Below are 43,641 nucleotides of genomic sequence, written 5' to 3' on the forward strand. Positions count from 1 at the left end.
CCTTCCGCGTGCCCGCGGCCGTCCTGCTCGCCACGGGAGCGGTGGCCCTGCTCGCCGCCCCGCCCGCCTTCGCCACGGGAGGCGGCGGCGCCGGGGGCGAGGGCAAGGCAGGCGCCGTCGTCCTGCGCACCACCTTGGACGTGGGCCTGCTCAACAAGACCGCGCACCTTCCGCTGAAGACCTCCCTCAACGAGGTCAGCGCCCCGGCGACGGCCGAGAAGACGGCGCTGACGGTCACCCTGGACGGCGTCGAGGGCGGTGCGCCGGTCAGCGTGCTCCAGGCCGAGGTGGCCACCTCCAAGGCGACCGCGGACAGGAACCGGGCCGAGGCGCAGGCCAATCTCGCCAAGGCCCGCGTGCACGTCCCCGGGCTGCCGGCGCTCTCGCTCATCGAGGTGGAGAAGGTCACCTCCAAGGCCGTCTGCGAGGCCGGCAAGAAGCCGACGGCCAGCGCGAACGTGCTCGGGACGGTGACCGCCCTCGGCAAGCGGATCACCCTGTCGGCAGGCGGCCCCAGCAAGGTGGAGGTGCCGGGCGTGGGCCTGGTCAGCCTGGAGCTGTCCGGTACCCAGACCACCTCGACCACGGCGGCCGCGGTGGCGCTCCGCCTGAAGGTGTCGGTCAACCCGCTGGACCTGAACGTCGCGCAGGTCGAGGGCGAGGTCGTGCTCGCCGAGGCGCACTGTGAGACCCCGGCGGTTCCCGCGCCCTCCCCGTCCGCGCAACCGGACGTCAAGCCCCAGACCGCCACCGTCACCGGATCCGCCGTCACCAAGGAGGTCAACCTGGCCGAGACCGGCGGTGGTTCGCTGACGCCCTACGTCGCGGGCGGCGCGCTGTTCCTGCTCGGGATCGGCGGGGTCGCGCTCCTGCTGACCCGGCGGGGCCGGGCCTCGTAACGCGGTGGGGGCCGCGGGAGCCGCGCCGCCCGGGGGAGCACACGGAGGGGAGTGCTCAGCGGGTGGCGTGCTCCAGGCCCTGTGCGCCCGCACCGCGCGACAGCACGGCCTCGGTGACCTGCTGGTCGATCCGGGCGTACTCGCTCCGCTTGGCGGACGGGAGCGTGCCGTCCAAAGCCGCGCACGAGGCGCAGACGACGCGGAACGGCGGCCCCATGTCCGAGTACTGCGTGAGGAACTCGGCCTTCACCACTTCCCAGCGGCCCGTGTGGGCCGCCGCCGGGGCGAAGGTGAACCGGGGCACCGACGACTGGTTCCCGCGCAGCTTGTCGGCCGGTACGAAGCTGGCGACCTGGTCGCCCATGCCGAAGACCACCCAGGTGCCGTTGATCTTCTCGTAGGGCTGCGGTACGTGGTTGTGCGTGCCGATGATCAGATCGATGTCGGCGAGGCCGTCCGCCGCGCGGGAGGCGGTCAGGGCCTGCGCCAGCTCGCGCTGCTGCTCGTCGGGCGCCGTCTGCCACTCGGTGCCCCAGTGGACGCTGAGCACCACCACGTTCGCGCCGCCGGCCCGGGCCGCGCGGGCGTCGGCGATCATCCGGTCCCTGTCGATCAGGTTGACGGCCCACGGCTTGCCTTCGGGGAGCGGGATGCCGTTCGTGCCGTAGGTGTAGTCCAGCTGGGCGACCTTCGCGCCGCCGGCCGAGAGCAGGGCCGGGGCCTTGGCCTCCTGCGCGCTGCGGGCCGAGCCGACGTGCGGGATGCCGACCCGGTCGAGGTGTTCGAGGGTGCGGGCGAGGCCCTCGTACCCGTCGTCCAGGGTGTGGTTCGAGGCCGTGGAACAGCTGTCGTACCCGGCGTCCTTGAGCGCGTCGGCCAGCTGGTGCGGCGCCTTGAAGACCGGGTAGCCGGTGTAGGGGCCGCCGGGCCGTCCGTACGGTATCTCGTGATGGCATATCGCCAGGTCGGCCGCGGATATGAGGGGTTTGACCCCGGCGAGTATCTTCCGGAAGTCGTGCTCACCGGCCTCGTCGGCGTCGTCCGCGGACCGCTGGATGATCGACGGGTACGGGATGATGTCGCCCGTCGCCACCAGAGTGAACGGCCGCCCGGCCGGGGCCGTGCCGCCCGGCTCCACGCGGCCGCCCGGCTCCACGGGCGCGGGGTCGGGCTCGCCCTGCAGCCGCTGCTGCACGGCGGGCGCGCGGCCGGCGCCGCCGCCGTCGAGCAGCCGGGGCACGCCGTAGATCCCGCCGCCCACGACCGCCAGCCCGGCAAGGGCCGCGCCCGTCCTGACCGATGTCCTCATGTCCCGACCCCCGGTGTCGCAGCCACTGCGGGGATCCTGTCCCGGCCCCGCCCCCGCGGCCATCGTAGGCGGGCCATCCGGGTGACGGCGCCGGCGGCTCGCCCGGCAGACGCACAGGTCAGGTGGCCGCGGCCAGGGTCAGGGCGTGGTCCAGGGCCTGGAGGAGCCTGCCCGTCGTCGCCCGGTCGCGGACCGCCAGCCGGAGCCAGGACCGGTCCAGCCCCGGGAAGGTGTCCCCGCGGCGGACGGCGAAGCCGAGGGCGCGCAGCCTGGTGCGCACCGCCGCCCCGTCCGCCACCTGGATCAGGACGAACGGCCCCTGCGCCACTCCCACGACCGTGACCTCGTCGAACTCCGCGAGCCCGGCCAGCAGATGGGCCCGGTCCACCGCGATCCGCCGCGCCGCCTCCTCCGCCTCGGCCAGCGCCGCCGGCGTCACGCAAGCCTCGGCCGCCACCAGCGCCGGGGTGGACACCGGCCACAGCGGCTGGGCGGCCGCCAGCTTCGCGATCACCTGCGGCTCGGCCAGTACGTAGCCGATCCGCAGCCCCGCCAGCCCCCACGTCTTCGTCAGGCTCCGCAGCACCACCAGCCCGGGGACGTCCATCCGCCCGGCCAGGGCCTCCCGTTCGCCCGGGACGGCGTCCATGAACGCCTCGTCCACCACCAGGATCCGGCCAGGCCGGGCCAGCGCGGCCAGCGTCGCCGCCGGGTGCAGGACCGACGTCGGGTTGGTCGGGTTGCCGACCACCACCAGGTCCGCGTCCTCGGGCACCGCCGCCGGGTCCAGCCGGAACCCGTCCGCCGCCCGCAGCACCACCCGCTCCACCCGGTGCCCCGCGTCCCGCAGCGCCGCCTCCGGCTCGGTGAACTGCGGATGCACCACGACCGGCCGTTCGGCGCCCAGGGCCCGGGCGATCAGCACGAAGGCCTCCGCCGCCCCGGCCGTCAGCAGCACCCGCTCGAGCGGCAGCCCGTGCCGGGCAGCCACCGCCGCCCGGGCGGCCCGGCCGTCGGGATAGGCGGCCAGGTCCCCGAGGGAGGCGGCGATCCGCTGCTTGAGCCACTCCGGAGGCGTGTCCGCCCTGACGTTGACCGCGAGGTCCACCAGGGCGGAGCCCGCGTCCATCACCTCGGCGTCGCCGTGGTGGCGCAGGTCATGCGCCTGCGCCGTGGCCACCGCGCAGGTCGCGGCCACCGACCGCCGCTTGGGCACGAGGAGTTCGCCGCCGCTCGCGAGCGCCGCGGCCTCCGCCACCGAGGGGGTCCCCGCGGCGGTGCGCGCCGCGTCCGAGGGATGCGGCACGGGGATCTCGGCCAGCCGTTCGGCGGAGTAGACGACGAGGGGTACGCCGAAACGTTCCGCCGCGCCCGTTATCCCGGCCTCTCCCGCCTTCGAGTCCACCGTGGCCAGCGCCGTCACCGCCGCCGAGGCCAGTCCGGCCCCCCGGAGCGTCTCCTCGACCAGGGCACAGACCTCCGCCACGGAAACGCCCGCGCGTCCCCCGACCCCGACCACCAGCTGTGTCGCGTACTCGCCCACCGGATGTACTCCCTCCGTAGTCACCGTCACCGTTACCGTCACCGTCACCGGCACCTCACCGCCACCGGTCCGTCGTCAACAGTCCGCCACCCGCAGCCCGCGGGCGAGAGTGCGCGCGGGGCGGGGAATCGGTATGCAGGGGCACATGGCCGTGATCGTGGCACTGGGCGCGTTCCTGATGACCCTGGCGGGCGGATGGACGGCGCAGCGCGTCACCGACCGCCGCCACCTCGTACTGGGCCTGGCGGGCGGCCTGATGCTCGGCGTCGTCGGCCTCGACCTGCTCCCCGAAGCCCTGCACGCGGCGGGCACGGAGGTGTTCGGCGTCCCGCTCGCCCTGCTGCTCTTCGTGGGCGGATTCCTGGTCGCGCACGTCGTGGAACGGCTCCTCGCCGTACGCCAGGCAGCGCACGGCGCGGACGACGGCGCCCGCGCCCCGAGGGTCGGGCTCACCGCGGCCGCCGCGATGGTCGGCCACAGCCTCGCCGACGGCGTGGCCCTGGGTGCGGCCTTCCAGGTCGGCGGGGGGATGGGGGTGGCCGTGGCGCTGGCCGTCATCACCCACGACTTCGCCGACGGGTTCAACACGTACACGCTCACCAGCCTCTACGGCAACGACCGCCGCAAGGCCCTGATGATGCTCTTCGCGGACGCCGCCGCCCCCGTCGTCGGCGCGGCGTCCACTCTGCTGTTCACCCTTCCGGAGGAACCGCTCGGCGCCTACCTCGGCTTCTTCGGCGGCGTCCTGCTGTACCTGGCGGCCGCCGAGATCCTGCCCGAGGCGCACCACGAACACCCCGCCCTGTCCACGCTGATGTGCACGCTGGGCGGGGTGGCCGGGATCTGGCTCGTGGTGGGGATCGCGGACTGAGTTCACCCCCGGGCTGCCGCGGCTCGCGCGAACCGGCGGGCCACGGAGGGCTCCGCCGCCCAGTGCGTGTGCAGGTAGCTGGCGTGCACGCCCTGCCGTACGAAGCCCTCGACGCGCCGTTCCGGGTGCGTGAACCCCCACGCCGGTGCGGCTCCGGCGCCCGGTTCGATCACCGTGCGGTGGAACTCGTGGCCCCGCAGCCGGGTCCCGGCGGGCGCGAGCGCACTGTCGGACACCGCCACCGCCTCGCGGTAGCCCAGGGTGAGGCGCTCCGACATCCGGGCGTCGGCGTCGAGCACCCCGCACATGGGCGCCCCGTCCAGGGACCGCGCGAGGTACAGCAGCCCGGCGCACTCGGCGGCCACCGGGCCGCCCTGCGCGGCGAAGTGGGCCACGGCCTTGCGGAGCGGCTCGTTGGCCGACAGCTCGGGCGCGTACACCTCCGGGAAGCCGCCGCCGATCACCAGCCCGGTGGTTCCCTCGGGCAGCGCCTCGTCCCGCAGCGGATCGAAGGTGACGACATCCGCTCCCGCGGCGGTGAGCAGCTCCGCGTGCTCGGCGTACGAGAACGTGAAGGCGGCCCCGCCCGCGACGGCGACGACCGGCCGCCTGCCGGCGGCTACTCCGGGGCCTGCCGGTGCGGCGCCGTCGCCGGACTGCCCGTGGGGCGGTTCCAGCCCCGTCGGCGTGTGAGGCGCGGGGTTCGGTGCGGAGCCCCGAGTGCCCGTCAGGGCACCCTCCGGCGACCACGGTTCGCAGGCCAGTGCCGGGGCCGTGCGGGCCAGGGCCAGAAGGGCATCCAGGTCGCAGCCGGCCCGGACCTGATCGGCGAGGGCCGCCACCGCGGCCAGCGCATCCGCGCGCCGCTCCGCGACCGGGACCAGCCCCAGGTGCCGCGACGGCGCGGCCACCTGCGGAGCCCGGCGCAGGACGCCGAGCACCGGCATCCCCGCCTCCTCCAGCGCCTCCCGCAGCATCACCTCGTGCCGGTCGGAGCCGACCTTGTTCAGGATCACGCCACCCAGCCGCACCTGCGGGTCGAAGGAGGCGAATCCGTGCACCAGCGCCGCCACCGACCGCGACTGCGACGAGGCGTCGACGACCAGGACCACCGGCGACCGCAGCAGCTTCGCGACCTGCGCCGTCGACGCCAGCTCACCCCGTCCCGCGGCCCCGTCGTACAGGCCCATCACGCCCTCGACCACGGCCAGGTCGCACCCGGCCGCCCCGTGCGCGAACAGCGGAGCGACCAGCTCCGGCCCGCACATGAAGGCATCGAGGTTGCGCCCCGGGCGGCCGGTGGCCAGCGCGTGGTAGCCCGGGTCGATGTAGTCCGGCCCGGCCTTGTGCGGGGACACGGCGAGGCCGCGCTCCGAGAAGGCCGCCATCAGGCCCGTGGCGACGGTGGTCTTGCCGCTGCCGGACGACGGCGCGGCGACGACCAGCCGGGGAACGTTGGACGACATCACCACTCGATGCCCTTCTGGCCCTTCTGGCCGGCGTCCATCGGGTGCTTGACCTTGGTCATCTCGGTGACGAGATCCGCGAACTCCAGCAGCTTCTGCGGTGCGTTGCGCCCCGTGATCACCACGTGCTGGGTGCCGGGACGGTCGCGCAGCACCTCGATGACCTCGTCGACGTCGATCCAGCCCCAGTGCATCGGGTACGCGAACTCGTCGAGAACGTACAGCTTGTGCGTCTCGGCGGCCAGATCGCGCTTGACCTGCTCCCAGCCCTCCTTGGCCGCCTGCTCGTTGTCGAGCTGTGCGTCCCGCTGCACCCAGGACCAGCCCTCGCCCATCTTGTGCCAGACGACGGATCCGCCCTCGCCGGAGGCACCGAGCACCTTGAGCGCGTTCTCCTCGCCGACCTTCCACTTCGCCGACTTGACGAACTGGAACACCCCGATCGGCCAGCCCTGGTTCCAGGCGCGCAGCGCCAGCCCGAAGGCCGCCGTCGACTTGCCCTTGCCGGGGCCGGTGTGGACGAAGACGAGCGGACGGTTGCGGCGCTGGCGCGTCGTGAGCCCGTCGTCCGGAACGACGGTCGGCTGTCCTTGCGGCATTACGCGGCCCTCCTGTGGGTGTGCGGTGCGGGAGATGCGTGAGAGGCGGGAGATGACACTGCGGTACGTACGTTCTTCACGAGCCCGGCCAGCGAGTCGGCCCGCAGCCCGTCGAGCGTGACGGAGGGACCGCCGAGGTCGGTGGCCAGTACCCCGGCCAGCCCCAGCCGGACCGGCCCCGACTCGCAGTCCACGACCACGGACGCGACGCCCCCGGCCTGCAGCAGCCGGGCGCTGCGCCCGGCCAGCTCCCGCGGGTCGCCGGCCACGCCGCCGGCCGAGGTGGCCCGCCCGTCGGTGACGACCACCAGCAGCGGGCGCCTGCTCGGATCCCGCAGCCGTTCGATCCGCAGCACCTCGTGGGCCTTCAGCAGCCCGGCGGCGAGCGGCGTGCGGCCACCGGTCGGCAGCTGTTCCAGCCGGGCCGCGGCCGCGTCCACCGACGACGTGGGCGGCAGTGCCAGTTCGGCGCTCGCCCCCCGGAAGGTGATCAGACCGACCTTGTCCCGGCGCTGGTAGGCGTCCAGGAGCAGCGACAGCACCGCGCCCTTGACCGCGCTCATGCGCTGCCGGGCCGCCATCGAGCCGGAGGCGTCGACGACGAAGAGGACGAGGTTGCCCTCGCGGCCCTCCCGCGTGGCCTGGCGCAGGTCGTCCTTGCGGATCACCAGGCCGGGCCCGCTGCGCCCGCGCGCCTTCTGGTGCGGGGCGGCCGCGTGCACGGTGGCCGCCAGGTGCAGTTTGGTCAGCTGCCCCCGCGGGCGCTGGGCCCCGGTGGTCCGGCCGTGGGCGGTGCGGGCGCGCGAACGCCGTCCGGCAGCGCCCTCGCCGAGCCCCGGCACGCTCAGCACCTTGGCCCGGAACGGCTCGGCGGCCCGCACGGCGGCCTGCTCGGGCCCGCCGGCTTCCCGGGCGGAGGGCTGCGGGGCCTCGGGGGCGTCCGAGGGCGCGCTCTGCGCGGACTCCGGTGCGGACTCCGGCTCCGGACCCGGCTCCGGCGGGGCGTCGGACGCCTGGGGGCCGCTGCCCTGCGGGGGCACGGGCGCTCCGCCGCCCCCCTCGGGGCCGCCGTCGTCGTCCGGGCCCTCGGGCTCGGGGTCCGGCTCCGGGCCGGGCTCCTCGTCCTCGAACCGGTCCAGGATCTCGTCCAGCTTGTCCTCGTCCAGGCCCGGCGCGTCGAACGGGTTGCGCCGCCTGCGGTGGGGGAGGGCCAGCAGCGCGGCCTGGCGTACGTCCTCCTTCAGCACGGTGGTCCGGCCCGCCCAGGCGGCCAGGGCCGTCGCGGTCCGGGCCATCACGATGTCGGCCCGCATGCCGTCGACCTCGAACGCGGCGCAGGTCGCGGCGATCTGGAGCAGCGCACCGTCGCCGAGCACCACCTGCGGGAGCAGCGCCCGGGCCGCCACCACCCGGGCGCGGACCTCGTGCTCGTCACCGGACCAGCGGGTCGCGAAGCCCGCCGGGTCGTCCTCGTAGGCGAGCCGGCGGCGAACCACCTCCACCCGCTGGGCGGGCTCGCGGGAGGCGGCGACCTCGACGGTCAGCCCGAACCGGTCGAGGAGCTGCGGGCGCAGCTCGCCCTCCTCGGGGTTCATCGTGCCCACGAGCAGAAAGCGTGCGGCGTGGCGGACGGACACGCCCTCGCGCTCGACGTACGAGGCGCCCATCGCGGCGGCGTCCAGCAGCAGGTCGATCAGGTGGTCGTGGAGGAGGTTGACCTCGTCGACGTACAGGATCCCGCGGTGTGCGTCGGCGAGCAGGCCGGGTTCGAAGGCCTTCACGCCTTCCGCCAGGGCCCGTTCGATGTCGAGCGCGCCGACGAGGCGGTCCTCGGAGGCGCCGACGGGCAGCTCCACCATGCGGGCGGGCCGGGCACCGCCCGGGCCGGGTCCGTGCGGGCCGTCCGGGCAGGCCGGGTCCGGCGCGGCCGGAGCGCACGAGAACCGGCAGCCGGGGACCACGTCCACCTGCGGCAGCAGCGCGGACAGCGCGCGCACGGCGGTGGACTTGGCGGTGCCCTTCTCGCCGCGCACCAGCACACCACCGACCGCCGGGCTCACGGCGTTGAGCAGGAGCGCCAGCCGCAGGTCGGTCTGGCCGACCACTGCGGTGAACGGATAGGGCGTGCTCATGCGTTGCTCACTCCTTCGAGGGTGGTGCGGACCGTTGCCGTGTACGGCGCCGTCGCCGGGGCTCTGCCCCGGACCCCGCGCTTCAATCGCCGGCGAGGCTGGATCCGGAGGCTCTGTTCAGGGAACTGACGGGCAGGGGAGCAGCCCCGCCGGGCCGCGCCCGTCACGGCGCGCCCGGGGGGAGGAAGGGCAGGCCCGCCGGGGCGCCGGCCTCGATCAGCCGCAGCAGGGCGTCCGTGTCGGCGTGCTCCGCGATCAAGTCGCCCAGCAGGTCCAGCTGCTCCTCGCGCAGGGCGGAGAACGAGGTGTCGGCGGCCGGCACGAACCGGCGCCCGGCGGCCGAGGCCACCTCGCGCAGGAACGCCCTGCGGAAGCCGTCGGACTCCAGCGAACCGTGCCAGTGCGTGCCCCAGACGGCCCCGACCCGGCAGCCGTCCAGGAACGGCTCCCCGCCCAGGACCTCCGCCACCCCGTGGTGGATCTCGTACCCCTCGACCGGCTCGCCGAGCGCCGAACCCACGGGCCGCGCCAGGGTCTTCTCCCGCTCGAAGCGGACGCGCACGGGCAGCAGCCCGAGGCCGTCCACCGCTCCCGCCCGTGATTCGACCTCGTCCTCGATGCGCTCGCTGAGCACCTGGAAACCGCCGCAGATGCCGAGCACCGGGCGGCCCTCGGCGGCCCGCCGGACCAGGGCGTCGGCCAGCCCGCGCTCGCGCAGCCAGGCGAGGGCCTTCACCGTCCCGCGCGTCCCGGGTACGACGACCAGGTCCGCGTCGGCCAGCTCCTCGGCCCGGTCCACGAACCGGACCACGACCCCCGGCTCCGCCGCGAGCGCGTCGACGTCCGTGAAGTTCGACATCAGCGGCACCGCGCACACGGCGACCCGCAGCACGTCCTCGCCGACCGGCGGGGCCACCACGGACTCCCGTACCGCGCCGCGCAGCGAGACGCGCAGGCCGTCCTCCTCGTCGATGCCGAGCCCGTGCTGGAAGGGCAGCACCCCGTACGTGGCGCGGCCGGTCAGACCGCGCAGCATCTCCATGCCGGGCTCCAGCAGTGAGACGTCCCCGCGGAACTTGTTGACCAGGTACCCCGCGATCAGCGACTGGTCCCCGGGCGACAGCAGCGCCGTCGTGCCGAAGAAGGACGCGAAGACCCCGCCCCGGTCGATGTCCCCGACCACGACCACCGGGAACCGCGCGGCCCGCGCGATGCCCATGTTCACGATGTCCGTCCGGCGCAGGTTGATCTCGGCCGGACTGCCCGCCCCCTCGCAGATCACGGCGTCATACGTGCCCCGCAGCTGCTCCAGGCAGTCCGTGACGATGCCGAGGAGCTGCTCCTGCCGCCCGCCGTGGTAGCCGCGTGCGCTCATCTCGCCCACCGGCTTGCCCAGCAGTACGACCTGGCTGCTGCGGTCGCCGCCCGGCTTGAGGAGCACCGGGTTCATCAGCGCGGTCGGCTCCACCCGGGCCGCCTGGGCCTGCATGGCCTGGGCGCGCCCGATCTCGGCGCCCTCCCGCGTGACGAAGGAGTTCAGCGACATGTTCTGCGCCTTGAAGGGCGCCACCTTCACGCCCTGGCGGGCCAGCCACCGGCAGATGCCCGCCGTGACCACGCTCTTGCCCGCGTCCGACGTGGTGCCCGCGACGAGCAGTCCGCCGCCGCGCTTCGCGCCGCTCATGCGCGCCCCCTCCGTGATGTACGGGAGACCAGCAGCCGGGCCGCGACGCACGCGCCCAGCGCCAGCCAGGTCACCTGCCGCGACAGCCGGACCGCCCGCTCGATGTCCGCGACCTCCACCGGCTGCCCCGCCCCGCCGTTCAGTACCGCCCGGTGCTCGACCCGCCCGCCGTACGCGAGGGTCCCGCCCAGCCGTACCCCGAGCGCCCCCGCGAAGGAGGCCTCCACGGGACCGGCGTTCGGGCTCGGGTGCCCGGCGGCGTCCGCGCGCCAGGCCCGGGCCGCCCCCCGGCGGTCCGGGCCCGCGAGGACGGCCGCCAGCGCGGTCAGCCGGGCCCCCGGCCAGCCCGCCACGTCGTCGAGCCGGGCGGAGGCCCAGCCGTAGCGGAGGTGGCGGGGCGACTTGTGGCCGACCATCGCGTCCAGGGTGTTCACGGCGCGGAAGGCCAGCAGCCCGGGGACGCCGGCGACCGCGCCCCAGACCAGGGCCCCGACCACCGCGTCGGAGGTGTTCTCCGCGACCGACTCCACGACGGCGCGCGCCATCTGCTGCTCGTCCAGGGAGTGCGGGTCGCGCCCGCACAGGTGGGGCAGCCGCTCGCGTGCCACCTCGGCGTCCCCGGCGGCGAGGGCGCCGCCGATGGCACGGGCCTCCCGGCCGAGCGAGGTGCCCCCGACGACGGCCCAGGTGGCGGCGGCGGTCAGGGCGATACGGGCGGCCGCGGGCCGGGAGCGCACGGCGCGGGCGCCGAGCGCGCCGACGGCGGCCGCGCCCCCGGCGCAGACCAGGGTGTGCAGGACGCCCCGGGCGCGGTCGTCGCGCCACAGGGCGCGCTCGACAGCGGCGGCGGCTCGTCCGAAGGCGGCCACGGGGTGCCCTCGGCGCGGATCCCCGAGGATCCGGTCGCCGATCAGGCCCGCCGTGGCGCCGTACGCGAAGACGCGATCGGCACGCATGGTGGCAGGTATGTCCTCACTCAGGGTCCGCGCCCTGGTTCGACGTGTCCGGCGGCGAGAGTTCCTGGCTCCCGGGTCGCACTCGGTCGAGTGCCCCGGTGACAGTGGCGGGACCGCGCCGGATTCGCACCGGACTTCCTCTCCATGCCGCCGTATTGGCCCGGGCAGTCCACCACGCGCCGAGAACGCCCGTCAACTCGCCGTTGACCTGCGCCGGGGCATACGAAAGCTCCCCCCGGGAGAATCCCGGGGGGAGCCTTCACACGTGGTGATCCGCGCCTCAGGCGACGATCAGGTAGATCCCGTACCCCACGGCCGCCGTGACGAGCGCGAAGCAGGCGTACGCACCGCTGCGGGCCAGGGTGGCGGTGCCGCCCTGCTCGGTGGCGGCCTCGTGCTTGGACAGGCCCACCAGGCCCAGGGTGAACAGGGCCACGAGGGCGACGGTGGCGGAGAGGCTGACCCCGAAAACGGAGCCGAGTGCTTCCCAGTCGATCTTCATACTGCCGTTCCTCTGTGTGTCTCGGTCAGACCGCGGCGGCCGGAGCTGCCGGGGTGGTCGTCGCGGCCGGGATGGTGGCCTTGAGGTCCTCGTTCGTCACGGCGGCGGTCGTACCGGCCGCGGCCGAGGCGGTCGGCGGGACGGTGACGGCGGCCATGGCCGTGGTGACGACGCCCGGCTCCTCGGCGTCGGCCGGCTGCACGTCGTTGACGTTGTGGTGGTCGACGACCTGGCGGCGGGAGATGAACCAGATGGCGGCGCAGGAGGCGACCAGGAAGACCGCGACGGCGGCGACGCCGACGTCACCGGAGCGCATGACCAGCTCGGCACCCGCGGAGACCAGGGCGGCGGCCGGCAGGGTCAGGCCCCAGGCGATGAACATGCGGGTGGCGGTGGACCAGCGGACCACGCCGCCCTTGCGTCCCAGACCCGCACCCATGACGGCGCCGGAGCACGCGTGGGTGGTGGAGAGGGAGAAGCCGAGGGAGGAGGAGGCCAGGATGACGCTGGCGGCCGAGGTCTGGGCGGCGAAGCCCTGCTGCGGGTGCAGGTCGGTCAGGCCCTTGCCCATGGTGCGGATGATGCGCCAGCCGCCCAGGTAGGTGCCCATCGCGATGGCCATGCCGGCGGAGACGATGACCCAGACCGGCGGGTTCGCGCCGGACTCCAGGGCGCCGCCCGCGATGAGCGCCAGGGTGATGATGCCCATCGTCTTCTGCGCGTCGTTGGTGCCGTGCGCGAGGGAGACGAGGCTCGCCGAGGCGATCTGCCCGGCGCGGTAGCCCTTGGAGGAGGTCTTCTCGCCGACCTTGCCGCCGAGCTTGTACGTGACCTTGGCGGCCAGCATCGCGGCCACACCGGCCACGATCGGAGCGGCGACTGCGGGGATCAGCACCTTGGTGACGACCACGCTGCCGTTGACCGCGCCGATGCCGGCGGAGGCGACCGCGGCACCGATCAGGCCGCCCATCAGGGCGTGCGAGGAGCTGGAGGGGAGCCCGACCAGCCAGGTGACGAGGTTCCAGAGGATCGCGCCGACGAGGGCGGCGAAGATCACTTCTGGCTGGATGCCCTCCTCGTTGATCAGGCCCTTGGAGATCGTCTTGGCGACCTCCACGGACATGAACGCGCCGACGAGGTTGAGCACGGCGGACATGGCCACCGCCGTCTTGGGCTTGAGGGCGCCGGTCGAGATGGTGGTGGCCATCGCGTTGGCCGTGTCGTGAAAACCGTTCGTGAAGTCGAACACGAGAGCGGTGATGATCACGATCCCGAGGAGAAGCGTTATGTGCTCCATTTACCCAGGCTTCTGTTTGGCGTCAGTGGCTCGGCGACCGTAGGCAACCTGGATGAACGGAAGGTGAACTGACTCGGGCGAAGCGGTGTCCTGGCGCGGCATGTGATCCTGTCATTCGTCCCGATTCTGTCGTAGATATATCGATTAATGCACGTCAAAGCCGGGTGAACGACCACTCCGCCCGGGGCTTCCGGCGCCGCGGCCCGCCCTTGCGGGTCCCGGAAAGAGACCTAGATCACCCCGGCGGGCGGCGGCCGGAACGATCCGCTCCGGTGGCCCGCCGGAGCCCGCGCCTCGACACTGGAGCGGTGCGTACCGCGACAGCGACGGCAGTGGCCGTCACCACGACCCTCCTGGGAGCCGGCGCGGCCGCTGTGGCGGCCGGCCGGTATGCCGCCGACGCGGCCCTGCGGCCCGAGCCCGGGCGTCCCCTGCCCGGTGGGCGGCGCCTGAGCGTCCACTCCGCCGCCGACGGCCGGGTCACGCTGACCCGCTCGCTCGGTTCCCTGCGCCCCGGTACGTACGGACTCGACGCCCCGGGGGTGCACGCCGTCGTCGGACCCGTCCTCCCCGACGCCGTACACGATCCGGACACGGTCGTCCGCCGGCTGCTCGCCGTCACCCACGGCAGCCTCCGGCCCGGCACCCGGGTCACCCTCACCCCCCAGGTCCACCTCGGGAACCCGCGCACGGCCCTCGGGCTCGACCACGCCGACGTGGACGTCCCCGGCGAGCTCGGCCCCCTGCCGGCCTGGTTCCTGCCCGGCGTCCGCGACACCTGGGTCATCACCGTGCACGGGCTCGGCAGCAGCCGGGAGCACCCGATGGCCCTCATGCCGTTCCTGCACCGGCACCGGCTGCCCGTCCTGGACCTCGCCTACCGCGGCGACCTCGGCGCCCCCGCCCCCCCGGACGGCCTCGGCCACCTCGGCGAATCGGAATGGCGCGACCTGGACGCCGCCATCCGCTACGCCCTGCGCTACGGCGCCCGGCGCGTGGTGCTGCACGGCTGGTCCACCGGCGCCACGATGGCCCTGCGCGCCGCCGAGCGCTCGGCGCTCGCCGACCGGATCTCGGGGCTGGTGCTGGATTCGCCCGTACTCGACTGGCACACCACCCTCCGGGCGCTCGTCGCCGCGCGCCGCACCCCGGCCGCGGTGCTGCCGCTCGCGGTCCGGGCCGCCGAGGGCCGCGCGGGGCTGCGCGCCGACCACCGGGCACCGGGTTCGGACCCCGGCGCCCTGCGCGTTCCCGTACTGGTCTTCCACGGCCCGGACGACACGCTCGCCCCCTGGGCGCCCTCCCTCCGGCTCGCCGCCGCCCGCCCCGACCTCGTCACCCTGCACACCGTGCGCCAGGCCGGCCACGGGGCGATGTGGAACGCCGACCCGGCCGGATATGAGGAGGCCCTGCGCCGCTTCCTCACCCCGCTCATGTGAACGGAGACGACCCGGGACGGCCCGAGGTGAGGCCGTGTCACGTGAAGGGGACGTGACGGCGCGAGCCCTCCGGGTGACTTGCCCTGGTCTGCACCCCGGCGTGCCGTGGTAACGGAGGGTTCCGTTTGGGCTTTCGGCCAGTGACGGGCGAGACTGCTTCCGTGACGTCCCGAAAGCCTGATGAGCAGTTGGCTCGCGACTCCAGACTCCGACTCGTCTCCCAGCGTTCCGTGGCCACGGCCCGCAAAGCGGTGACGGACCGGCGCACCCGGCCCTCCACGAGGCCTCCGGCGGGTACGCCCGCCACGGCCGACCTCGCGAACCGGGCCCGGGCCTCGCTCGCCGACGCCGTACGCCTGACCCGCTGGGCCGAACTCCACCTCGGCGCCGGGGACGGGGGCCGGCCCGCCCCCGCGGGCGCCCTGCCCGCCGCCGATGTCGAACGCGCCGCCGCGGAGCTGAACCTGACGCACGGCCAGATCAGGGTCGGCTGGGACCGCGCCCGGCTCGCCGGCCTCGTCGAGGTCCACGGCGGCCACGCCCGGCCCGGCTGGCGGCTGCGCGCCTGGGACCGCGACGACACCGCCGTACTGCGCGGCTGGGTCGCCCTCTTCGACGCCTGGTCCCTCGTCCACCCCGCCCCCGCCGACATCGCCCCCGCGGCCGTCGCCGAGGTCGTCGAGGCGATGCCCCAGCTCCTCTCCCTCCTCCAGCTGTCCGCCGGCCCGGTGACCGTCCCCGACCTCCTCGACCTGCTCGGGCAGCGCGTCACCGAACTGCGCGACGAGCGGTGCGAGGTCCCCTACGACGCCCCGCAGGACACGGCGGACGCGCAGGCCGCCGGCGCCCGGACCGCCGGCGCGCAGACCGCGGTCCCCGCGCCGCCCGTCCCGCTCGCCCGGCTGCTGCGCTGGGCGCTCGGCGGACTCGCCGCCGTGGACGCCGTCACCCTCGGCCCCGCGCAGGCCGCGCTCACCCCGCTCGGCAGCTGGGCGGTCTGGGTCAAGCTGGAGCAGATCTGCGTCGCCGCGCAGAGCCCCGCCGGGAACATCGAGCAGTCCGCCGCCGCCATGCTGCACGGCTGCGCCCGGCTCACCCCCGGCCCGGCCCGCGCCGAGTACCGGGCCTGGCTCGCCGCCCGGCCCGTCCGCCACGCCGTGGCCGAGCTCCTGCACGCCGCCCGCGGCGAGGACGCCCTGCTGCGCGGCCTCGCCTTCGAGGCGCTGCGCGTGGTCGGCGCCCCCGCCGAACCCGAGGTCCGCGCCGCCGTGCGCGAGCCCGCCCTGCGCCCCTACGCCCTGCTCTGGCTCGCCGAGCACGACGGGGTCGATCCCGACGAGGCGCAGGACGTGCTCACCGCCGAGGAATCGACCTGGCTCTGGGTGGACACCGCGGCGGCCATCGCCGACCACGGCGAGGCGGACCTGCTCGCCCGCCACCTCGACTCCGCCGTCCGCACCACCGTCCCGCGGCTGCTGGACGAGGTCCGCGCGGTCGGCCACCCGCGCACCGTGCAGGTGCTCGTCGCGCTGGCGGCGGCCCACCCCGACCCGGCCCTGGCCAAGGCGGTCCGCCGGGCCGCCTTCCAGGTCCACACCGGCGGCGCGTAGCCGCCCGAGGGCGAGGACGTACCCGCCGCGGGTCTCAGACCTGCGGCGCGTACGTCCCGAAGCTCCAGATGTTGCCCTCGCCGTCCCGGGCCATGTAGTCGCGGGAGCCGTAGTCCTGGTCGGTGGGCTCCATGAGGATCTCCGCGCCGTGCTCGGCGGCCCGCCGGTGGTGGGCGTCCACATCCTCGACCACGACGTAGACCCCCGCCGGTCCCGCGTCGCCCATGGCCTTGTCGAAGACCCCGCCGGTCCCCTTGCTGCCGAGCATCACCAGGCCGTTGCCGTAGGCCAGCTCCGCGTGTATCACCGAGCCGTTCTCACCCTCGTACACCGCGACCTGGCTGAAGCCGAAGGCCTCGGTCAGCAGCTTGATGGCCGCCATCGCGTCGCGGTAGACCAGCGTGGGACAGATGGACGGAACGCCTGCCATGACGATCACTCCCTCTCTTGACGGTGACCCGCGTCACAGCATGGCAGGCGCCGCCGACAGTCAGCGGAAGGTGTTGCACCGGGCCATGTCACCGGTCCGGTAGCCCTGGTAGAACCACTGCCGGCGCTGCTCGGCCGACCCGTGGGTCCAGGACTCCGGGGTGACCCGGCCCTGGAACTTCTCCTGGATCCGGTCGTCGCCGACGGCCGCCGCGGCGTCCAGCCCGTCCCTGATGTCCTGCTCGGTGAGGCTTAGAAGGGACCCACCGCGGCGGTGGCCGCCCCGCAGGCGGTGTTCACGCGGCCCTCGAAGAAGACCGTCCGCGCCGGGCCGTACTGCCCCGCACGCCGGGTGAACTCCTGCCTCCAGAAGCCCTGGGTGCTGTTGACCACCGCGACCAGCCGGCAGTCCTCCCGGGCGTTCGCGGACCGCCCCTTCGCGCAGACCCGCTTCACCTCGTCGACGGAGGACGAGACCGGCGCCGGCTCCTGGTCCCCGGAGGACAGCCCCAGCTGCTCCGGCCCCACGCCGAACAGCAGGCCCAGGACCAGCGCGATCAGTCCGACGACGCCTCCGCCAACGGTGGCCCGTCCGCCGGGGATGCGGCTGCCGCGCCGGTCCTCGACCTCGGACGTGTCCAGATCGGCGTCGTCGTCGAACTGCATCCCGCACCGCCCTTGACTCCACGTGCCGCCCCTGCGGCGCGTACCGATGCGTTCATCCTGGTGCGCGCCCCGGCCGGCCAGTGCGCTCCATGAGCCGAACGGGGGACGGGGCCGGGGAGGGCCCGGCCCGGCGGCGGCCCGCCAGGTAGTTGCGCACCCCCGGTAGAATGAGTCCCATGGCAAATCTCCTCGCGGATTAGCGGCGTCGAAGCATCGCGTCCTGCCCCCCTTCCGCCGTCCCCACCGCCCTGGAGTATTTCCGTGATCACCGCCACCGGCGTAGAGCTGCGCGCCGGCGCCCGCGTCCTCATCGAGTCCGCCTCCTTCCGCATCGCCAAGGGCGACCGCATCGGCCTGGTCGGCCGCAACGGAGCAGGCAAGACCACCCTCACCAAGTGCCTCGCGGGCGAGGGCCAGCCGGCCGCCGGCTCCATCACCCGCTCGGGTGAGGTCGGCTACCTCCCGCAGGACCCCCGCACCGGTGACCTCGAGGTCCTGGCCCGCGACCGGATCCTGTCCGCCCGCGGTCTCGACGTCCTGATCAAGAAGATGCGGATGAACGAGGAGCGCATCGCCACCGGCGCCGGCGCCACCCGCGAGAAGGCGCTCAGGCAGTACGAGCGCCAGGAGACCGAGTTCCTCACCAAGGGCGGGTACGCCGCCGAGTCGGAGGCCGCGACGATCTCGGCCGCGCTCAGCCTGCCCGACCGGGTGCTCGGCCAGCCGCTGCACACCCTGTCCGGCGGTCAGCGCCGCCGCGTCGAGCTCGCCCGGATCCTGTTCTCGGACGCGGACACCCTGCTCCTCGACGAGCCGACGAACCACCTCGACGCCGACTCGATCGTCTGGCTGCGGGACTACCTGAAGAACTACCGCGGCGGCTTCGTCGTGATCTCCCACGATGTCGACCTCGTCGAGACCGTCGTCAACAAGGTCTTCTACCTGGACGCCAACCGCGCCCAGATCGACGTCTACAACATGGGCTGGAAGCTCTACCAGCAGCAGCGCGAGGCCGACGAGAAGCGCCGCAAGCGCGAGCGCCAGAACGCGGAGAAGAAGGCCGCGGCCCTGAACTCGCAGGCCGACAAGATGCGGGCCAAGGCCACCAAGACCGTCGCCGCGCAGAACATGGCCAAGCGCGCCGAGCGGCTGCTGTCCGGCCTGGAGGCCGTCCGCGTCTCCGACAAGGTCGCCAAGCTGCGCTTCCCGGACCCGGCGCCCTGCGGCAAGACCCCGCTGACCGCCGAGGGCCTCTCGAAGTCCTACGGGTCGCTGGAGATCTTCACCGACGTCGACCTGGCCATCGACAAGGGCTCCCGCGTGGTCATCCTCGGCCTCAACGGCGCCGGCAAGACCACCCTGCTGCGCCTGCTGTCGGGCACGGAGAAGCCGGACACCGGCACGGTCGTCCCCGGTCACGGCCTCAAGCTCGGCTACTACGCCCAGGAGCACGAGACCCTGGACCCCGACCGCACGGTCCTGGAGAACATGCGGTCCTCCGCGCCCGACCTGGACCTCGTCGCCGTACGCAAGACGCTGGGCTCCTTCCTCTTCTCCGGGGACGACGTCGACAAGCCCGCCGGGGTGCTGTCCGGCGGCGAGAAGACCCGCCTGGCCCTGGCCACGCTCGTCGTCTCCTCGGCGAACGTGCTGCTGCTCGACGAGCCCACGAACAACCTCGACCCGGCCAGCCGCGAGGAGATCCTGGGCGCCCTGCGCACGTACAAGGGCGCGGTCATCCTCGTCACGCACGACGAGGGCGCCGTCGAGGCGCTGGAGCCGGAGCGGATCATCCTGCTCCCGGACGGCGTCGAGGACCTGTGGGGCCCGGACTACCGGGACCTGGTCGCCCTCGCCTGATCCAATTCCTTATGGATCATTCGGCTCAGAGGTGATCCATCATCTGAGTGAGACGGTCTCGTACCGCTCGGCGTCGTACGACGGCCCCGGCCGCGCCCGCGAGGGTGCGCGACCGGGGCCGTCCGTCGTCCGCCGTCCCGCCCCTGACCTGGCGATTCCCCGCGAGGGTGGCGAAGTGTGACGGAGGTCATGTGGCGGAAGGCGAGATTCCGTTCCGCGCGCGTGTCCACCCCTCGGGAAATGCGGCCGTACCGACCTTGCTGAATGGGTGGCCAGGAAGCGTGGGAGGGGTGATCATGAGAAGTCCAGAGCGCACTTCCCATGAGGAGGCACGGGTGGCCGAGACTCTGAAGAAGGGCAGCCGGGTAACCGGCGCCGCGCGCGACAAGCTCGCGGCAGACCTGAAGAAGAAGTACGACTCCGGTGCGAGTATCCGGGCGCTGGCCGAAGAGACCGGCCGGTCCTACGGATTCGTCCACCGGATGCTCAGTGAGTCCGGGGTCTCGCTGCGCGGTCGCGGTGGCGCGACGCGCGGTAAGAAGGCGGCTACGGCCTGACCCCGGTCCCATCGGTTCCGACGTTTGAATGCTTCAAGGCTTCAAAGGTTTCAACATGGTCAAACGGCACCTTCGGTGACCCCCGGTCGGCCTTCCGGTCGGCTGGGTGGTTACTGTGCAGTCACTTAGGCCGGATCGCGGCCGACTGCACACCGGAGGCATACAGATGACTCTGCTCGACAAGGACGGCGTACGACTCACCGTCGACGACTCGGTCGCCACGGTGACACTGACCAATCCGGCCAAGCGAAACGCTCAATCCCCCGCGCTCTGGCGGGCTTTGGCGGAGGCCGGAAGGTCGTTGCCGGGCACCGTCCGGGTCGTCGTGCTGCGCGGTGAGGGCAAGTCCTTCTCCGCCGGACTCGACCGGCAGGCGTTCACCCCCGAGGGTTTCGAGGGCGAGCCGTCCTTCCTCGATCTGGCACGCGGTTCGGACGAACTGCTCGATTCCACCATCGCCGAATACCAGGAGGCATTCACCTGGTGGCGGCGTAACGACATCATCTCCGTCGCCGCCGTGCAGGGGCACGCGATCGGCGCCGGCTTCCAGCTCGCGCTCGCGTGCGACCTGCGCGTGGTCGCGGACGACGTGCAGTTCGCCATGCGCGAGACCAGCCTGGGCATGGTCCCGGACCTGGCGGGCACCCAGCCCCTCACCTCGCTGGTCGGCTACGCCCGCGCGCTGGAGATCTGCGCCACGGGCCGCTTCGTGCACGCCGAGGAGGCGGAGCGGGTCGGCCTCGCCAACCTCGTGGTGCCGGCGGACGAGCTCGACGCCGCCGTGCAGGACCTCACCAGCGCGCTGCTGGCCCCGCCGCGGGACGCCGTCGTCGAGACCAAGGCACTGCTGCGCAGTGCACAGTCGCGCCCGTACGACGACCAGCGTGCCGCCGAGCGCGCAGCCCAGTCCCGTCGCCTGCGCGACCTGGCGGGCCTGTCCGACTGACCCGATGTCCGCTGCCGGGGGCGCTGCCCCCGGCCCCGCGGGTCCGGGCGAGCCCCGAAACGTTCCGGCCGACCGGCGTAGTCCCGGGGCGGTGGCCGCGTCGCGCGCTTACCGTGGTGCGCAGTGGAGTCCGCACGCGCGAAGGGACATGCGATGACCGAATCCGCATCGGGCAGCCCCGGCAAGGCGCCCGCAGACCGGGGCCGCACGAGCATCGCCGACGGTGTGGTCGAGAAGATCGCCGGGCTGGCCGCCCGCGAGGTGGTCGGCGTACACGCCATGGGCAGCGGCAGCGGCCTCTCCCGTACCTTCGGCGCCGTCCGCGAACGGGTCCCCGGCGGCGCGAAGGCCTCCGTCAGCCGTGGCGTGAAGGCGGAGGTCGGCGAGGTCCAGACCGCCCTCGACCTGGAGATCGTCGTCGACTACGGCGTGTCGATCCGGGACGTGGCACGGGCGGTCCGTGAGAACGTCATCTCGGCGGTCGAGCGAATGACCAGCCTGGAGGTCGTCGAGGTCAACATCGCGGTTAGCGACGTGAAGCTGCCCGACGAGCCCGACGAGGAGCCGGAGCCGCGGCTCCAGTAGCCGAGAGGAGCCACGCAATGAGCATGGCGGTCGCCGGCCTGTTCGCCGGCATGGCCCTGGCGTTCGCCGGGTATTTCGGCGGCTTCGGAGCCTTCCTGCTGGTGGCGGCGCTCGGCGCCATCGGCTTCGTCGCCGGCCGGTTCCTCGACGGGGACCTGGAGCCCGGGGACCTGTTCCGTCGCCGCGACGACCGGCGCGGGTGAGGCGCCGATGAGCACCCCGCCCCGGGCCACCCCGCCCCGGGTGGCGCCCGCCGACCGGGGTGCGACCCGTATCGCCGACCGGGTCGTCGCGAAGATCGCCGCCCAGGCGGCCCGGGAGGCGCTCGTCGCACGGCCCGAAAGGGCGCCGGCCCCGCACGCCATCGTCACCGTGCACCACGACATCGCCCGGGTACGGGTGAGCCTGGAGCTCGGCTACCCCTCCGACCTGGCCGCCCAGTGCGCGGCCGTACGCCGCCAAGTCGCCCTGCGGGTGGAGGAGTACGCGGCGATGTCCGTACCCGAGGTGGACATCGACATCGAGCACCTGCACTCCGCGCACACCCGGCCCGCCGCCGGGCGGGACCGGCGGCTGCGGTGACGGAACCCGCCCGCGCGTCCGAGACCCGCCCCGCCCCGCGGGTGCACCGGTTCCGATCCGCCCGCCGCGTCCCGGCCGCGCTCACCGCCCTGGCCGTACTGGGGGTGGCGGGGCTGTTCCTGTACGACCTGGCCGCCGTGCGGGCCGGCCGGCCCGGGATGGAGTGGCGCCGCGAACTGGGCGACCAGCTGGCCCGGCACACCCCGGCCGACCCGGGTGTGCTGCTGGTCGCCGGAGCCCTCGCCGTCACCGGGGCGGTGCTCCTGCTGCTGGCGCTCGCCCCCGGGCGGCGCGGGATCCTCCCGATGCGCACCCCGGACCCGGCCGCCGGGGTACGCGCCGGGCTCGGCCGCAAGGACGCCGCGCAGGTGCTGCGGGACCGGGCCATGGAGGTGTCGGGGGTGCGGTCGGTCCGGGTCAAGGTGGGCCGGTCCCACATCGGGGTACGCGCGACCTCGCACTTCCGCGAGCTGGACGACGTACGGGCCGACCTGGACGCGGTGCTCGCCGTCGGCATCGAGGAACTGGGCCTCGCGCACCCGCCGCATCCCCGCGTACGGGTCAGGAGGTGAACGGGATGCTCGGGGTGGTGAACCGGATCCTGCTGGCGGTGACCGGCCTGGTCCTGCTGGCGGCCGGGGCGGCCGTGCTCACGGCGTCCCGGCCCCTGGCCGGCCGGCACGCCCCGCTGCTGACGGAGGCGGCCCGGCGCCGGTCCTGGCACGCCGAGGGCTGGGGGTGGTGGTCGGTGCTCGCCGGCCTCGTGGCGGGCGTGCTGCTGGCGCTGTGGTGGCTGCTGTCCCAGCTGAGGCGCTCACGGCTGCGGGCCGTGGTCGTCGACACCGGGGACGGGGCGTTCGCGATGCTGCGGGGGCCCGCCCTGGAAGAGGCGGTGACCGCGGAGGCCGGCGCCCTGGACGGGGTCGCCCGCTGCCGGGTCGCGCTGCGCGGCAGGCGGGGTTCGCCCTCGCTGCGGGTCGTACTGGAACTCGAACCCCACGCGGTCCCGGCCGACGTCCTGGCCGCCCTCGCGGGCCCGGTACTCGCCCACGCCCGCACCTCGACGGGCCTCGCCGGACTGCCGGCCGAGGCCCGCCTGAAGGTGACGTCGCACCGGGCCCAGCGGGTCGCATAGACCCTGCGGGAGACGGTGGCTCAGAAACCGTGCCGGGAGCCGCCGTCGACCGGCACCATGACGCCCGTCAGGTACGAGGCCGCGGGGGAGAGCAGGAACGCCGCCGTACGGCCGAACTCCTCCGGGGTGCCGTAGCGCCGCAGCGGGATCCGGGACTCGTTCCCGGCCCGCGCCGCCTGCGCGTCACCGGACAGCGCGTCGAGCTCCCGTACGCGGTCGGTGTCGATCCGCGCCGGGAGCAGGCCCACGACCCGGATCCCGCGCGGGCCGAGGTCCACCGAGAGGGACTTGGCGAAACCGGCCAGGCCCGGGCGCAGGCCGTTGGAGATGGTCAGGCCGGGGATCGGCTCATGGACCGAGCCCGACAGGACGAAGCCGATGACCCCGCCCTCGCCCAGCTCGGCGGCTGCCGCCCGCGCGAGGCGGACCGCGCCGAGGAAGACCGACTCGAAGGCGGCCGACCACTGCTCGTCGGTGTTGTCCGCCGCGAGGCCCGGGGCCGGGCCGCCGACGCTGATGAGGATGCCGTCGAGGCGTCCGAAGCGCTCGCGCGCGGTCTCGACGAGGCGGCCGGCCACCTCCGGGTCGGAGTTGTCGGCCGCCACCCCGACCGCGTTCGGGCCGAGCGAGGCCGCGGCGTCGGCCGCCCGCTTCTCGTCCCGGCCCGTCAGGACGACCTTCGCGCCCTCGGCGGTCAGTTCCCGGGCGGAGGCGAGGCCGAGGCCGCGCGTGGCCCCGGTGACGATGTAGGCACGGTCCTTCAGTCCAAGATCCATGCCGCCACGCTACGCCGTCACCGGCTCCCGCTGCCCGCCGGATCCGGGTTCGCCGGTCGCCGCCGCCTCCTCGCGCTCGCGCCTCTCACGTCGTACGAGGACCAGCCAGCCCACCGGCACCGCGGCGGCGAACAGCCACCACTGGACGGCGTACGCCATGTGGGGGCCGATCGAGTCGTGGTCGGGCTCGGGGATGGTCTCCGGGCCGCCGTCGGCGGAGGGGGCCGAGCCGTCGAGTTCCAGGTAGCCGCCGAGGACGGGCCTGCCCAGGTACTCCGCCTGCTGCGCGCTGTTGATCAGCATCACCTGGCGGTCCGGCAGGCCCTTGCGGTCCTTGATGCCGCTGCCGCCGCTGGTCTCGTCGGCCTTCAGCCGACCCGTGACGGTGACCTCGCCCGAGGGGGCGGCCGGCACCGGCGGGTACGCGCGGGGGTCGTCGCCGCCCGGCACCCAGCCGCGGTTCACCAGCACCACCCGGCCGTCGGCCAGGGTGAGCGGGGTCACGACGTGGAAGCCGACCTTGTCGTCGGCCGAGGTGCGCATCCGCACGACGACCTCGTGCGCGGTGTCGTACGCACCGGTCGCGGTGACCGTCCGCCAGAAGTCCGCGCGGGGCACCTGGTGGCCCGGGGAGGTGAGCTCGGTCACGGGCACCGGCTTCGCCGACAGGTTCGCCGCGATCAGCTCGTTCTGGGCGACCCGGTGCTCATGGCGGTGGTACTGCCAGAACCCCAGCTTGATCATCGCGGGAATGAGGGCGAGGGTGACGAGGGTGAGGCACACCCACTGCCGGGTCAGCACAAAGCGGTACACGCCCACGACGGTACCCCCAGCGGGGTCGGCCCCGGACGGCCGGGTGGCCGTCCGGGGTCACGGGGTACGGGACACGGTCCCGGGCGGGACGCCGGGCGTGACGTCGGACGTGGCGTCGGACGTGGTCGTCAGGCGTGGTCCTTGATGCCCACCTTCCCTTCCGCGCGGGCGCAGTGCGCCCCGCAGAACCACTGTCCCCCGACCTCGACGCCCTGCCCGATGATCTGGACCCGGCAGTGCTCGCAGATGGGCGCCATGCGGTGAATGGCGCAGGAGAAGCAGTCGAAGACGTGCACGGCGCCCTGCGCGTGCACCTCGAACGACATGCCGTAATCGTTTCCGCAGACCTCACAACGTGCCATGGGCCGCATGCTCCGCACGGCGGCGGACCGGAACAAGATCCACCGGGGTGAGTCGCCGCGCGGGCACCCGCCCGGCGCAACGTCCGGGCCGTCGGCTCAGTCCTCGGCCGCCGCCACGTCCCGCAGCAGCTGGGTGAAGGCCGCCTCGTCGACGACCGGAGTGCCGAACGACTTCGCCTTGACCGTCTTCGAGGTCGCCGAGTCGGGGTCGTTCGTCACCAGCAGGCTGGTGAGGCGCGACACGCTCGTCGCGACGTGCAGGCCCGCCTCCACCGCGCGGTCCTCCAACAGCTCCCGGTCCACCGAGGTGTCGCCGGAGAAGGCGATCCGCATCCCCTGCTTCAGCGGCTTGCCGTCCTCGAAGCGCCCCGGGTTCGGGTGCGGGCACGGCGGCCGCTTGCGCGAGGGCCGCCAGCTGCCGTTCCCGTACGAGGCCTGGTAGCCGACGCGCGGGGTGACGGGGGAGTCCGACCACTCCGTCAGCGGCCGGCACTCCAGCAGCGGCAGGCGCACGCCGCCCTGCGCGGCCGCGTGCAGGGACGGGCGGAACGCCTCCGCCAGCACCCGGGCGTCGTCGAGTGCGTGGTGCGCGCGCTGCTGGACCACGCCGAAGTGCGCGGCCAGCGACTCCAGCTTGTGGTTGGGCAGCGGGAGGTTCAGCTCCTTCGACAGGGCGATGGTGCACAGCCGCTGACGGACCGGCGCGGTCTCGGCGGCCCGCGCGTACTCGCGGGCGATCATCTGCCAGTCGAAGATGGCGTTGTGCGCGACCAGCACCCGGTCCGCGAGCCGGCCGGCGAACTCCTCGGCGATGTCCTTGAAGAGCGGCGCGCCGGAGAGCACCTCGGTCGTCAGGCCGTGGATCCACACCGGCCCCGGATCCCGCTGCGGGTTGACCAGGGTGTACCAGTGGTCCTCCACGTTGCCCTGCGCGTCGAGCCGGTAGACGGCGGCGGAGACTATCCGGTCGTCGCGAGCGAGCCCGGTGGTCTCCACGTCGACGACCGCGTACCCCTGTGGGTAAGCGGTCGGCCACGTCGTCTCTGCGGTCGTACGGTCGTCGAGCATGGTCACAGAGGATATCGGCCCCGACTGACAGCCGTGGCCGCGATGCCCGCTCAGCCCAACTCCGCCACAAGGCCCCCGGCCGTCACCGGGTCGAGGGAGGCGGGCACTTCGACGGATCCGGGGAAGAGCCGGTACACCGTCCCCGAAGCGCCCGCCGGCGCCACGCTCGCGTGCACCAGCGCCAGGAACACCCGCTTCCCCGCCGCCGCTTCGGCGGCGGCCGCGTCGGCGTCCGCCGCCTCGCGCCGCTCCTGCGGTGCCTCCAGGGCCGAGATCCGGGCGGCGAAGGCGGCCACCGGCTCGCCGTCCCCGGCCCGGTACAGCCACAGCTCGTCGGGCAGCGCCGGCTGCGCGGCCCGGCGCACGACGGCCACCTCGCGGGAGCGGGCCGCGGCCCGCCACACCGCCAGGTCCCACATGCTCGTACGGACGCCGGAGCCGAAGTGCTCCCACACATCGCGGGCCACGGCCGCCAGCCGCTCCCCGTGCGAGGCCACGCTCTGGAAGCCGCCCGACGGCGGCAGGTGGACGTCCGCCCACAGGGTCCGGCGGGCCGCCAGGTCCACGACCATCGGCATGCAGACCCGCGACGCGCCCGCCAGGTCGAAGCGCTGGCGGACGGTGCGCGGATCGTACGAGGAGTCGCGCGGGCCCCCGGCGGGCAGCGCCATGAAGCCCGCGAAGGCGTCCGGCAGCTCGTCGAAGGGCACGTTGTTGAAGCTGAAGACCAGCGGGACCGCGTACACGTCCCCGTTCCAGGCGAGAGCGGCCGGGTCCAGGTCCACGTACTCGGTGGCCCCGTCCGGCGCGGGCGCCGAGGTGAGGTCGCCCGAGTGGGTGGCGGCCCCGCGCGGCCCGTGCCGCAGGCTCGTGTAGTCGCACAGGCCGGTGAACTTCCAGTCGGCGTCGAAGAAGGCGACGGACAGGTCCAGGTCGGTCCGGTTGCCCGCAGGCTCCGTCCAGTGCAGGAACAGCCGCAGCACCTCACCCGCGGGCAGGTTCTGCGTACTGCCCCGGGGCACGGCCACCAGCGCCTTGGCGGCGGTGCGCTCGCCGAAGGGCACGGTCAGGTCCGCGAGCCCGGAGTCGAGGACGGACAGGTCGTACGGCTCTTCCCCGGCGGCGGCGAACCGCCGCAGCACCTCCTCCTCCAGCCGGGACACCACCGCCAGGGCGAGCGGCGCGGGCAGCGGCAGCCGCCGATCGGTCACGGACTGCGCGCGGGCCACCTGGCCGCGCGGGAAGAACACCCGCCGGCCGCCGGTGCGGTCCTCGGCGCGTACCCGCAGCGCTCCCAGCGCGGACAGCAGCGGGCCGGCGCCGACGGAGGGCAGCCCGCGCGCGAGTGCCTCCTCCAGCTCGGGGGCGAGTTCCCCGCCGGCATGCAGGCGCAGCAGGTGGTCGAGACGGCGGACGAGTTCTCCCGGCCGCTGCCCGGCCAGCGCGGCGGCCGTCCCCGCGTCACCCTGGGCGAGGGCCTCCTCGACCCGGCCGGCCCAGGTGGCGGGCCGGATCCGGTCCCCGTCGACGCGGACGGCGTGCGGGTGCGCGGCGGCGGTCTCCAGCAGCGCCGCGCCGAGCGGTGTGGCGGCGGACACGGTGGTGCCCCGCAGTACGGCGAAGGCCAGTGCCGCCCGCGGGTGCCGGGCGTGCTGCTCGAAGGGGTGCAGGCGCTCGGCGGCCCGCTTCCAGGCCGTGGGATGCCGCAGCAGGTCCTCGACCAGGTACTCCGGGTTCAACGCGTCGAGCACGGAGAGGAGTTCCCGGCGCAGCGGCCGGCCGGGGTTCGCGAACCGGGGCAGCGGCAGCAGGCCCGCTTCTCCGCCGGAGAGCACCGAGAGCAGCCGCAGCACGTCAGTGGCGGTGGTGAGCCGTTCGGCGAGCAGCGGACGCGCCGCGTCCCCGGTCCGCGGATCGCCCAGCAGCCGGCCGAGGACCAGTGCCTTGGTCTCCCGTACGGGGATCTCCCGGGGGAGCCAGCCGAGGTCCGCCGGGGCGGTGGGGAGCAGGCACGCCAGGTCGTCGCGGTCCTCGGGGGACAGCGGGGTCTGCCGGGCGAGCAGCGAGGCGACCACCCGGGCGCAGTCCTGCGGCAGACCGGTGCCGAGCCGGAGCAGCCGCAGCGGGCCCGACGGCAGCCCCTTGCCCTTGCGGGCCGCCCGGGTGGCCCGGACGGCCCGGCCCGTGCGGTCGGCCGGCTCGTCGCGGTCCGGGCGCAGGAAGGGGTCGGCGGGGTCGACGCGCCGGTGGCAGACCGGGCAGCCGGTGTAGTCGCCGCCGTCCCAGCAGGTGCGGCACACCAGGTGGGCGCAGGGGGCGACGGGATGGACCGCGCCGGCCTTGCCGCACAGCACGCACGGCTGCTCGGGTTCCTGGAGCAGCAGGGCGAAGACCCGGCCGACGTACCAGCGCTCGGTGTCGTGCGGGATGGAGAAGGGGAAGCGGCGGAAGAGCGGCTTGTGTACCCGGTCGGCGCCCATCAGCTCGTCCACCAGCGCGAGCAGCCGCAGCCGCTCCTCGGCGAGGTCGGTCGGCGCGAGCACCGACAGGGCCGCGTGCAGCTCCGCGCTCAGCGCGTGGCCGCGTTCGAGGAGCTCGCCCTCCAGGGGCCGCACCCCTTCGCTTCCGGGCGACGCGGCGGCCGGCGGCCGGTCGACGTAGACGCTCCCGAGCCGGCGCAGCAGGACGGACTCGATGACAGACACTGGTGAATTCCCCTCCGGACACGACGAAGCGGGGGCGGAGAGTGGGCGCGCGGTGTCTTTTCAGGAAGGTTGAGAAGGATGCACGCCGGGGAGCCGCCCCCGCACGGCCGATCCCATCACGGGCCCGCGCGCGGGGCAAACCGATTAGCTCCGCGGTTTCAGCAGTGCGGCCGTCAGGGCCCGCACGGACAGCAGGAACAGCCGCTCCGGATCCGCCGGCCGGCCCAGGCAGCGGGCGAGGGCCGGGTCGTTCGGGGCGGCGGCCGGGTCCCAGAGTTCGCTCTCGGCGGGGGACTGGGCGGGGGAGCGCTCGCGGTTGCGCTCGACGAGCAGGAAGCCGACGATCTGGAACTGGATCGCGCGCACCGCGTCGGCCGCCCGGGCGCCGCGCAGCCCCGCGGCGTGCACCTCGTGCACGAGGGCCTGCTGCGCGGGCAGGAACATCCGCTCGGTGAGCCCGCGTTCGTGGACCATCGCGATCAGGTGCGGGCGCTCGCGCAGCTCGCGGCGCAGGGTCCGCGCCACCGAGAGGATCCGGTCGCCGGGGGTGCGGCCGACGGGCCTGATCGCGCCCATCTCCTCCACGGTCCGCGCCACGAGGGCGTCGAGCAACTGCTCGCGGTTGCCGACGTGCCAGTAGATGGAGGTCACCGCGGTGCCCAGTTCGGCGGCGAGCTTGCGCATGGTCAGGGCGGCCGGACCGTGCTGCTTGACCAGGGCCGCGGCGGCGTCGAGGACCTCCGGGCGGGTCAGCGTGCTTCTGGCCATGGATCCGGCCACCAATCTGTCGGTGCGTCAGTTCTGTCCGCGCAGGGGTCTTTACCCTTCATCGGTGGCGGTGTAACTGTGTTACAGAACCGACTCCGCTCAAGACGAGGGATGGTGCGATACATGGCACGCGTACGGTACGGAGCGCGGACCCAGGCCGAGATCGCGGCGTCGCGCGAGAAGAGTTCCCGGCTCCCCGACATCTGGTCCACCGGTGTGGTGGCCGTCTGGGAGACCGATCCGGACGTGGTGGCGGCGGTCCTGCCGCCGCCGCTCAAGCCGGCCGAACAGCCCCTCGTCCGGGCCGGCATCAGCAGGGTCGACCTGCCCGGCTACCCGCTCGGGGCCGGCTCGGTGGCGGTCGCCGCGCGGCACGGCGGGGTCGACGGCTGGTACCCGCTGGTCATGCCGATGAGCCTCGAACGTGCCCTGACCGGCGGCCGCGAGGTGTTCGGCGAGCCGAAGAAGCTGGGCGAGATCACCGTCGAGCGCGAGGGCCTCGTCGTACGGGCCGCCCTCGCCCGGCACGGGATCGCCTTCGTGGAGGTGCGCGGGGCGGTGGACCGCGAACTCCCGCTGCCGCAGCCCACCCGGAAGACCGACTTCTACTTCAAGTTCCTGCCGGCGGTGGACGGGTCGGGCTTCGACGCCGACCCGGTCCTCGTCCACTGCACGCGCAACGAGAAGGTCCGCAAGCTGGAGCACATCACCGGCGACGTGGTGCTCCGCGAGTCGATGTTCGACCCGGTGGCCGACCTCCCCGTACGCCGGCTCGTGGAGATCACCATCGGCGAGAAGACCACCGACCAGACGGGCAGGGTCGTGGAGCGGGTCAGCGCCCAGGCCCTGCTCCCGTACATCCACCAGCGCTACGACGACCCGATGCAGATCCTGGACGGGCCGCCCGAGGGGAGCGTCTGAGATGCGGCTGGAACCGGGACAGGTGGCCGTCGTCACCGGCGCCGCCAGCGGCATCGGCCTCGCGATGGCCCGCCGCTTCGCCGCCGAGGGGCTGAAGGTCGTCCTCGCCGACGTGGAGGAGGGCGCCCTGCGCAAGGCCGCCGGGGAGCTCACCGGCGACGGCGCCGACGTCCTCGCCCGGACCGTGGACGTCGGCGACCGCGACTCGGTGCTCGCGCTGGCCGACGCCGCGTACGAGACCTTCGGCGCCGTGCACGTGCTGTGCAACAACGCGGGCGTGGGCTCCGGCGCCGAGGGCCGGATGTGGGAGCACGAGCCCAACGACTGGAAATGGGCGTTCTCCGTGAACGTGTGGGGCGTCTTCCACGGCATCCAGGCCTTCGTCCCCCGCATGATCGCGGGAGGCGCCCCGGGCCACGTCGTCAACACCTCCTCGGGCGACGGCGGCATCGCCCCGCTGCCCACCGCCTCCGTGTACGCCGTCACCAAAGCGGCCGTGGTGACGATGACCGAGTCCCTCTACGCCCACCTCAGGGCGGAGGGCGCCTCCGTCGGCGCCTCCGTCCTCTTCCCCGGTCCGCACATGCTGCGCACCGGGCTGTGGGAGTCGCACCGCAACCGGCCCGAGCGGTATGCGAAGGAGCGGCCGCGCACCTCCCCCTACCGCAGCCTCGAGCAGTACGAGGCGGCCATGAGGCAGGCCGGCCACGAGGTGGACTTCACCCCCGTCGAGGAGGTCGCCGAGCACGTCGTCGACGGCATCCGCGCCGACCGCTTCTGGATGCTTCCGGCCAGCGAGCACAGCGACCGGCAGATCCGCGCCCGGTCGCAGTCGATGCTCGACCGGGCCAACCCCGCCTACCTGGAAAGCTTCATCCTCGACTGAGGGGCGTCTGCAGTGAGCGACACGCACGAAGACCCGCACGAAGACCCGTACCTCATCATCTCCTCCGACTGCCACGCGGGCCTGCCGACCGAGCAGTACCGCCCCTACCTCGACAGCGCGTTCCACCGCCAGTTCGACGAGTTCCTCGGGGAGCGCGACGCCCGCCGCGCGGAGGCCACCCGACTGGGCGTCCGCAACGAGGCCTTCGCCCAGAAGTGGTTCCACGACCACGAGGAAGGCCTCAGGGGCGGCTGGGACACGGCGCAGCGGCTGAAGGAGCTCGACGGCGACGGAGTGGCCGCCGAGGTCGTCTTCCCCGACGCGGACGCCGTCGACAGCCAGACCGCGGCCCCCTTCGGAGTGGGCCTCGGCCTCTCCGGCGACCAGGACCCCGAACTCGGCATGGCGGGCGCGCAGGCGCACAACCGGTGGCTCGCGGAGTTCGTCTCCGAGAACCCCGAGCGCCACTGCGGGGTCGCCCTGCTCCCCATCACCGGTGAGCCGTCGAAGGTGGTCGCCGAGATCCACCGGGCCAAGGAGTCCGGGCTGGGCGCGCTGATGATCCCCGCGATGTGGGTGGACAAGGCGCCCTACCACGACCGCCGCTACGACCCCGTCTGGGCGGCGGCGGCCGAGACCGCGATGCCGATCGTCACCCACTCCGGCTCCTCGCCGCGCCACGAGTACGGCGACCACCTCGGCATCTTCGTCTCCGAGGTCACATGGTGGCCGGCCCGCCCGCTGTGGTTCCTGCTTTGGTCCGGGGTCTTCGAGCGGCACCCGGGCCTCAGGTTCGGCGTGGCCGAATCGGGCTGCTGGTGGCTCCCGAACCAGCTGTGGTTCATGGACCGGCTCTACCTCGGCGCGCACGGCGGCAAGAAGCTGTCCCCGTTCGAGGAGCTGAAGCGGCCGCCGAGCGAGTACCTCGACCGGCAGGTCTTCATCTGCGCGACGAACACCAAGCGCCGGGAACTGGCCCAGCGCTACGAGATCGGCGTCGACAACATCCTGTGGGGCTCGGACTTCCCGCACCCCGAGGGCACCTGGCCGGCCACCCGCACCTGGCTGAAGAAGACCTTCCATGACATTCCGGTCACCGAGACCCGCCGGATGCTGGGCCTGGCCGCGGCCGAGGTCTTCGGCTTCGACACCGGGAAGCTGGCCCCGATCGCCCGCCGGATCGGCCCCACCCCGGCCGAGCTGGGCCAGTCCCCGGACCAGGCGGCGGTCGAGGCCTCCTGGGCCCGGTCCCGCGAGGTGGGCCGGCACTGGCTGACGGACCACGACTTCCCGGTACTGGGGGCCTCGTCATGACGGATGCCCGGACGGATGCCCGGACTGAGGACGGGACGGATGCCCGGACCGAGGACCGGTACACGGTCATCTCGGCGGACTGCCACGCGGGCGCCGACCTGCTGGACTACAGGCCGTACCTGGAGAAGCGGTACCACGAGGAGTTCGACGCCTGGGCCGCCTCGTACGTGAACCCGTACGAGGACCTCCTCGCGGACACGGCGGACCGGAACTGGAACTCCCGGCGCCGGCTGTCCGAACTGGAGGCGGACGGCATCGTCGCGGAAGTCCTCTTCCCGAACACGATCCCGCCCTTCTTCCCGTCCGCCTCCCTGATGGCCCCGGCGCCGACGGCTGCGGAGTTCCAGCTCCGCTGGGCGGGGCTGCGGGCGCACAACCGCTGGCTGGCCGACTTCTGCGCGGACGCACCGGGCCGCCGGGCGGGCGTGGCCCAGATCCTCCTCAACGACGTCGACGAGGCGGTGCGGGAGATCCGCCGCACGAAGGAGGCGGGCCTCACCGGTGGCATCCTCCTGCCGGGCGCGCCGCCGGGCTCCGGGATCCCCGAGCTGTACTCCGCCGCCTACGACCCCATCTGGTCGGTGTGCGACGAGCTGGACGTCCCGGTCAACCACCACGGCGGCTCGGCGTCGCCGCCGCTCGGCGACGAACCGGCCGCCCGCGCGGTCTTCATGGTGGAGACGACCTGGTTCTCGCACCGCGCCCTGTGGCACCTCATCTTCGGCGGCGCCTTCCGCCGCCACCCGGGCCTCAGACTGGTCCTGACGGAGCAGGGCTCCGGCTGGATCCCGGGCGTGATGGAGATGCTGGACTACTACCACGGCCGCCTGGTCGCGGCCTCGGCCACGGCCGAGTCGAAGTTCGGGGCGGGCCTCGCGCAGTCCATGGGAAAGGGCCCGAGCGAGGTCTGGCGGGACAACTGCTTCGTGGGAGCGAGCTTCATGCGTCCCCACGAGGTCCCGCTGCGGGAGCGGATCGGCCTGGACAAGATCATGTGGGGCAGCGACTACCCCCACGACGAGGGCACGACCCCCTTCTCCCGCGAAGGCCTCCGCATCGCCTACGCGGGCCTCCCGAGGGACGAGGTCGCCGCGATGGCCGGCGGCAACGCGGCCCGCGTCTACGGCTTCGACCTCCCGCTCCTGGACGCGGTGGCCTCCAAGTACGGCCCCCTGGTCTCGGAGATCGCACAGCCCCTGACGTCGGTCCCGCCCGACGCCACGAGCCCGGCCTTCGCCCGCGGCGGTTCGGTCCGCGTCTGGTGACCCACGGAGGCCGCCCGCCGGAGCGGCCCCGGCTCAGCCGAACCTGAGCCGCCCCGGCGGGCACGCCTCTGTGCCCAGCGCCCGGGTGCCGCCCGAGAAGCCGAGCCGCAGCCGCTCCACGTCCGCCAGGGGGCTGATCCCGGCCTCGCCCGGCTCCGCCGGGGCCGCGCCGGGTCGCGCCGGGTCGGCCACCGGCCCCGCCCCCCGGGGGGCCGGGCCCGGGAGGGACGTGGCCGGCGCGCCCGCCGCCGTGCCCGCCACCCGTAGGACGACCGCCCCGAAACCCGTCGTCCCCCTGCCCTCCCCCTGCTGCGGGCTCGTCTCGCGAACTCGCGGTAACCCAGATGGATACCGATCGGTAACAACCTCTAGCGGCACCCCCGAAGCCGCCTCTATGGTGCGGACATGCCGAACCTGCCCGATGTCGTGCTGTGGTCCATACCGGCCTTCGTGCTGCTCACCGTCCTGGAGGTGGTGAGCTATCGGATCCATCCCGACGAGGACGCCGCCGGGTACGAGACCAAGGACGCCGTCACCAGCCTCGGCATGGGAATCGGCAGCCTCGCATTCGACTTCCTCTGGAAGATCCCCGTCGTCGCGATCTACACCGCCGTCTACGAGCTGACGCCCCTGCGCGTGCCCGTCCTGTGGTGGACCGTCCCGCTGATGCTGCTCGCGCAGGACTTCCTCTACTACTGGCAGCACCGCGGCCACCACGTCATCCGCATCCTGTGGGCCTGCCACGTCGTCCACCACAGCAGCCGCAAGTTCAACCTCACCACCGCCCTGCGCCAGCCGTGGACCAGCGCGACCTCCTGGCCGTTCTACCTGCCGATGATCGCCCTCGGCGTGCACCCCGCCGCGGTCGCCTTCTGCTACTCGGTCAACCTCGTCTACCAGTTCTGGATCCACACCGAGCGGATCGACAAGCTGCCGCGGCCCGTCGAGTACGTCTTCAACACCCCCTCCCACCACCGCGTCCACCACGCCTCCCAAGGCGGCTACCTGGACCGCAACTTCGCGGGGATCCTGATCATCTGGGACCGGATGTTCGGTTCCTGGGTGGGGGAGACCGACAAGCCCGTCTTCGGTCTGACGAAGAACATCAACACCTACAACCCGCTGCGCGTGGCCACCCACGAGTACGTCTCGATCGCCCGCGACGTCCGGGCCGCCACGAGCTGGCGCGAGCGCGCCGGACGGATCTTCGGCGGCCCCGGCTGGCAGCCCGCCCCGGTCCCGGCCCAGGCGTCCCGGCCGGCCGCCGCGCAGGAGCACGCCGCATGAGCGCCACCGAGTCCCGTACGCCGTCCTGGGCGGCCCGCACCGCACCCGCCGGCGGCGGCTTTGCCGGCCGGGTGCTGCTCGGCGCCTTCGCCGCGGCCACCGCCGCCGACCTCGGCTCGCTGCTCGCCGACTGGCACCTCGGGCACGTCCTCGCCAAGCCGCTGCTGATGCCGCTGCTGGTGGCGTACGTGATCACCCGCGGCGCCCCGCGCCTGCTGGTCGCCGCCCTGCTCTTCGGCTGGGGCGGGGACCTCGCCCTGCTCTTCGACGCCGAGCCGGCCTTCCTGATCGGCATGGGATCCTTCGCCGCCGGGCACGTCTGCTACCTCGTGCTCTTCGGCCGGCGGGGCACCAACGCCCTGCTCGGGGGCGCGTACGCGCTCGCGCTCCTCGGGACCGTCGCACTGCTCTGGGCCGACCTCCCGGCCGACCTGCGCATCCCCGTCGCCGGGTACAGCCTGCTCCTCACCGCCATGGCCTACCGCTCCAGCGCCCTCGGCCTGCGGGCCGGGGCGGGCGGGGCGCTGTTCCTGGTCTCGGACACGCTCATCGCCACCGGCGTCGCCGCATGGCCCCAGCTGCCCCGCCCGGACTTCTGGATCATGGCCACCTACGCGGCCGCCCAGTACCTGCTGGCCACGGGCAGCCCGGCCCGGGAACAGGCGTAGGGTAGGCCGGCCCCACAAGGGCAGCACAGTCAAGACCGACCGACCCGGCCGGCCGACCCGAGGGAAGCACCACCATGCGCGCCACCGTCATCCACGCCCCGCACGACATACGCGTGGAGGAGGTGAGCGACGCCGCGATACGGCGCCCCGAGGACGCCGTCGTCCGCGTCCTGCGTGCCTGCATCTGCGGCAGCGACCTGTGGGCCTACCGCGGCGAGGCCGAGCGCCAGCCCGGCCAGCGCATCGGCCACGAGTTCCTCGGCGTCGTCGAGGAGACCGGCTCCGCCGTCTCGGGCCTGCGCGCCGGGGACCTCGTCGTCGCCCCCTTCATGTGGTCCGACGGCACCTGCGACTACTGCTCCGAGGGCCTGTACACCTCCTGCGTGCACGGCGGCTTCTGGGGTTCGGTCGGCCACGACGGCGGCCAGGGCGAGGCCGTCCGCGTGCCGCACGCCGACGGCACCCTCGTGAAGCTGCCCGCCGCGGCGGTCTCCGACGACCACCTGCTGACCGGGCTGCTCGCGCTCTCCGACGTCATGGGCACCGGCCACCACGCGGCGCTGGGCGCGGGCGTGCGCAAGGGCTCGACCGTCGCCGTCGTCGGTGACGGCGCGGTCGGCCTGTGCGGCGTCCTCGCCGCCAAGCGCCTGGGCGCCGAGCGGATCATCGCACTGGGCCGCCACAGCGTCCGTACGGACATCGCCAGGCTCTTCGGGGCCACCGACGTCGTCGCCGAGCGCGGGGAGGCCGCCGAGGCCGCCGTCCGTGAGCTCACCGGCGGTCAGGGCGCCCACGCGGTCATCGAGGCGGTCGGCACCGAGCAGTCCATGCGCACGGCGGTGAACATCACCCGCGACGGCGGCGCCATAGGCTACGTCGGCGTCCCGCACGGCAGCGGCACCGGTCTCGACCTCGGTGTCATGTTCGACCGCAACATCACCCTGCGCGGCGGAGTGGCCCCGGTCCGCGCGTACATCCCGGAGCTGCTGGAGGACGTCCTCAGCGGCGCCATCGACCCGGCGCCCGTCTTCGACCGGGCCGTGTCCCTCGACGGGGTCCCGGACGGCTACCGCGCGATGGACGACCGCAGCGCGCTCAAGGTGCTGATCAAGCCCTGACGACGGGGCACCGGACAGCGGTGAGGGCCGGGCGGGGGACGACCCCCGCCCGGCCCACTCGCGTACTGCGTCTGCCAGATCCTGCCGGTGTTACTTCACGGCCTTCAGCGCGTCGACCACGCCGTAGCCGTAGTAGCCGGTCTGGCCCCACTTGCTCGCGCAAGTGGTGGCGTTTATCAGAACGCCGGTCGCGTCGTAGACCTGGGCCGGGCAGGCCGTCTTGGTGGCCTGGCCCTTGAGCATCGCCTGGAGCTGCGACGGCGTGGCCGACGGGTGCGCGCTCTTGAGCAGGGCCGCGACGCCCGCGACGTGCGGGGTGGCCATCGAGGTGCCCTGCTTGTAGCCGTAGCCGCCCGGGATGGTGGACAGCACGCGGCCGTTGGCGTCGGGGGTGGCCGGGACCTGCCACTTGTCGCCGCCGGGGGCCGCCACGTCCGCCACGCCCAGGCCGAAGCTGGAGTAGTACGACTTGAAGCCCTTGTCGCCGGTCGCGGTCACGGTGACCACACCCGGCAGCTGGGTCGGCACGTCCAGGCAGACGCGCGGGTCGATCGTGCGCGGCGTCGGGGTCGTGTCGTTCGGGCTGGTGTCGTCGACGATCGAGTCGGCCGCCAGGTCGAAGTTCTCGTTGCCGGCCGCGGCGACGTTCAGCACGCCCTTGCGCTGGGCGTAGTTGCTCGCCCGGGTGAGGGCCTCCACCAGCGCCTTCTGGTCGTCGTCCGTCTTGCAGTTGAAGTACCAGGGGTCGACGTAGTAGCTGTTGTTGGTCACCTCGATCCCCTTCTCGGCGGCGAACATGAAGCCGCAGACGACCGCCTCGGTGTAGAACAGGCTGGTCCCGGGCTCGCTCACCTTGATCGCGGCGAGCTTCACACCGGGCGCGACACCGCTGACGCCCACGCCGTTGCGCGGGGCCCCGATGGTGCCGGCCACGTGCGTGCCGTGGTCGCTGCCGTCCACGTACGGACGCCAGGCGCCCTCGGAGGTGTCCGGGACGCCGCCGACGCAGTTGGCCGACTGCTCCTTGGAGAAGTTCGCGGCGAGATCCGGGTGGGTGTCGTCGACACCCGTGTCGATGATGCCAACCGTGACGTCCGGGCTGCCATCGTTGATCTTGTGAGCCTGGTCGGCCTTGATCGCCCGCAGGTCCCACTGGTTGGACTCCAGCGGCTCCTGGCCCGGCGCCGTGTCCGCCGCCGCCTTGGCGGCGTCCGCCGCGCTGAGCTTCTGCGTGGTGCCCTCCTCGGTGGTCTGCACCGTCTGCAGGGGGGCCGTCCGGGTGGCGCCCACGGACACGAACAGTCCGCGCTGGGCCCGCAGCTGCTTGGCGAACTCCGGGTTCTGGGAGTGCGCGACGATGACGCCGATCTGCTCGTGCGCCGTCACCACCGTTCCACCGGCGCGCTCGATGGCCTTCTTCGCCGCCGTCACCGTGGCGTACGCGTTCAGATTCGCCACGTACGACAGCTTGGGGCCGGTGGTCTCGGCCTTGGAGGCCGTGGCCGCGTCCGCCGTGTTGCCCAGCGGAGCGGCGGAGGCCGCGACCGAGGGCAGGAAGGCGAGCGAGGCGGTGAGCGCCAGGCCGACCGGTACGGCGAGAGCGCGCCGGCGGCCGGATCCCAGATGAGCCATGGGTTCTCCACATCATCTTTGAAAAAACCGTCCGGGCGTGGTCACGGCGGACGGGTTCATGACATGTGGAACCTAGTGCCGGTGTTCCCTTCTCCGCCATCAGTTCGAGAAATCAGTCACTAAAGAAACAGCGGGTGTTGAACCGTCCCGACGCGCCGGCCGTGCCGTTGACAGGGGGGCTCGGCACCACCGTCCCCCACACGGAGGTTGTTTTGTCCGTCGTTCCCACCGTGCCCGCACCGCAAGGAGAGCCGCCCGTGACCACCGAAGCAGCGCCGCCGCCGGGCAGCGCGGGAACGCCCCCGGCGGCCCCCACGGCCGAAGATTTCGGACACGTCCAGCAGAGCGCCGAGTTCGCCGAACTGCGCAGTTCCTACCGCTCCTTCGCCTTCCCGCTGACCGTGGCCTTCATCGCCTGGTACCTGCTCTACGTACTGCTGTCCAGCTACGCGGGCGGCCTGATGGGGACCAAGCTCTTCGGCAACATCAACGTCGCTCTCGTGCTCGGCCTCGCCCAGTTCGCCACGACCTTCCTGATCGCCTGGCTGTACTCGCGGCACGCCGCCACCAGGCTCGACCCCAAGGCGGCCGCCATCAAGGCGAGGATGGAGGCCGGCGAATGAGCGGCTCGCTCCACCTGACGACGGTCGCGGCGGGTGCCACCGAGCACCGCCCGCTGATCATCACCCTCTTCGGCCTGTTCGTCGTCGCCACCCTGATCATCACGATCTGGGCCGGCCGCCAGACCAAGGGCGCCGCCGACTTCTACGCGGGCGGCCGACAGTTCACCGGCTTCCAGAACGGCCTGGCCATCTCCGGCGACTACATGTCCGCCGCGTCCTTCCTCGGCATCGCCGGCGCCATCGCCCTGTTCGGCTACGACGGCTTCCTCTACTCCATCGGCTTCCTCGTCGCCTGGCTGGTCGCCCTGCTGCTCGTCGCCGAGCCGCTGCGCAACTCCGGCCGCTACACGATGGGCGACGTCCTCGCGTACCGGATGCGCCAGCGGCCCGTCCGCACCGCCGCCGGCACCTCCACCATCGTGGTCTCGATCTTCTACCTGCTCGCCCAGATGGCCGGGGCCGGTGTGCTCGTCTCGCTGCTCCTGGGCATCACCAGCGACGGCGGCAAGGTCGCCGTCGTCGCCCTGGTCGGCGTCCTGATGATCGTCTACGTGACCATCGGCGGGATGAAGGGCACCACCTGGGTCCAGATGATCAAGGCCGTCCTGCTGATCGCGGGCGCCCTGCTGATCACTTTCCTGGTGCTGCTGAAGTTCGACTTCAACATCTCCGACCTGCTGGGCAGGGCCGCCGAGAACAGCGGACAGGGCGTCAAGTTCCTGGAACCCGGACTGAAGTACGGCAAGGACTCGCTGACCAAGCTGGACTTCATCTCGCTCGGCCTCGCCCTGGTCCTGGGCACCGCCGGCCTGCCGCACATCCTGATCCGCTTCTACACGGTCCCCACCGCCAAGGCCGCCCGCAAGTCCGTGAACTGGGCCATCGGCATCATCGGCGGGTTCTACCTGATGACGATCGCCCTCGGCTTCGGCGCCGCCGCCCTGCTCAACCGGGACGAGATCATCAAGTCCAACAAGGCGGGCAACACCGCGGCCCCGCTGCTCGCCCAGGAGATCGGCGGCGGCGCCGGGTCCACGGGCGGCGCCATCCTGCTCGCCGTGATCTCCGCGGTCGCCTTCGCCACCATCCTCGCGGTGGTCGCGGGCCTCACCCTCGCCTCCTCCTCGTCCTTCGCGCACGACCTCTACGTCAACGTCATCCGCAAGGGCAGGGCCACCGAGCAGGAGGAGGTGCGTGCCGCCCGCTGGTCGACCGTGGTCATCGGAGCCGTCGCCATCGGGCTGGGCGCCCTGGCCCGCGACCTGAACGTCGCCGGCCTGGTCGCCCTCGCCTTCGCGGTCGCCGCCTCCGCCAACCTGCCGACGATCCTCTACAGCCTCTTCTGGAAGCGCTTCACCACCCAGGGAGCGCTGTGGTCCATCTACGGCGGCCTGATCGCCGCGGTGGGCCTGGTGCTGTTCTCCCCGGTGGTGTCCGGGAAGCCCACCTCGATGTTCAAGGACGCCGACTTCTACTGGTTCCCGCTGGAGAACCCGGGCCTCATCTCCATCCCGCTCGGCTTCCTGCTGGGCTGGCTCGGAACCGTCCTGTCCAAGGAGGAGGCGGACCCCCAGAAGTTCGCCGAGCTGGAGGTCCGCTCCCTCACGGGAACCGGGGCCCACTGACCGGGCTCACTGACCGGGCTCACTGACCGGGCTCACTGACCGGGCTCATGGCCCGGGCTCACGGCCCGGGCTCACGGACCGGCTCCCGACCGGGGCCCTCCGGGCGGGCTCTGTGAGTTCGCCCGAACACCGTGCGTGGCCACGTCGTATTTCCCTACGACGTGGCTGCGTTGCGTCTCGTTCGTTCGGGGACCCCTCCACGACACACGCGTCGCGTAGGCTCGGGTTCATCGAACCTCTACGGATCCGGACGGGGGAGGGGGCCCACAGTGCTTCTCGACACGTATGGCCGCGTGGCAACTGACCTGCGCGTCTCACTCACCGACCGGTGCAATCTGCGCTGCACCTACTGCATGCCCGAGGAGGGTCTGCAGTGGCTCGGCAAGTCCGACCTGCTGAGCGACGAGGAGATCGTGCGGCTGATCCGCATCGCGGTCACCCTGCTCGGGATCACCGAGGTCCGCTTCACCGGCGGCGAGCCGCTGCTCCGCCCCGGCCTGGTCGGGATCGTCGAGCAGTGCGCGGCCCTGGAGCCCCGCCCCAAGATGTCCCTGACCACCAACGGCATCGGCCTCAAGCGCACCGCGCCGGCCCTGAAGGCCGCCGGCCTGGACAGGGTGAACGTTTCCCTGGACACCCTGCGGCCCGAGGTCTTCAAGACCCTCACCCGCCGCGACCGGCACAAGGACGTCATAGACGGCATGGCCGCGGCCCGCGAGGCCGGCCTCACCCCCGTCAAGGTCAACGCGGTCCTCATGCCGGGGCTCAACGACGACGAGGCCCCCGACCTGCTCGCCTGGGCCGTGGAGAACGAGTACGAGCTCCGCTTCATCGAGCAGATGCCGCTCGACGCCCAGCACGGCTGGAAGCGCGACGGCATGATCACCGCCGGTGACATCCTGCAGTCCCTGCGCACCCGCTTCACGCTCACCGAGGAGGGCGCCGACGAGCGCGGCTCCGCCCCGGCCGAGCGCTGGGTGGTCGACGGCGGCCCGGCCACCGTCGGTGTCATCGCCTCGGTCACCCGCCCGTTCTGCGGCGCCTGCGACCGTACGCGGCTCACGGCCGACGGCCAGGTGCGTACGTGCCTGTTCGCCACCGAGGAGTCGGACCTGCGCGCCGCCCTGCGCTCGGGCGCCCCGGACGAGGAGATCGCCCGGCTGTGGAAGGTGGCGATGTGGGGCAAGAAGGCCGGGTCCGGTCTGGACGACCCGTCCTTCCTGCAGCCCGACCGACCGATGTCGGCGATCGGCGGCTAGGCCGTCTCTTTTGGATCTTGCCTGACCCGCGCCGCCTGGCACCGCACCTCGCCGCGTTGTCGGAGCACCCAAGTACGTCCAGTACAAGGCCGCCCCTCCGCCTTGCGATGCACGGCACCAGACGACGCGGGCTTAACCGGCAAGATCCAAAAGAGACGACCCAGGTCCGGGCGTCGCGGTCCGGGCGTCGCGGGCCGGGCGCCTGTGTGACGACGCCCACCCGGCAGCCGCCGCTCCTGCGGACGGGCGCTCAGCCCTCTGCCGCCTCCCCTCAGCGCTCGCGCCCCGAGCCCTCCGGCTGCACCCACGCGTCGAGCCTCACGACGTCCTTGAGGAAACCGCGGACCCCCAGGAACTGGGAGAGGTGTTCGCGGTGTTCCTCGCACGCCAGCCAGGTCTTGCGCCGCTCCGGCGCGTGCAGCTTCGGGTTGTTCCACGCCAGCACCCAGACGGCCGCGTCACGGCAGCCCTTGGCGGAGCATGTGGGGGTCTCGGTATCAGGGGAGGTCACGCCTCAACCCTACGGAAAGGCGACGCCGGGCAGCCACGGGGGGAGCTGCCCGGCGTCGGTCCGTCGCTCCGACGGGGGATGCGGAGCGCGTAGGCAGTATGTCACGCAGGACCCGGTACGGGGCACTGGAACTTCATGATTGATCTGAGCTTTTCTTGAGGTTTCCCGCCTCCAGCACAGGCCTCACGGGCGCCGGGACGAAGTGTGAGGGCAGCGAGGGGGTCGACTCGCGCCCCGCATTGGCGATGACCACGGCGACGTACGGCAGCAGGGCGCCCGCGATCAGCGTCACGATCGCCACCGGCCGCTGCACGTTCCACAAGAGCACGGTCGCGATGACCGACAGGGTCCTGACGGTCATCGAGATCACATAGCGCCGCTGGCGGCCCCGCACATCCTCGGCGAGCCCCATCCGCGCGCCGGTGATCCGGAAGACCTCGGCCCCGTTCCTCTTCTGTCGCTTCGCCCGCTCCACAGTCCACCACCCGATCACCCGCCGGACACACCCCGGCCCGGACCCTCCCACCGTACGCGGCCGCCCGGAGCGCGAGGAGAGCGGGTATCGCCCGAATGCGGTGTCCGAAATGCGCGTTACGCCGCTCGGGTCGAGACTGGCCGCACGTGCGCACAACGCGCCAGGAGGAGGCTCGACATGTCTTGGTTGTGGGCGATCATCGTCGGTTTCGTGCTGGGCCTGATTGCCCGGGCCATCCTGCCGGGCAAGCAGCACCAGCCCCTCTGGCTGACCACCGTCTTCGGCATCATCGGCGGCGTTCTCGGCAATGCCATCGCCACCTGGATCGGCGTCGAGGACACCCGCGGCATCGACTGGATCCGGCACCTGCTGCAGCTTGCCGGAGCGGTCGTGATCGTCGGTCTCGGCGAAATGGCCTACGGGGCGGTCCGGGGCAAGAAGCGACAGACGACCTAGACGGGCCCCGCGTGACGGAGGGGCCGGCCCGGACCATCGGTC

Annotated in this window: 43 protein-coding genes, 1 pseudogene and 1 riboswitch (1 of these 45 only partly in view); of the genes and pseudogenes, 23 read left to right on the plus strand and 21 right to left on the minus strand. The window is 73.3% G+C overall.

Going from position 1 to position 43,641, the window contains the following annotated elements; translation table 11 throughout:
• A protein-coding gene (locus tag ACFCZ1_RS18195; RefSeq protein ID WP_376679272.1) for an SCO1860 family LAETG-anchored protein crosses the window boundary here: on the plus strand, positions 1–899 show its 3' portion. Its footprint begins 13 nt before the window's first position; 899 of the gene's 912 nt are visible here — the last part of the coding sequence; the start codon falls outside the window, past its left edge; the stop codon is at positions 897–899.
• Positions 900–954: 55 nt separating this feature from the next.
• Here the strand turns inward: ACFCZ1_RS18195 and ACFCZ1_RS18200 are convergent, their stop codons facing one another.
• Both ACFCZ1_RS18200 and cobC read right to left on the minus strand, forming a co-directional pair.
• Positions 955–2,208, minus strand: a complete 1,254-nt coding sequence (locus tag ACFCZ1_RS18200; RefSeq protein ID WP_376679273.1) for a CapA family protein — start codon at positions 2,206–2,208, stop codon at positions 955–957.
• A 118-nt stretch (positions 2,209–2,326) separates the two neighbouring features.
• Positions 2,327–3,751, minus strand: coding sequence for an Rv2231c family pyridoxal phosphate-dependent protein CobC (gene cobC, locus ACFCZ1_RS18205; protein ID WP_376679274.1), 1,425 nt, complete (start codon positions 3,749–3,751; stop codon positions 2,327–2,329).
• Positions 3,752–3,896: 145 nt separating this feature from the next.
• On the opposite strand from cobC, the gene ACFCZ1_RS18210 reads away from it, so the two are divergent.
• On the plus strand, positions 3,897–4,622 hold the full coding sequence (locus ACFCZ1_RS18210) for a ZIP family metal transporter (RefSeq protein ID WP_376679275.1): 726 nt from the start codon (positions 3,897–3,899) through the stop codon (positions 4,620–4,622).
• A 2-nt stretch (positions 4,623–4,624) separates the two neighbouring features.
• Here ACFCZ1_RS18210 and ACFCZ1_RS18215 read toward each other — a convergent pair whose 3' ends face one another.
• The 7 genes from ACFCZ1_RS18215 to ACFCZ1_RS18245 form a co-directional block, all read right to left on the minus strand.
• Positions 4,625–6,088 carry a cobyrinate a,c-diamide synthase gene (locus tag ACFCZ1_RS18215; protein WP_376679276.1) on the minus strand — a complete coding sequence of 488 codons (1,464 nt, stop codon included), beginning with the start codon at positions 6,086–6,088 and terminating at the stop codon, positions 4,625–4,627.
• Entirely contained in the window at positions 6,088–6,687 is a 600-nt protein-coding gene (gene cobO / locus ACFCZ1_RS18220; RefSeq protein ID WP_376679277.1) for a cob(I)yrinic acid a,c-diamide adenosyltransferase, read from the minus strand. The genes ACFCZ1_RS18215 and cobO overlap by 1 nt, the downstream gene beginning before the upstream one ends.
• A complete protein-coding gene (locus ACFCZ1_RS18225) occupies positions 6,687–8,819 on the minus strand; it encodes a putative cobaltochelatase (RefSeq protein ID WP_376679278.1) in 2,133 nt (710 codons plus the stop codon). The genes cobO and ACFCZ1_RS18225 overlap by 1 nt, the downstream gene beginning before the upstream one ends.
• Positions 8,820–8,982: 163 nt before the next feature.
• The gene (locus ACFCZ1_RS18230) at positions 8,983–10,503 is read right to left on the minus strand and encodes a cobyric acid synthase (protein WP_376679279.1); all 1,521 of its coding nucleotides are present in this window, start codon (positions 10,501–10,503) and stop codon (positions 8,983–8,985) included.
• On the minus strand, positions 10,500–11,459 hold the full coding sequence (locus ACFCZ1_RS18235) for a cobalamin biosynthesis protein (protein ID WP_376679280.1): 960 nt from the start codon (positions 11,457–11,459) through the stop codon (positions 10,500–10,502). The genes ACFCZ1_RS18230 and ACFCZ1_RS18235 overlap by 4 nt, the downstream gene beginning before the upstream one ends.
• A gap of 58 nt (positions 11,460–11,517) precedes the next feature.
• Positions 11,518–11,601: riboswitch (cobalamin riboswitch) on the minus strand.
• A 138-nt stretch (positions 11,602–11,739) separates the two neighbouring features.
• The gene (locus ACFCZ1_RS18240; RefSeq protein WP_328925029.1) at positions 11,740–11,961 is read right to left on the minus strand and encodes a hypothetical protein; all 222 of its coding nucleotides are present in this window, start codon (positions 11,959–11,961) and stop codon (positions 11,740–11,742) included.
• Between the two features lie 25 nt (positions 11,962–11,986).
• Entirely contained in the window at positions 11,987–13,258 is a 1,272-nt protein-coding gene (locus ACFCZ1_RS18245; protein WP_376679281.1) for an anion permease, read from the minus strand.
• Between the two features lie 308 nt (positions 13,259–13,566).
• Between ACFCZ1_RS18245 and ACFCZ1_RS18250 the strand changes: the two genes are divergently transcribed.
• Complete coding sequence (locus tag ACFCZ1_RS18250) at positions 13,567–14,697, plus strand: alpha/beta hydrolase family protein (protein WP_376679282.1); 1,131 nt, start codon at positions 13,567–13,569, stop codon at positions 14,695–14,697.
• Positions 14,698–14,858: 161 nt separating this feature from the next.
• A complete protein-coding gene (locus tag ACFCZ1_RS18255; protein WP_376679283.1) occupies positions 14,859–16,307 on the plus strand; it encodes a hypothetical protein in 1,449 nt (482 codons plus the stop codon).
• Positions 16,308–16,341: 34 nt separating this feature from the next.
• Here the strand turns inward: ACFCZ1_RS18255 and ACFCZ1_RS18260 are convergent, their stop codons facing one another.
• Positions 16,342–16,737, minus strand: a complete 396-nt coding sequence (locus tag ACFCZ1_RS18260) for a VOC family protein (protein ID WP_376679284.1) — start codon at positions 16,735–16,737, stop codon at positions 16,342–16,344.
• A gap of 60 nt (positions 16,738–16,797) precedes the next feature.
• Positions 16,798–17,402 (minus strand): annotated as a pseudogene (locus tag ACFCZ1_RS18265) (neutral zinc metallopeptidase).
• A gap of 261 nt (positions 17,403–17,663) precedes the next feature.
• On the opposite strand from ACFCZ1_RS18265, the gene ACFCZ1_RS18270 reads away from it, so the two are divergent.
• The 8 genes from ACFCZ1_RS18270 (at position 17,664) to amaP (ending at position 23,067) form a co-directional block, all read left to right on the plus strand.
• Positions 17,664–19,262: an ABC-F family ATP-binding cassette domain-containing protein gene (locus ACFCZ1_RS18270; protein WP_376679285.1), complete on the plus strand. Its 1,599-nt coding sequence runs from the start codon at positions 17,664–17,666 to the stop codon at positions 19,260–19,262.
• A gap of 335 nt (positions 19,263–19,597) precedes the next feature.
• Positions 19,598–19,819, plus strand: a complete 222-nt coding sequence (locus ACFCZ1_RS18275) for a helix-turn-helix domain-containing protein (RefSeq protein ID WP_030010789.1) — start codon at positions 19,598–19,600, stop codon at positions 19,817–19,819.
• A gap of 166 nt (positions 19,820–19,985) precedes the next feature.
• On the plus strand, positions 19,986–20,765 hold the full coding sequence (locus ACFCZ1_RS18280) for an enoyl-CoA hydratase/isomerase family protein (protein ID WP_376679286.1): 780 nt from the start codon (positions 19,986–19,988) through the stop codon (positions 20,763–20,765).
• A 153-nt stretch (positions 20,766–20,918) separates the two neighbouring features.
• Positions 20,919–21,350: an Asp23/Gls24 family envelope stress response protein gene (locus tag ACFCZ1_RS18285; RefSeq protein WP_376679287.1), complete on the plus strand. Its 432-nt coding sequence runs from the start codon at positions 20,919–20,921 to the stop codon at positions 21,348–21,350.
• 17 nt (positions 21,351–21,367) lie between these two features.
• Positions 21,368–21,553 carry a hypothetical protein gene (locus tag ACFCZ1_RS18290; RefSeq protein WP_328925022.1) on the plus strand — a complete coding sequence of 62 codons (186 nt, stop codon included), beginning with the start codon at positions 21,368–21,370 and terminating at the stop codon, positions 21,551–21,553.
• Positions 21,554–21,560: 7 nt separating this feature from the next.
• Positions 21,561–21,932 carry a hypothetical protein gene (locus tag ACFCZ1_RS18295; protein ID WP_376679288.1) on the plus strand — a complete coding sequence of 124 codons (372 nt, stop codon included), beginning with the start codon at positions 21,561–21,563 and terminating at the stop codon, positions 21,930–21,932.
• Positions 21,929–22,504: a DUF6286 domain-containing protein gene (locus tag ACFCZ1_RS18300; protein ID WP_376679289.1), complete on the plus strand. Its 576-nt coding sequence runs from the start codon at positions 21,929–21,931 to the stop codon at positions 22,502–22,504. Before ACFCZ1_RS18295 ends, ACFCZ1_RS18300 begins: the two co-directional genes overlap by 4 nt.
• Positions 22,501–23,067: an alkaline shock response membrane anchor protein AmaP gene (gene amaP / locus ACFCZ1_RS18305; RefSeq protein WP_376679290.1), complete on the plus strand. Its 567-nt coding sequence runs from the start codon at positions 22,501–22,503 to the stop codon at positions 23,065–23,067. Before ACFCZ1_RS18300 ends, amaP begins: the two co-directional genes overlap by 4 nt.
• Positions 23,068–23,087: 20 nt before the next feature.
• On the opposite strand, the gene ACFCZ1_RS18310 is transcribed toward amaP, so the two are convergent.
• The 6 genes from ACFCZ1_RS18310 to ACFCZ1_RS18335 all read right to left on the minus strand — a co-directional run bounded on the left by ACFCZ1_RS18310 (position 23,088) and on the right by ACFCZ1_RS18335 (position 29,559).
• Positions 23,088–23,843, minus strand: coding sequence for an SDR family oxidoreductase (locus ACFCZ1_RS18310; protein WP_376679291.1), 756 nt, complete (start codon positions 23,841–23,843; stop codon positions 23,088–23,090).
• A 9-nt stretch (positions 23,844–23,852) separates the two neighbouring features.
• The gene (locus ACFCZ1_RS18315; RefSeq protein ID WP_376679292.1) at positions 23,853–24,656 is read right to left on the minus strand and encodes an SURF1 family protein; all 804 of its coding nucleotides are present in this window, start codon (positions 24,654–24,656) and stop codon (positions 23,853–23,855) included.
• A 128-nt stretch (positions 24,657–24,784) separates the two neighbouring features.
• Positions 24,785–25,018, minus strand: a complete 234-nt coding sequence (locus ACFCZ1_RS18320; RefSeq protein WP_073913878.1) for a hypothetical protein — start codon at positions 25,016–25,018, stop codon at positions 24,785–24,787.
• A 96-nt stretch (positions 25,019–25,114) separates the two neighbouring features.
• Positions 25,115–26,092 (minus strand): DEDDh family exonuclease, encoded by a 978-nt coding sequence (locus ACFCZ1_RS18325; protein ID WP_376679293.1) that lies wholly within the window; start codon positions 26,090–26,092, stop codon positions 25,115–25,117.
• 44 nt (positions 26,093–26,136) lie between these two features.
• On the minus strand, positions 26,137–28,791 hold the full coding sequence (locus ACFCZ1_RS18330) for an MXAN_6230/SCO0854 family RING domain-containing protein (protein WP_376679294.1): 2,655 nt from the start codon (positions 28,789–28,791) through the stop codon (positions 26,137–26,139).
• A 144-nt stretch (positions 28,792–28,935) separates the two neighbouring features.
• Positions 28,936–29,559, minus strand: coding sequence for a TetR/AcrR family transcriptional regulator (locus tag ACFCZ1_RS18335; RefSeq protein ID WP_376679295.1), 624 nt, complete (start codon positions 29,557–29,559; stop codon positions 28,936–28,938).
• 123 nt (positions 29,560–29,682) lie between these two features.
• On the opposite strand from ACFCZ1_RS18335, the gene ACFCZ1_RS18340 reads away from it, so the two are divergent.
• From ACFCZ1_RS18340 to ACFCZ1_RS18355, 4 genes are read left to right on the plus strand one after another with little or no spacing between them, the layout of a single operon-like run.
• Positions 29,683–30,480, plus strand: coding sequence for an acetoacetate decarboxylase family protein (locus ACFCZ1_RS18340; RefSeq protein ID WP_376679296.1), 798 nt, complete (start codon positions 29,683–29,685; stop codon positions 30,478–30,480).
• A 1-nt stretch (position 30,481) separates the two neighbouring features.
• Positions 30,482–31,366, plus strand: coding sequence for an SDR family NAD(P)-dependent oxidoreductase (locus tag ACFCZ1_RS18345; protein ID WP_376679297.1), 885 nt, complete (start codon positions 30,482–30,484; stop codon positions 31,364–31,366).
• Positions 31,367–31,378: 12 nt separating this feature from the next.
• Entirely contained in the window at positions 31,379–32,680 is a 1,302-nt protein-coding gene (locus ACFCZ1_RS18350) for an amidohydrolase family protein (protein ID WP_376679298.1), read from the plus strand.
• A complete protein-coding gene (locus ACFCZ1_RS18355; protein WP_376679299.1) occupies positions 32,677–33,945 on the plus strand; it encodes an amidohydrolase family protein in 1,269 nt (422 codons plus the stop codon). The genes ACFCZ1_RS18350 and ACFCZ1_RS18355 overlap by 4 nt, the downstream gene beginning before the upstream one ends.
• Before the next feature lie 33 nt (positions 33,946–33,978).
• Here ACFCZ1_RS18355 and ACFCZ1_RS18360 read toward each other — a convergent pair whose 3' ends face one another.
• A complete protein-coding gene (locus tag ACFCZ1_RS18360; protein WP_376679300.1) occupies positions 33,979–34,137 on the minus strand; it encodes a hypothetical protein in 159 nt (52 codons plus the stop codon).
• A 213-nt stretch (positions 34,138–34,350) separates the two neighbouring features.
• On the opposite strand from ACFCZ1_RS18360, the gene ACFCZ1_RS18365 reads away from it, so the two are divergent.
• The 3 genes from ACFCZ1_RS18365 to ACFCZ1_RS18375 all read left to right on the plus strand — a co-directional run bounded on the left by ACFCZ1_RS18365 (position 34,351) and on the right by ACFCZ1_RS18375 (position 37,018).
• On the plus strand, positions 34,351–35,232 hold the full coding sequence (locus tag ACFCZ1_RS18365; protein ID WP_376679301.1) for a sterol desaturase family protein: 882 nt from the start codon (positions 34,351–34,353) through the stop codon (positions 35,230–35,232).
• Entirely contained in the window at positions 35,229–35,900 is a 672-nt protein-coding gene (locus tag ACFCZ1_RS18370; RefSeq protein ID WP_376679302.1) for a lysoplasmalogenase, read from the plus strand. The genes ACFCZ1_RS18365 and ACFCZ1_RS18370 overlap by 4 nt, the downstream gene beginning before the upstream one ends.
• Positions 35,901–35,974: 74 nt before the next feature.
• Positions 35,975–37,018, plus strand: a complete 1,044-nt coding sequence (locus ACFCZ1_RS18375) for a zinc-dependent alcohol dehydrogenase family protein (protein WP_376679303.1) — start codon at positions 35,975–35,977, stop codon at positions 37,016–37,018.
• A 90-nt stretch (positions 37,019–37,108) separates the two neighbouring features.
• Here the strand turns inward: ACFCZ1_RS18375 and ACFCZ1_RS18380 are convergent, their stop codons facing one another.
• A complete protein-coding gene (locus tag ACFCZ1_RS18380; RefSeq protein WP_376679304.1) occupies positions 37,109–38,650 on the minus strand; it encodes a S8 family serine peptidase in 1,542 nt (513 codons plus the stop codon).
• Between the two features lie 257 nt (positions 38,651–38,907).
• Between ACFCZ1_RS18380 and ACFCZ1_RS18385 the strand changes: the two genes are divergently transcribed.
• The 3 genes from ACFCZ1_RS18385 (at position 38,908) to moaA (ending at position 42,157) form a co-directional block, all read left to right on the plus strand.
• Entirely contained in the window at positions 38,908–39,273 is a 366-nt protein-coding gene (locus ACFCZ1_RS18385; RefSeq protein WP_376679305.1) for a DUF485 domain-containing protein, read from the plus strand.
• Entirely contained in the window at positions 39,270–40,898 is a 1,629-nt protein-coding gene (locus ACFCZ1_RS18390; RefSeq protein ID WP_376679306.1) for a cation acetate symporter, read from the plus strand. The genes ACFCZ1_RS18385 and ACFCZ1_RS18390 overlap by 4 nt, the downstream gene beginning before the upstream one ends.
• 269 nt (positions 40,899–41,167) lie before the next feature.
• The gene (moaA, locus tag ACFCZ1_RS18395; protein WP_376679307.1) at positions 41,168–42,157 is read left to right on the plus strand and encodes a GTP 3',8-cyclase MoaA; all 990 of its coding nucleotides are present in this window, start codon (positions 41,168–41,170) and stop codon (positions 42,155–42,157) included.
• Positions 42,158–42,428: 271 nt separating this feature from the next.
• Here the strand turns inward: moaA and ACFCZ1_RS18400 are convergent, their stop codons facing one another.
• Together ACFCZ1_RS18400 and ACFCZ1_RS18405 are read right to left on the minus strand one after the other, a co-directional pair.
• Positions 42,429–42,668, minus strand: a complete 240-nt coding sequence (locus ACFCZ1_RS18400) for a hypothetical protein (protein WP_376679308.1) — start codon at positions 42,666–42,668, stop codon at positions 42,429–42,431.
• A 133-nt stretch (positions 42,669–42,801) separates the two neighbouring features.
• Positions 42,802–43,080, minus strand: a complete 279-nt coding sequence (locus ACFCZ1_RS18405; protein ID WP_376679316.1) for a DUF3099 domain-containing protein — start codon at positions 43,078–43,080, stop codon at positions 42,802–42,804.
• 240 nt (positions 43,081–43,320) lie between these two features.
• Between ACFCZ1_RS18405 and ACFCZ1_RS18410 the strand changes: the two genes are divergently transcribed.
• The gene (locus tag ACFCZ1_RS18410; protein ID WP_376679309.1) at positions 43,321–43,599 is read left to right on the plus strand and encodes a GlsB/YeaQ/YmgE family stress response membrane protein; all 279 of its coding nucleotides are present in this window, start codon (positions 43,321–43,323) and stop codon (positions 43,597–43,599) included.
• Positions 43,600–43,641 lie beyond the last annotated feature (42 nt).

It is taken from the genome of Streptomyces sp. NPDC056224 (assembly GCF_042267665.1).
Taxonomy (GTDB): domain Bacteria; phylum Actinomycetota; class Actinomycetes; order Streptomycetales; family Streptomycetaceae; genus Streptomyces.

What these genes read in the sequence shown, in the direction of transcription:
- ACFCZ1_RS18245 (WP_376679281.1), bottom strand. Translation starts at nt 13,258, where the DNA reads ATGGAGCACATAACGCTTCTCCTCGGGATCGTGATCATCACCGCTCTC.
- ACFCZ1_RS18410 (WP_376679309.1), top strand. Translation starts at nt 43,321, where the DNA reads ATGTCTTGGTTGTGGGCGATCATCGTCGGTTTCGTGCTGGGCCTGATT.
- ACFCZ1_RS18405 (WP_376679316.1), bottom strand. Translation starts at nt 43,080, where the DNA reads ATGGGGCTCGCCGAGGATGTGCGGGGCCGCCAGCGGCGCTATGTGATC.
- ACFCZ1_RS18320 (WP_073913878.1), bottom strand. Translation starts at nt 25,018, where the DNA reads ATGGCACGTTGTGAGGTCTGCGGAAACGATTACGGCATGTCGTTCGAG.
- ACFCZ1_RS18345 (WP_376679297.1), top strand. Translation starts at nt 30,482, where the DNA reads ATGCGGCTGGAACCGGGACAGGTGGCCGTCGTCACCGGCGCCGCCAGC.
- ACFCZ1_RS18370 (WP_376679302.1), top strand. Translation starts at nt 35,229, where the DNA reads ATGAGCGCCACCGAGTCCCGTACGCCGTCCTGGGCGGCCCGCACCGCA.
- ACFCZ1_RS18355 (WP_376679299.1), top strand. Translation starts at nt 32,677, where the DNA reads ATGACGGATGCCCGGACGGATGCCCGGACTGAGGACGGGACGGATGCC.
- ACFCZ1_RS18200 (WP_376679273.1), bottom strand. Translation starts at nt 2,208, where the DNA reads ATGAGGACATCGGTCAGGACGGGCGCGGCCCTTGCCGGGCTGGCGGTC.
- ACFCZ1_RS18390 (WP_376679306.1), top strand. Translation starts at nt 39,270, where the DNA reads ATGAGCGGCTCGCTCCACCTGACGACGGTCGCGGCGGGTGCCACCGAG.
- ACFCZ1_RS18285 (WP_376679287.1), top strand. Translation starts at nt 20,919, where the DNA reads ATGACCGAATCCGCATCGGGCAGCCCCGGCAAGGCGCCCGCAGACCGG.
- ACFCZ1_RS18340 (WP_376679296.1), top strand. Translation starts at nt 29,683, where the DNA reads ATGGCACGCGTACGGTACGGAGCGCGGACCCAGGCCGAGATCGCGGCG.
- ACFCZ1_RS18380 (WP_376679304.1), bottom strand. Translation starts at nt 38,650, where the DNA reads ATGGCTCATCTGGGATCCGGCCGCCGGCGCGCTCTCGCCGTACCGGTC.
- ACFCZ1_RS18290 (WP_328925022.1), top strand. Translation starts at nt 21,368, where the DNA reads ATGAGCATGGCGGTCGCCGGCCTGTTCGCCGGCATGGCCCTGGCGTTC.
- ACFCZ1_RS18210 (WP_376679275.1), top strand. Translation starts at nt 3,897, where the DNA reads ATGGCCGTGATCGTGGCACTGGGCGCGTTCCTGATGACCCTGGCGGGC.
- ACFCZ1_RS18310 (WP_376679291.1), bottom strand. Translation starts at nt 23,843, where the DNA reads ATGGATCTTGGACTGAAGGACCGTGCCTACATCGTCACCGGGGCCACG.
- ACFCZ1_RS18235 (WP_376679280.1), bottom strand. Translation starts at nt 11,459, where the DNA reads ATGCGTGCCGATCGCGTCTTCGCGTACGGCGCCACGGCGGGCCTGATC.
- ACFCZ1_RS18365 (WP_376679301.1), top strand. Translation starts at nt 34,351, where the DNA reads ATGCCGAACCTGCCCGATGTCGTGCTGTGGTCCATACCGGCCTTCGTG.
- ACFCZ1_RS18240 (WP_328925029.1), bottom strand. Translation starts at nt 11,961, where the DNA reads ATGAAGATCGACTGGGAAGCACTCGGCTCCGTTTTCGGGGTCAGCCTC.
- ACFCZ1_RS18280 (WP_376679286.1), top strand. Translation starts at nt 19,986, where the DNA reads ATGACTCTGCTCGACAAGGACGGCGTACGACTCACCGTCGACGACTCG.
- ACFCZ1_RS18215 (WP_376679276.1), bottom strand. Translation starts at nt 6,088, where the DNA reads ATGTCGTCCAACGTTCCCCGGCTGGTCGTCGCCGCGCCGTCGTCCGGC.
- ACFCZ1_RS18335 (WP_376679295.1), bottom strand. Translation starts at nt 29,559, where the DNA reads ATGGCCAGAAGCACGCTGACCCGCCCGGAGGTCCTCGACGCCGCCGCG.
- ACFCZ1_RS18295 (WP_376679288.1), top strand. Translation starts at nt 21,561, where the DNA reads ATGAGCACCCCGCCCCGGGCCACCCCGCCCCGGGTGGCGCCCGCCGAC.
- cobO (WP_376679277.1), bottom strand. Translation starts at nt 6,687, where the DNA reads ATGCCGCAAGGACAGCCGACCGTCGTTCCGGACGACGGGCTCACGACG.
- ACFCZ1_RS18230 (WP_376679279.1), bottom strand. Translation starts at nt 10,503, where the DNA reads ATGAGCGGCGCGAAGCGCGGCGGCGGACTGCTCGTCGCGGGCACCACG.
- ACFCZ1_RS18260 (WP_376679284.1), bottom strand. Translation starts at nt 16,737, where the DNA reads ATGGCAGGCGTTCCGTCCATCTGTCCCACGCTGGTCTACCGCGACGCG.
- ACFCZ1_RS18375 (WP_376679303.1), top strand. Translation starts at nt 35,975, where the DNA reads ATGCGCGCCACCGTCATCCACGCCCCGCACGACATACGCGTGGAGGAG.
- ACFCZ1_RS18225 (WP_376679278.1), bottom strand. Translation starts at nt 8,819, where the DNA reads ATGAGCACGCCCTATCCGTTCACCGCAGTGGTCGGCCAGACCGACCTG.